Source organism: Bradyrhizobium macuxiense (assembly GCF_001542415.1).
GTDB lineage: Bacteria > Pseudomonadota > Alphaproteobacteria > Rhizobiales > Xanthobacteraceae > Bradyrhizobium > Bradyrhizobium macuxiense.
Map to the genome: position 1 here is coordinate 204,066 of NZ_LNCU01000036.1, position 42,278 is coordinate 246,343.

Consider the following 42,278-nt stretch of genomic DNA (forward strand, 5'->3'; position numbering starts at 1 on the left):
GTTCGCGCTGTTCCTGACCAATTCGAGGTGGCAGACGCTTCCCATTCTGGTGGCGGGACAGAACAGCCAGCGCGGTGATGAATGGTGGGCGATTTCCGCCGCGGCGCTGGTCGCCATCGTTCCAATGATGATCATGGCGGGCCTGCTGAGCCGGATGATGCGGTCGGGCCTGCTGCTCGGAGCCATCAAGTAAGAAAACTCAGTTAGGGAGGACCATACGATGTTGCGACGAACATTTCTGATGCTTGCCACTACACTTGCGACGGCTTGCGTTGCCGGTCACGCCAACGCGGCCTGCAGCCCTGACTATACCGGCGTCACCCTGACGGTGGCGTCGCAAACCGGACCCTATATCGCGTCCGCGCTCAAGCTCGGCGCTGATGAATGGACCAAGAAGACCTGCGGCAAGGTCAATGTCGTCGAGTTTCCATGGTCGGAGCTGTATCCGAAGATCGCGACGTCGCTGACGGCATCCGATGCGACGTTCGATCTGGTCAGCTTCGCGCCGGCCTGGCTCCCCGACTTCGTTCCCTATCTCAGCGAGATGCCCAAGGAGATGCAGTCCGGCAAGGATTGGGACGATATCGAGCCAGCCTATCGCGAGCGCCTGATGGTGTGGGAAGGCAAGATCTACTCGCAGTCGATGGACGGCGACGTCCACACCTACACCTATCGCACCGACCTGTTCAGCGATCCCAAGGAGAAGGACGCCTTCAAGGCCAAGTACGGTTACGACCTGGCGCCGCCGAAGACCTGGAAACAGTATCTCGACATCGCCGAGTTTTTCCAGCGTCCGGACAAGGGGCTGTGGGGGACGGCGGAAGCATTCCGGCGCGGCGGCCAGCAGTTCTGGTTCTTCTTCAGTCACGCGGCGGCCTACACCAACAACCCGAATTATCCGGGCGCGATGTTCTTCGATCCGGAGACCATGGACGCGCAGATCAACAATCCGGGTTGGGTGAAGGGGCTGGAGGAATACATCCGGGCCTCGAAGCTCGGACCGCCGAACGCGCTGAATTTCTCGTTCGGCGAGGTGAACGCGGCCGTGGCCGGTGGCCAGGTGGCGGAGTCGATCGGATGGGGCGACACTGGCGTCATCGCCGCCGACCCCAAGCAGTCGAAGATCTCGGGCAAGGTCGGTTCGGCGATGCTGCCCGGCTCGGATGAGATTTGGAACGCCAAGACCAAGAAGTGGGACAAGTTCCCGAGCGTGTTGCCGGGGCCGTTCATGGCGTTCGGCGGCTGGCAGATCGCGGTGCCGAAGGCCGGCAAGAACCAGCAGGCAGCCTGGGACTTCGTCAAGACGCTGACCAGCCCGGAAGTCTCGGGCCAGGCGGCGATCACCGGCGGCAGCGGCGTCAATCCCTACCGCAAGTCGCATACCGCCAATCTGCAGCTGTGGAGCAAGATCTTCACGCCTGAAGAGGCCAAGGAATATCTCGGCGCGCAGTCCGACTCGATCAACGCCAAGAACGTCGCGCTCGACATGCGACTGCCCGGCTATTTCTCCTACACCGAGGTCGTGGAGATCGAACTCGGCAAGGCACTCGCCGGCCAAACCACGCCGCAGGCGGCGCTCGACGCGATGGCAAAGGAGTGGAATCGTCTGACCGACGAGTTCGGCCGCGCCAAGCAACTCGCCGCCTATCGGGCAGCGATGGGCCTGCCGCCCAAGAACTAGCAGAAGAACTGGCATATGATCGAAGCCTTCCGGATGGCGCGTGAGTGTCATCCGGGCGGCTGCAACGGCCGTCGGCGAGAGGCGGAAAAAGGACTCCATGGCGCACGTCGAGATCGAGAACGTCAGCAAGGCATACGGGCCCTACAAGATCATCGAGGGGCTCGATCTCAACGTGGCCGACGAGGAGTTCGTCGTGCTTGTCGGCCCATCCGGCTGCGGCAAGACAACGACATTACGGATGATCGCGGGGTTGGAGACGGTGACCAGCGGGACGATCCGGATCGGCAATCGCGACGTGACGCAGTTGCGCCCCGGCCTGCGCAATTGCGCGATGGTGTTCCAGAACTACGCGCTCTATCCGCATATGACGGTTGGCGAGAACATCGGTTACGGCATGAAGGTGCGGGGTGAATCTCGCGCCAGCGTCGAGAAGGCCGTCAAGGACGTGGCGCGCGTGCTCGACCTCGAGCAGTATCTCGACCGGCGTCCGAAGCAGCTCTCCGGCGGCCAGCGCCAGCGCGTCGCGATCGGCCGCGCCATCGTGCGCAGCCCTGATGTCTTCCTATTCGACGAGCCGCTGTCCAACCTCGATGCCAAGCTCCGGATCGAGATGCGCACCGAGATCAAGGCGTTGCATCGTCGCCTCGCCAAGACCATCGTCTATGTGACGCACGACCAGGTCGAGGCCATGACCATGGCCGATCGCGTCGTGGTGATGAACCGCGGCCGGATCGAGCAGGCCGCCGATCCGATCACGATCTACGAGAAGCCGCGAAATCTCTTTGTCGCAGGTTTCATCGGCGCACCCAGCATGAACTTCATCCATGGCGAGATCGTCGCCCGCGACGGCGCGCTGGTCTTCACCGAGCCGTCGGGGACGGCGTTGACATTGCCGAAATCGCGCGAGGCGGCCTATGGCCGCAGCGTCGGCAAGCCCGTGGTGTTGGGCGTGCGGCCCGACCATGTGGTTCACCAGGCGGCGCCGGCGGGCAGCTCCGTCCGCATGATCGTGAAGGATGTCGAGCCGCTGGGGCCGCATACGCTGGTGATCGGCAATGTCGGTGCCTTTCCGTTCACGGCGCAAATGCAGGTCGGTGTGGCCGCGGAGCCGGACCGGCCCTTTGACGTGGGGCTCGATCTCGACCGCACGCATCTTTTCGACCGCGCGTCAGGGCAGGCGATCGGCGCGGCCTGATTGCCCGTGTGGCAGCCGTCGGCCTATCGGCGCGACGCGCTCATGAACAGCGGGCGGAAGATGTCGAGGAAGCCGGTCGCGGCCGGCGTCAACGCGCGATTCTTCAGCCGCAGGATCCCGATCCGGCGCACCAGCGTCGGCGAGACCAGCCGCTTGACGACGACGCCGCGCGGGGCGCGGGGCGGCAGCGCCGATGCCGGAACGATCGAGATGCCGACATTGGCCGCGACGAAATCGAACAGGGTGCCGAACTGTTCGACGACGGTACTGTGCTTGAGCACGATGCCGTTGGCGGTCGCGACGCTGTCGATCTGCTTTCGCAGGCCGGACCCGGTCGGAAGCGAAACGAAAACTTCGTTGCGAAGCTCGCGAAGACCGAGCGTGGCCTTGCCGCAAAGCGGATGCCGCGACGGCAGGATGGCGAAGCAGGACTCCTGCACCGTATCGTCGGCGACCACCTCCTGGCCGAGCCCGGTGACGTTGCCGACGGCGAAATCGGCGAGTCCACTCCGGACGTCCTCATAGACCTCGCTGCCGAGCCCTTCGCGCAGGTAGATTTCGACCCCGGGATGCGCCTTCCTGTATTTCAGCACGGCCTCCGGCACCACATGATGGGTGAGCGATAGCAGGCAGGAGATGATCAATCGTCCCTTGATCTGTCCGCCGAGCGCGCGCGCGTTGTCGACCTGGGTGCCAAGATCGTCGAGCAGGCGTTGGGTCGACGCCGTGAATTCGCGGCCGGGTGCCGTCAGAATCACGTTGCGCGTCGATCGCAGGAACAGCGAGACGCCGAGCTGTCTCTCGAGTTGAAGCACCAGCCGGCTGACCGCGGACTGCGTCATGCCGAGGTCGGCCGCGGCCGCCGTGAAGCTTCCATACACCGCAACTGAATTGGCGGCGCGAAGATGTTTGAGGCTGACCTCGAACTGCCGTGGGCGACGCATGATCCATTCCATTTCTGCATCAATAATCCGGATCGGAAAATATTTGACCTCAATGCAGCCGACGTCAACGATGAAGAGGACAAAAACGAGTAAGGGAACGCCGGATGACAGAGAGCCAGACGACGAAGCAGGGCGCGCTGCAAGGCATCCGGGTGCTCGATCTCACACGCTTTTATTCCGGTCCGTTCGCGACCCTGATGCTGGCGGGCTTCGGTGCGGAGGTCATTCGTATCGACGGACCCGAGCAGGGGGATCCCACCATGACGGGCCCGCCGTTCCTCGGAAAGGACGGCGTCTCGCTGGACCGTCGTCATGACAGCGATCTCGGTCTCGCTTATCTCAAGCGTTGCCGCGACAAGAAGTCGATCACGTTGAACATGCGCACGCCCGAGGGCATGGAGCTCTTCCATGCGCTACTGCGCAAGTCGGACATCCTGGTTGAGAATCTGCGTCCCGGCGCGGCGGAGCGGCTCGGAATCGACTACGAGACAAACCGGCAGGTCAACCCCGCGATCATTCACTGTGCGCTCACCGGCTATGGCTCGACCGGCGCCGATCGGCGCCTCAAGGCCTACGACCTGATGATCCAGGCCGCGGCCGGCCTGATGTCCATCACCGGCGCTCCGGGCGGGGGCCCGAGCAAGGCGGGCACCGCACTTGCGGACGGGATCACGGGAGCCTTTGCCGTCTCCGGCATCCTCGCCGCGCTGACCGAGCAGCGCATATCCGGGCAGGGCCAGTTCGTCGACGTCTCGATGGCCGACTGCATGCTGTCACTGGTGCTCGACGAACCGCTGGATTGCTACGGACAGATCGGAATGGCGCCGCGCCAGGGCAATCGCATCATGCGGTTTTCGCCGTTCAACACCTATTCGACGCGCGACGGCGCGATCGCGCTCGGTGCCGCCACGAACGAGGACTGGCTGGCACTTCTGCGAGTGATGGACCGGCTGGATTTGGTGCAAGACGAGAAGTTCATGAACACCGGTTGGCGCGTCGGCAACAATGCCACCATCGACGCCATCGTCACCGAATGGACGTCGCTTCGGACCACGGCCGAGGCGATCGACGCGCTCAATCGTGGCGACGTGGCCGCCAGCCCCATTCGTGACATCGACGACATCCTCGCCTGGGAGCATCTGGGCGCGCGAGACATGCTGCAGGCGGTCGACCACCCGACGGAGACGTTGGATCAGCGGGTCGTCGGTGCAGGCTTCCCGATCAAGATGGGGCGTACGCACAAGGGATACACGGCCCCGGCGCCGACGCTCGGCCAGAACAACGAGGAGATCTATGGCGGTCTGCTCGGCCTGTCGGGACGGAGGCTCGACGATCTCAAGGCTCGGCAGATCATCTGAAGCAACCAAGGGCGGCACATGCATGCCGTCCCCAAACGGGGAAACGTCGAGGACGATCATGAGAAGGAAACGAGACGTCATATTTGCAACGGCCGTGTCGCTGATCGGAGGTGCGATTGCGCTGCCGGCCCATGCCGAGGATACGCCACCGCCGGTCAAGATCGGGGTGCTCACCGACATGTCGGGCATGTACCGGGACATCATGGGGCCGGGATCGGTGCTTGCGGCGAAGATGGCGGTTGAGGATTTCGGCGGCAAGGTGCTTGGGCGCCCGATCGAGGTCGTCTCCGGCGATCACCAGGCGAAGCCCGACGTCGGAGCAGCGATTGCCCGCAACTGGTTCGACAATGGGGGCGCCGACGTGATCGTCGACGTGGCGCAATCCGCGGTGGCGCTCGCCGTCCAGGAATTGGCGCGGGCGCGCAACAAGATCGTGATTCACGGTGTCACCGGCAGCCCCGCGATCACCCAGCAGGCCTGCGCACCCACCGCATTCTCGTGGTCGCTGAATGCCTATGCGATCTCGGCGCCGTTGCCGAAGCCGCTGATCGAGCGCGGGCTCGACACCTTCTTCTTCCTCTCGGCCGACTATTCCTTTGGCAAGGCGATGGAGGACGCTGCCGCGGGCGCGATCAAGGCGGCTGGCGGAAAGGTGCTGGGCTCGGTGCGCTTCCCGCAGAACAATCCCGACTTCAGCTCGTTCCTGCTGCAGGCGGTGTCGTCGAAGGCCAAGGTGATCTGGCTGATTTCGGCTGCTGAGGACACGACCAACGCTCTGAAGCAGGCGAAGGAATTCGGCATCGCCGAAGGCGGCCAGCTCATCGTCGTGCCGCTGACCTACATCACCAACGTGCACGCGCTGGGAATTGCCAACGTACAGGGGCTGACCTTCGCGACGCCGTTCTATTGGGATCGCACGGCCGAAACCCGCGCCTGGTCGGAACGCTTCTTCAAGCAGCACCAGGCGATGCCGACTATGGACCAGGCCGCGGTCTATTCAGGCACGCTGCACTACCTCAAGGCCGTGGCTGCCGCCAACAGCCTGGACGGGCTGAAGGTCGCCGACGAGATCAGGAAGCTGCCGGTCAACGATATGTATGTGCAGAACGGCGCCGTGCGCGCTGACGGATGGCTGATGCATCCGTTCTACATGGCCAGCATCAAGGCCCCGGGCGGGGTCAAGAAGCCCTGGGACTACTACACCATCGAGAAGGTCATACCGGCGTCCGAAGCAGCACAACCGCTCTCGGAAAGCCAGTGCCCGCTCGTCGCTCAGTCACAGTGAGATCGAAAGGAGAGACAATGTCTCGCGAAATTCTCAAGATGTACTCCGACTACAAGAGCCCTTACGCTTGGCTTGCGTTCGACCCGGTGTTCGAGCTGGAGAACCGGTACAACATCAAGGTGCAATGGCGCCCCTTCCAGCTCCGGATCAAGGGCTCCGGCCAGCGTAGCGTCTATTCGGAATACAAGGTCAAGTATTCCTACATGGATGCGCGGCGCAGCGCAAACGAACGCGGCGACAAGAAGATCATCCGCGGTCCCTTGAAGATCTTCGACACCGCACCGGCGCTGATCGGCGGCCTGTTTGCGGAGAAGCAGGGACGTCTGATCGAATACAGCCGTCTGGTCTACGAGCTGTTCTTCCGCCGCGAACTCGCGGTCGACGAGGTCGACGCGGTCGAGCGCTTCATCGAGTCGCTCGGCATGTCCGGCTCCGAGTATCTCGCCTATCTCGAAGGCGATGGCCGGCGCGAGTATGAAGAGGCGCAGCAGGAAAGCCAGCAGGATCATATCTTCGGTGTTCCAATCTGCGTCTTCCGCGGCGAGCAGTTCTGGGGCAACGACAGGGTGCCGATGCTCGAGCGGCGGCTTCAGGAGGTCGGCCTTTCGCTTGCTTGCGAAAAGCAGCCGGCCTGAGCGGCGCGGAGATCCCGATGATCGATCTTCATTTCGCGCCGACGCCGAATGGCTGGAAGGTCTCGATCATGCTCGAGGAGTGCGAGCTGCCGTACACGGTCGTGCCGGTCAACATCACCCGTGGTGACCAGTTCAAGCCGGAATTCGGGAGCCTCAATCTCAACCGGCGGATTCCCGTCATTGTCGACAGGGATCCGCCGGAGGGAGGAGATCCTCTCGCGATCGCCGAATCCGGAGCGATTCTGCTCTACCTCGCGGAGAAGACCTTGCGCTTCGTTCCGTGCGATCTGCGCGGGCGCCATTGCATGCTGCAATGGCTGATGTGGCAGATGAGCGCGCTTGGACCGATGCTCGGCCAGAACGGGCACTTCTCGCTCTATGCCCCAACCAGGATCCCGTACGCGATCGAACGCTACCGCAGCGAGGCGCGCCGGCTCTATGGCGTGCTCGACGATCGGCTGGGCGAAACCGGCAGCTACGTCGCAGGCGATGACTACTCGATCGCCGACATCGCCTGCTTTCCCTGGGTGATGACCCACAAGGCGCAGGGTTTCACGCTGGACGAGTTCGTGCACGTCAGGCGCTGGTATGCGGAGCTGCGAGCACGGCCGCTGCTGCAGAAAGGCCTCGAGGTCGGCCGGCGCGCGGTTCGCAAGACGCTCGACGACCGGGCGCGGGAACATTTGTTTGGAACGAGGCCGGTGGCAGCGGACCGGCCCGTCGAAGCGTCAGAAACGCAACGATTGGACAATTGAGATGACACTGCCTCCGAAGATGCTCACCGGCTATCGCGTCCTCGATATCACCCAGTTCGTCGCAGGGCCGACCTGCACGCGCCTTCTGGCAGAGGCCGGCGCCGACGTCATCAAGATCGAGCTGGCGCCATTCGGCGATCGATCGCGGTTCCAGGGTCTCAAGCCGCGCGATCCCGCCTACAAGAACACATCGCAGAGCACCTATTTCTTCCAGCAGAACCACTCGAAGCGAAGCCTGGCGCTCGATTTCAAGAGCGAGAAGAGCCGCCAGATCCTGACCCGGCTGGCAGCCAAGACCGACGTCCTGGTCGAGAATTTTACGCCCGGCGTGATGGAGCGCGCCGGTCTCGGTTACGAAGCGCTGAAGAAAATCAATCCGCGGTTGATCATGTGCTCGATCTCCTTCGCGGGTCAGACAGGGCCGTTGAGCGACAAGCCCGGCTTCGACTACATCGCGCAGGCGTTCTCCGGAATCACCGGAGTCATCGGCGATCCCGAGGGCAAGCCGGCGCAGGTCCCGGTCGCGATCGGAGACGTATCGACCGGTGTCGCCGCGGCGATGTCGGTGGGCTTTGCGCTCCTGCACCGCGAACGTACGGGGGAGGGACAATTCATCGAAGCCACCTTGCTCGATACCTATTTTCACATGCATGAGGCGAACGTGCCGAAGGTCGCCTTGCGAGGGGATTCCTTTGTACCCCAGCGGGAAGGGTCCTTGCACCCGAACGGCGGGCCTGTCGGCGTGTTCGATTGCGGGCGCGGAGAGTTTCTCGTGATCTGCGCGCTGGCGCATCAATGGCCGCAGATGGTTCGTGCGCTGGGGCGGCCGGAACTCGAGAAGGATCCGCGATTCGAGTCTGCCCGCGCCCGCGCAGACAACAGGGTGATGGTGGGCGAGATCGTCGAGACCTGGCTCAAGACCTTTCCATCCCGCGAGGCGGCCGTTGCCGCACTCGAGAAGGAACGGATTCCGTGCGCGCCGGTGCTGACCTTGAATGATGCGATGGCCCAGCCGCATCTGGTCGAGCGCGGCACGGTTCGCTATGTGAACGACCCGCAGATCGGCAGGTTCGCCATCCCGGGCGGACCGACGCGCTTCTCGGACTGGGAGCCATGCCCTGACCTCAAGGCCGATCTTCTCGGCGAACACAATGAGGAGATCTTGGGCGAGCTTGGGCTAACCGGCCAGGAGATCGATCAGCTCTATGCCGAGAACATCCTGGTGCAGGATCGCGACTTGCGCGCGGAAAGGCAACAGCGCCGCATCGCCTGATCGCGAGCGAGGGTGCCATGGATGACCAGCGAGGGCGGTGCGACAACTTAGCCGGAGTTTCGGGCGCGGGAAGTCATCCGCAGTCGTTGCGTGGTTACGGCAACATCCTGTTGCGGCCGCAACGCAAGCAGCCGCTATGGGACGATCTGAGCCAGACCCGCGATTGGGCCGACTTTGCGTCGATCATGGCGGTGGCGAGCCAGATATTATGACGCGCCGCCCGCGGTCCGGTCGACCGCTGGCACAACCTGCTCGGCATCGACAACTGCGACCACGGCATTGCGCTCGACCGTATCGCCAGCCTTGACGTGAATTGCGCTCACGATGCCGTCGACCTTGCTGGCGGGGCGAAATTCCATCTTCATGGATTCCATTACGACCACCGCATCGCCCGCCTTCACGGGATCGCCGACGGCAACATTGACGTTCAGAACCACGCCGGTCATCGGCGCTCGCAACTCGCCGCTGACCTCGGCTGTCGCGCTGATGTAGCCGAGATAGGGCATCGCCGTCATCGCGTGGTGCTTCGGTCGGTCCTGAACGAAGATCGTCTGGTCCTGCTGCTGGATGCGAACGGTCCGGTGCTGCGATCCGGTCACAGCCGAGAACACGTGGTCTCCGAGGCTGGTCAGCCTGACGCGGATGCGTGCGTCATCGATGCCAATCAGCATTGAGCCGTCGGGAGCAAGCGGAGCAAAGCGAATCTCCGCTTTCGCGCTCCCGCTCTCGAGGTGCAGGATCGGAATTGGCGACAGCCCGTCGTCGCCCGATCTCATCTGCCATCCGGTGAGCTGCCGCATCTGCCAGGGATCGGTCGAAGCAGTCGGGCGGCTCTGCAGCAGCCAGAAGCAGGCCGCCATCGCCAGCGCTTCGACGTCGAGCGCCCGGTTCTTTGCCGTGAGAAACTCAATATCGTCGTCGATCAGGCGGGTATGGAATGTGGCCGTCCGCGTCGAGGGCAGGGCAATCAGGCGCCTGAGAAAGTCCCGGTTCGTCGTTAGGCCAAGGACCGATGTGTCGTCCAATGCCGTTGCCAGCCGGTCAAGCGCTGCGTCGCGCGTGTCCGCATGGGAAATCAGCTTGGCCAGCATCGAATCGTAGTGCGGCGTAACCACCGAGCCGGTCTCGATTCCGGTCTCGACGCGGATGTTGCCGTCCGGAAACTGGACATGGGCGAGCTCGCCGGTCGCCGGCAAGAAGCCATTGTCAGGATCCTCGGCGCAGAGGCGCGCTTCGACTGCGTGGCCGCGGAGACGGACCTGATCCTGCGTGAAGGGCAGCCCTTCGCCAGCCGCGATCCGGAGCATGAGCTCGACGATGTCGACGCCGGTCACCATTTCCGTGACGGGATGCTCCACCTGCAAGCGTGGATTGACTTCGAGGAAATAGTAGCTGTCGCCGCTGACAATGAACTCGACGGTACCGACGCCGCGATATTTCAGGCGTTGGCCTAGGCGGACCGCGTCGGCCAAGATGCCTTTGCGGATCGGATCGGGGAGGTTGGCGGCCGGCGCTTCCTCGATCAGTTTCTGATGGCGGCGCTGCAGTGAGCACTCGCGCTCGAACACGTGGACCACACGGCCCTTGCCGTCGCCAGCGATCTGCACCTCGATGTGCCGGCCGCGCTGGACCAGCTTCTCGACAATGAGGCCGGCATGGCCAAAGGCATTCTTGGCCTCGCGCATGGCGGACTCGATCTCCTCGTCGAGCCGGTCCAGCGACGTGATCGCGCGCATACCCTTGCCGCCGCCGCCGGCCGCAGCCTTGAGCATGACGGGAAGACCGAGTTCTCTGACGATCCGCGCGATCTCGCTCGGATCTTCGCTTAGCGCTGTGCTGCCCGGGACGGTCGGCACATCAGCGGCTGACGCTTCGGCCTTGGCGGAGGCCTTGTCGCCGAGCCGTTCGATCGTCTCCGGTGTGGGGCCGATGAAGATCAAACCGGCGGCCTCCACCGCGCGGGCGAAAGCGGCGTTTTCCGCGAGGAAGCCAAAACCTGGGTGTATGGCCTCCGCGCCGGTGGCTCGGGCCGCGGCGATGACAGCTTCAATGTTGAGATAGCTTTCGGCCGCCGGCGCGTCGCCGATCTCCACGGACTCGCCGATCAGCTTGACAGCGAGAGAACCGGCGTCCGCGGAAGAATGGACACCGGCAACGGCGATGCCGAGCCGCCTGCAGGTGCGGGCGATCCGGCATGCGATCTCACCGCGATTGGCGATCAGGATCTTCTTGAACACAGGGCCTCCCATTACATCCGGAGCACGCCGAAATTCGTCGGCTGAGGCGGCAAGCGGCCGGCAAGATCGAGCAGCAGGCTCATCACCTGACGCGTTTCCAGCGGGTCGATCACCATGTCGCACCAGGTGTTGCGCGCGAAATTGTAAGCGTTGGCGAATTCCTCGAATGTCTTGCGGGTCGGCGCCATGTAGGCTTCGCGCTCCGCCTCGGTCCAGCTGGTACCCTCGCGCTTGTGAACCTCGTCGCGGACCATCGCGAGTGTGGTGGCGGCTTGATCCGGCCCCATGATGGCCGAGCGACCGTTCGGCCACATCATCATGGCGTTGGGCTTGAAGGCGCGGCCGCACATTGCGAGATAGCCGGCGCCATAGGCGTTGCCGATGATCAGGGTGTATTTCGGCACGTTGGCGCTCGCCATCGCCGTGATCATCTTGGCCCCGTCCTTGGAGATGCCGCCTTCCTCCGCCTCGCGGCCGACCATGAACCCGGTGACATCTGCGATGAACAGCAGCGGAATGTCGCGCTTGCAGCAGAGATCGATGAAGTGCGTCGCCTTCAGTGCGCTTTCGGAAAACAGCACGCCGTTGTTGCAGAGAATGCCGACCTCGAAGCCCATGATCTTGGCGAACCCTGTGATCAGGGTGTCGCCATAGAGTGGCTTGAACTCGTGGAATTCGCTGCCGTCGACCAGGCGTGCGAGAATGTCGCGATTGCTGGTGGGGATGCGGGGATCGGAGCTGATCAGGCCGTAAATCTCCTTCGGGTCGAACGCCGGCTCGCGTGTCGGCGCTACTGTCCGGCGCTGCGCCGGGATTTCACCCAAATTGGCCACAATGTCGCGGGTGATCGCGACGGCGTGCCCGTCATTCTCGGCCAGGTGATCGGTGACGCCGCTGATGCGGCTGTGCATCTCGCCGCCGCCGAGCTCCTCGATACCGACCTCTTCGCGGGTTGCGGCATAGACCAGCTGCGGGCCGCCGAGGAACATCGCGCCCTGATTGCGCACGATCACGGTTTCATCGCACAGCGCGGGCATATACGCGCCGCCCGCCGTCGAGGGGCCGTGGACGATCGCGATCTGCGCGATTCCTTCGCCGGACATCCGAATCTGGTTGTAGAAGATCGAGCCGAACTGTCCCTCGTCGGGAAAGATGTTCGGCTGATCGGGCAGGTTGGCGCCACCCGATTGCACCATGGTGATGCAGGGCAGGCGATGCTGCCAGGCAAAGCGCTGGGCGCGGACGTGCTTCTTGCAGGTGATGCCGTAATAGGTGCCGCCCTTCACGGTCGGCTCATTGGCGATGATCATGCAAGGGCGACCCTTGATGATGCCGACGCCGGTGATGATGCTGCCACCCGGCGGCACACCCTCATACATCCCTTCGCCGGCGAGCTGGCAGAACTCGAAAAACGGCGATCCCGGATCGATCAGCGCGGCGATCCGCTCCCGCGGCAGCAGCTGATTGCGTTCCTTGTGCAGTCGCCGCGCGCGCTCGGGGCCGCCGAGCGCTGCCTCGGCGCGGCGCCGGTAGAGATCGGCGATCCGCGCCTCGTAGGCCTGCCGGTTGCGGCGATATTCCTCGCTGCCGACAGCTACATCTGACTTCATCATTGTCATGGACGGGTCCTAATAGCTGCGCGGCAAGCCCATGACGTGCTCGCCGATATAGTTGAGGATCATCTCCCGATTCAACGGCGCGGTCTTCAGCAGACGCACGAATGGGTAGAGGTCGAAGATGCCATATTCCTTGGTGAAGCCGTTGCCGCCGTGGCACTGGATTGCGGTATCCACGGCCTTGATGCCGGCATCTGCTGCGGCGAGCTTGGCCATGTTGGCGAACTCGCCGGCTTCGCGGCCTTGATCGAAAGTCCATGCCGCCTTCAGCGTCATCAGCGAGGCCAGCTCGACATCGGTGCGCGCACTCGCGAGCGGATGCTGCAGGCCCTGATACGCACCGATCGGCACATCGTTAAAGACCTTGCGTTCGCTTGTGTAGGCGACGGCGCGGTTGAGCGCATAGCGCCCAAGGCCGCAGCAGATCGAGCCGACCAGGATGCGCTCGGGATTGAGGCTCTTGAACAGGATGCCAAAACCCTTGTCGATTTCGCCGACGACGTCCTCCGGGCCGAGTTCGACCTCGTCGAAGAACAACTGCCATTGGGTCTCGGGCGCGGGGATGCTCACGGGGATGTACTGCTTCTGGACGCCCTTGGCCTTCAGGTTGACGATGAAGAGCGTGAAGCCTTCCGTCTTGCGCTGCACTTCTGTGTGCGGCGTGGTGCGGGCCACGACCAGCGCATAGTCCGAGCCGTCGGCGTCGGTGATGAAGGTTTTCTGTCCGCTCAGTGCAAAGCGGTTGCTGCGCCGTTTCGCGACAGTTGCGGTGCGGATGGTGTTGGTGCCCGCATCAGGCTCGGTGATCGCGAAGCAGAAGCGGGTGTTGCCCCGGCATGCATCGGGCAGATAGCGCCTCTTCTGGGCCTCGGAGCCGTACTTGGCGATAAAGCCGAGGCTCATCGCGGCACCGACGACGAGGTTCAATAGCGGGATGCCGTTGTTGGAGAGACCTTCGAGAAACAGGTGCATCTCCACCATGCCCTGGCCGGCGCCGCCATATTCCTCCGGCACCATGGTTCCGACAAAGCCGTCCTCCGCGATCTGCCGATAGAGGGCTTCGGGGAAGACGCGCTTCTCGGCGCATTCCATCCAGTATTTGCGGTCGAACTTCCGGGCGATCGCGTCGCCATAGTCGAGAACCTGCCGCTGCTCCTGCGTGAGATCGAAGTCCATGCGTCCTCCCTAGACGGCACGTCGACGTACTGATCGGCACGATCATTCTTAGGCGGCGGGGCCGTCGACTTCAATGACAAAATCTAACGTTTGTTAGAAATTGGTGCGGCAAATCAGGCCGCAGAGAGCAGGGCGATCAGATATTGCGGAACCGCGGCAGGGTCACCTCGTCCGTGACCTTTTCGAGGGCGAGCTCGACCGGCATGTCGAAGGTCACTTCATCAGGAGGCCCGCCGGTATAGGTGCTGATCATCCGCGGCCCTTCCTCCAGCTCGACCAGCAAGACAGCGTAGGGCAAGTCGGCCTTGAACGCCGGTCCGGGGGCGCGGTGAACGACGCTGAAAGAATGCACCTTGCCGCGTCCGCTGGCGGGACGATGTTCCAGCTCTTCGCGCCCGCAGGCGCGGCAGGTGGCCTGCTGATAGTATTGCACGTTCCCGCAGGCCACGCAGTGCTGAAGAAGCAGTTGGCCATCACGCAGGCCGCGCCAGAAGGCGGCCGTGTCGGCGTCGGGCGTTGGCAGCGGCTTGCGGGCAGCTTCCTCGGCTGAGATCACAGCGTGTCCTCCGTGCCGAGCACCGTCGTGGCGTTGGTGGCAAACCCGGCCCCGAGACTATGGACCAGGCCAAGTTTTGCACCCTCGACCTGGCGCGGTCCGCAGTCGCCGCGCAATTGCGCGACCACCTCGTGGAAGTGAAACAACGATCCGGGAATGCCGGAATGGGCGAACGAGAGCAGGCCGCCATGGGTGTTGGAGGGAATCTTTCCGCCATAGGTCATCTGTCCGTCGGCGACGAAGCGTCCACCTTCTCCCTTCGGGCAGAAGCCGAGGTCTTCCAGCATCATGATCACGGTGCCGGTGAAGCAGTCATAGACGCCGGCGACATGCATGTCGTCGGGAGCATAGCCTGCCATCTTGTAGGCGCGCCGGCTGGACTCAACGGCGCCCGTCACCGTCAGCGACGGCATCAGGAAGATGTGTTCGTGCGTGTAACATTCGCCGCCCCCGAGGATGTAGACGGGCTTCTCGATGCCGAGTGTCTTGGCGCGCTCCGCAGACATCAGAATGAACGCAGCACCTCCGTCCGAGATCAGCGAGCAGTCGAGCTTGTGATACGGCGTCGTCACCATGCCGGAGTTGAGGACGTCGTCTACCGTGATCGGCGTGGTCTGCTGCGCGCCCCGGGTCAGCGAGGCGTGGCGGCGCTGGGTGACCGCGACCTTCGCGAGTTGTTCGGGCGTGGTGCCGAACTCCTTCATGTGCCGGTGCGCCGTCATGGCGAAGGTGTTGGCGACGGGAATGCCGAACGGCATCTCGTATTGCTGGTCGCGGCTTTCCGTTAGGGATCGGAGCGCGAGGTCCGGGGTGAGACCGGTCATCAGGCTGTCCGCGGCCACCACGAGCACGACCTCTGCCAGTCCGCTACAGATTGCCGACGCGCCGATATTGAACATCGTGGCCGCCGTCGCGCCGGAAACCTGTAGGTTGTTGGAGAAGGTCGGCTGGATGCCGAAATACTCGCTGAAAGCCACGCTGAAGCGATGGAAGGGCGAGGCCATGGCGTGGCTCGACAGAACGCCGTCGATCTGGCTCTTGTCGATGCCGGCGTCGGCGACAGCCTTCTTCGCCGCATCGGCCGCGAGCCATAGCGGACTGCGGCCGGGGACCTTGCCGACGGGCGATTGCCCGATCCCGACGATGGCGACCTTGCCGCGGAGAGTGTCCTTGTTCATGGCGCGACCTTGGTGAGGCGGGTTTCGAGCTCGTGGCGCTGCACCTTGCCGCTGGTCGAGCGCGGGAAATCGGCGAAGTCGATGAAGTGAAACTGCCTCGGACGCTTATAGCCGGCGAGATCGCGCCGGCAGAGCTCGACGAGCTCGGCCTCCGTCAGGCTGTCGTCCCGGCATGCAACGAACGCCACCGGCACCTCGCCCCATTTGGCATCGCGTGCCCGCACCACGGCGACCTCCGTGATCCGCTTGTCGGTCAGGAGGACGCGCTCGATCTCGGCGGGGTAGACGTTCTCGCCGCCGGACTTGATCATGTATTTGGCGCGGTCGACGAAATCGAGCGTGCCGTCCTCATTGCGGCGGAACACATCGCCCATGTGGAACCAGCCGCCGCGGAAGTCGCGCGCATTCACCTCGTCCGCCTGCCAATAGCCGGAAAATACCGTGCCGCCGCGGATGGCGAGCTCGCCCGGATCGCCGAGTGACACCTCATTGTCGGCGGGATCCACCAGCTTGACCTCGCAGAAGGCGTTCTGGCGTTTCGAGAGCCGCGTCGGCGCGACGCCGATCGGGATGAGATCCCGCGTGGCGGGCGGTAGCCCGGTCTCGGTCGAGCCGAAGCTGTTGAGATAGGGCGCCTTGATCAGTTCGGTCGCCGCCGCAATCGCATGCGGCGGCACCAGGTCGGCCATCGCACCGCAGACGCGTACGCCCTTTGCGATTGTTCGTTCCGCTCGCATGCTCTCGACCAGTGCTTCCACCATGCCGGGGATCAGCACCAACCAACCGATGTGATGCGAGCTGATTGCCTGCAGCAAAGGTTCGATCCGGAAGCCGTCGATGATCACGACCGTGCCACCGCGCAAGAGCGTGGCGAGGCCGTGGTCGGTGGAAGCCATGTGGAACAGCGGAGCCCAGGCGACGAAGCTCTCGGATGTCGTGATCCCGAGTTCCGACGTGAAAACCAACGCGCGCATGATCATCGCGCGATGCGAGATCACGGCACCCTTGGGCAGGCCCGTGGTTCCGCTGGTGTAAAGGATAACGAGCCCGTCCTCGGGCTGGGCCGTCGGAGGAATGCCGCGAGCATCCTGCTGTGCGAGAAGGCGTTCATACTGCGGGCCCAGCTCGATTTGCGGACAGGAGGGTCGGGATCCCAGCGAAGCCGCCAGATCGGGTTCGACGACCAGCAATTTGGGCGAAACAAGCTCGACGCAGTAAGCGAGCTCGCGTGGCGACAGGCGCCAGTTCAGGCATGCGGTGATGCCGCCGAGATTGGCGGCGGCGAGCTCGATCTCGAAATATTCGGGGCGGTTGCGGGAGAGCAGGGCGACCCGGTCGCCGCGCTGGAGTCCCTGCGCCGCCAGCATGGCGCTGGCGCGGCTGACGCGGTCGAGAAGTTCGCCGTAGCTGATGCGCCGGTCGCGGTATTCGATGGCGATCGATCCCGAATTCAGCGCAGCATACGTGCTGAAGAGTGCGCCGACGGTCGCGATGGAGCCCGCGCGCGCGGGAAGGTTATCCTGGCCGGTCATCGTGTTTCCTCAAAGGACGCGCTGTCTTTGTCGACAATCTTGGTCCAAACTCCGAGCTTGCGAGGCCCGTCGATCGGTCCTAAATTCTAACATCTGTTAGAAAGAATTGATAGGCCGAACGCGCCGTGCGCGGCGAGGGAACAACGAGGAAATGCCGATGTCCAACCGCTACGCCGCCTACACCCGCCTCAAGCTCGATTATCCCGCCGAACGGATCCTGCGGCTGACCTTCGACCGGCCCGAGACCTACAATTCGGTCGATGCCGAGACCCACACGCAGCTCACCAACATATGGCGGGATATCAACGACGACCCCGGCATCAACGCGGTCATCGTCACCGGCGCCGGCAAGGCGTTCTCGGCCGGCGGCGACTTCGAGCTCATCAAGAGCATCCTCGACAATCCGGTCGCGCGGATGGCGACCTGGAAGGAAGCGAAGGATCTCGTCTACAACGTCATCAACTGCAACAAGCCGATCATTTCTGCGATCAACGGCGTCGCCGTCGGGGCCGGTCTCGTGGTCGGCATTCTCGCCGACGTTTCGATCTGCGGAAAGTCGGCGCGGATCGTCGACGGTCATACCAGGCTCGGCGTCGCCGCCGGTGACGTGGCCTGCATCATCTGGCCGCTGCTGTGCGGGCTTGCCAAGGCCAAGTACTATCTTCTGACCTGCAAGCCGCTGTCGGGCGAGGAGGCCGAGCGCATCGGGCTGGTGTCCCTGTGCGTCGAGGACGCCGATCTGCAGAAGACTGCCCTCGAGACGGCGCAGGATCTGGCGACCGGTGCGCAAAGCGCGATCCGCTGGACCAAATACGCGCTCAACAACTGGTTGCGCGTCAACGGACCGCTGTTCGATACGTCCACCGCACTGGAACTGCTGGGGTTCAGCGGTGTGGAAGCGCGGGAGGGGCTGGCTTCGCATCTCGAAAAGCGCAAGCCGTCATTCCCGCCGGATTGCCCGATCTGACAATCAGCTCGCCGCGAGCTGCTGCCGGATCTGCGCGATCGCTTCGGGATTGGCCAACGCCGAGAGATCGCCCGGATCCTTGTTCTCGAACACGGCGCGCAGCACCCGGCGCATGATCTTCATGTTGCGCGTGCGCGGCAGGTCGTCGACCAGGACGATCCTCTCGGGGCGATAGGATGCGCCCATGCCGCGCACGAGTGCGGCTGCGAGCTCATCGGCCAACCCGTTCGTGCCGGCGATGCCCGGCATGGGCACGCAGGCACAAACGATCGCCGAGCCCTTGACGGGGTGCGGAATGCCGAACACGGCCACCTCCGCGAGCTTGCCTGTTCCGATCAGGATGCCTTCGAGCTCCGCCGGGCCGGTGCGCTTGCCGGAAATCTTGATCGTGTCGTCCGACCTGCCGAGAATGTAGTACAGGCCGTCATGTCCGCGCATGGCGAAGTCGCCGTGCACCCAAAGGCCGGGAATTGTGCTCCAGTAGCTTTCTAGGTAGCGCGCGTCGGCCTTCCACAGGCTCTTGGTCAGGCCGATCGAGGAGTGTCGGAGCACCAATTCGCCGACCTCGCCGTCCGCCACGCGCTTTCCGGACATGTCGACGATGTCGGCGCCCATGCCGAGCGCCGGGCGCGAAAACGCGCACGGATTCATCGGATGGTTGGATGTGCCGGTGAAGATGCAGCCGCCGATCTCGGTGCCTCCGGAGATATTGATGATGGGGATGGCCTTCTTGCAGACATGCTCGAAGAACCAGGTCCAGGGCGTTTCGGTCCAGGCCTCACCGCCCGAAGCCGTGATCCGCAGGCTGGAGAGGTCGTATTTGTCGACCTCGTCGCCATAGCGCATCAGGCTGCGGACGATGGTGGGCGATACGCCAAGATAGGTCACCCGGTGATCGGCGATCAGGCGCCAGAAGCGTCCTGTCTCGGGGTAATCGGGCGTGCCTTCCGCGATCAGCAGGCTGCCGCCGGCAAAGCTCGGAATGCAGGCGCACATGGCGCCGACCATCCATCCCATGTCGCTGAGGAAGAAGAAGCGGTCGGATGCCTTGAAGTCTCCGCAGATAATGATGTCGCGTGTTACCATAGTGCCAATGAAGCCGATATGGGTCCACACGCATCCCTTCGGCTCGCCTGTGGTGCCCGACGTGTAGAGCAGGATCGCGGGATCTTCGGTCTGCATCTCGACGGTTGCGATGTCGCTCTCGGCCGTAGACACGATGTCGTGCCACCAGAGATCGCGGCCACGGCGCATCGGCGTCTCGATATCGAGACCGTCACGTTCGACCACGATCACATGGCGCACGCCGGGAACAGACTCCAGTGCGACATCAAGCACCGGTTTGAGCGGGGCGGCAGTGCCCCGGCGCCAGGTTCCGCTCGCTGTTATCACCGCCTTGGCACCGCCATGGTTCAGCCGGGCCTCGATCGGGCTTGGACCAAAGCCCGAGAACAGCGGCATGACGATCGCACCGATCTTGAGGATGGCGAAGAACGTCACAAACGTCTCGGGCAGGTTGGGCATGTAGATGGCCACCACATCGCCCCGGCCGAGGCCGAGCTTGCGCAGCGCGCTCGCCAGCCGGTCGACCTCGGCGGCGAATGCCGCGTAGGTCAGGCTCCGCTGTTCGTTGCTATCTTCGCCTTCCCACACCAGGAAGGTTTGATCCCAGACCGGCGTGCCGCGATGCTTGTCGAGGCAGTTGAGGACGATATTGGTGGTGCCGCCGACGCACCAGCGCGCCCAGGGCTGGCCGCGCGACAGGTCAAGCATCTGATCATATTGCCTGTAGAACCTGACATCGCAGAACCGGAACACTTCCGCCATCAGCCATGCGGGGTCCGCATCCGCCTTGGCTGCCAATGCGCCGTAGTCCGGCTGGCCGGTGGCGCGCAGAAAGGCGGTGAGGTTGCTTTGTTCCACCAGCTCCGGCGGTGGCGTCCATAGATATGACATCGGCGACAACGTGCCCGTTGTTTTTGATCCGCTCCGGAGTATTCTAACAGATGTTAGAAATGACGGAAGCGAACAATGTCCGACCAGGAACCGGTGCGCTACGAGATCAGCGAAGGCGTCGCAACTGTGACGATCGATCGGCCGGAGCGCAAGAACGCGCTCTCCGTCGAAGCGATGAACGGCTTGACCGAGGCTTGGGCACGGGCGGAGGCTGATGCTGCAGTGCGCGCGATCATCCTGACGTCGACCGATTGCGGCGTGTTCTGTGCCGGCCTCGACCTCAAGCAGGCGGCGGAGATCAGGGCACGGGACGGCGTCGATATCCTGACCCTGATGCGGGACCCGATGCAGACCGCGATGCGGAAAGTGACGAAGCCGATCGTCGCGGCCATGACCGGCTCGCTGATGGCCGGTGGCATGATGCTCGCGCTGAAATCAGATCTTCGGGTTGGCCTGAGCGGCAGCCGAGCCGGGATCACCGAGGTCAAGATGGGGCGGGGCACGCCGTGGTCCGTGCCCATGCTCTGGATGTTGCCGCAACCATTGATGATGGAATTGGTGCTGACCGGCGAGACAATGCCGATCGAGCGTCTGGCCGCGCATGGCTTCCTCAACTACCTGGAGCCGACGCCGGATGCCGTGCGCGCCCGCGCCTTGCAGTTGGCGCGCGCAATCGTCGAGGGCGCGCCGCTGTCGGTGAAGGCCGCCAAGGCAACTGTGCTCGCGGCGATGGATCTCGGCTACGAACGAGGCGCGATCGAAGGCGACCGCCTGCATGTCGAGGTCTACGCCAGCCGGGATGCGATCGAGGGGCCGCGCGCCTTCGCCGAGAAGAGGAAGCCGAACTGGCAGGGACGCTAGGGCGCGCCATTACTTCTTGATGCCGTCAAACACCATCAGCTGGGTTCGCCGGGCAAGCTTGAGCACGTCGTCCTTGCTGTCGAGCCTGAACCACTCGACGGTCCAGTTGAGTGCGCCAATGACGAAGATGCGAAGCGGCTCGATCTCGATGTCGGCGCGGATCTCGCCGGCTTTGCGCGCGTCGAGGAACAGCTTGTCCCAATAGCGCGCGTAGGCGCGCCGCAGCGGCCGATGCGGCTTCTTCAGATGCTCCTGCAATTGGCCGTAGATGCGGATGTTGGCCGAGGTGAAGTCACTGGATTCCAGCAGCGCCACGAGATGAGCTTCGATCGCAAGCTCGATGCGCCGCCGGTAGGTTGCCTGACCGGCTCCTTTGACGGCGGCCTTCACCGATTCGAAGACGTGGCGTAGGCCGCGATCGAGGATCTCGTCCAGGATCGCTTCCTTGGAATCGAAATAATAGTAGATGCTGCCGGCTTCGATGCGGGCGGCGGCCGCGATCTGGCGCAGGGTGGTTGCCGAGAAGCCCTGCTCGCGAAAGAGCTTGGCCGCCGAGTGCAGGATCAGGTTTCGGGATTTTTCAGCCTTCGTGGGAAGACTTGCTTCCTGCTTCGCCACAGTGGCCTTCGGCGCACGCGGCCTGGAAGGCGCGTTGCCCTTTGATGCATTGCGCTGGCGGCCGCTGGAGTCCAATAGAAACCGCCGTCTCTTCCACGTTGGCGATGTGATCCCGTCGATTATTGGCGATGTTTTTTCACCGGGTCAACCGCGCCGTTCCCGCGCCTCGACGGCGAGCGAGACCGCGCACCGTTCGAAGAGGGGACCTCGACGCTGTTAAGCGATCGTCTTGAGATACAGGCTGGGGTCGAAATACTTGCTCGCGGGGGTGAAGTCCTTCACGCCTGCATTGGCCATGAAGAAGTCGGTCGACTGCTGCAGCCAGTTCGTGACGGTGCCGTCCGAATAGAGGCGCTTCCAGTCCCGCGACGTGAACATCTTCTGGGCCTTGAAGGACTCGTTGATGTCGCTGAGCGGGGTCTGGCTGTAATGGCCCTTCTGCAGCTTCTCCATGGCCTCGGTGCTGTTCGCGACGATGTAATCGTTGGCGTCGGCCCAGCCGCGGATGAGCTTGGCGAGCGTCTCCTTGTTCGGCTCGTAGTAGTCGTTGGCCGCGGCCCAGCCGCCGATGATGGCGGCCTGGGGGTAATAGGCCGATGCGTCGGCAAGCTTGACTGCGCCCGGCACCTTGTCGCGCACCGTCACGTTGAAGGGGACCCAGAGCGCGACGGCCGGCACCGCGCCGGAGACGAAGGCCGTCACGGCAGCCGGCATGGTCTGGTTGACGAGCTCGACATCCTTGGGATCGATCTTGTTGGCGCGCAGCGCCTTGTCGAGGAACACATGCGCGGTGGTCCCGGTCGCGGTCGCGATGCGTTTGCCCTTGAGGTCCGCAAAGGACTTGATGCCTTGATCGGAACGCACCCACAGCTGGGCGGTCGCAACCTCAATGTCGTTGATCAGGAACACCTTGCCCTGTCCCCGGGCCGGGAAGTTCGAGAGCACCGCGCCGGTGGCGAGAACGTCGAGGCTGCCGCCGATCAGCGCCTGGAAGATTTCGAGGCCGGTGTTGAACTGGCGCAATTCGAGATCAAGGCCCTCTTTCTCGAAACTGCCCCGGTCCATGCCGGTCCAGATCTGGCCGTCGACCGCGACCGTGTGCAGATAGCCGACACGAAGCTTGGTCCGGGCCTGCGCGATTGCGGGCGCGGCCGCCGCGAATGTCCCCAGGGCGAGACCGGCGGTCGTGGTCAGGAATTGTCGGCGATCCATGGCGTTACTCCTCAATATCTATAACTATTCCGAGAATGACGCTGGGCGCATCTGCGCCTGCTGCGCACGGTATTCGTCCATTACGAGCTGTCTGATGTGGCTACGGAGCTCGCCGAACTCGGGGCGCTCCTCGATGGACTCGTCGCGCGGATAGGGGAAGGGGACCTCGATGATCTCCTTGATCTTTGCAGGCCGCGCCGTCACGACGACGATGCGTGACGCAAGGTAGATGGCCTCTTCGACGGAGTGGGTGATCAGCATGACCGTCTTGCCCTCGGCGGCTAGCACCTTGAGCAACAGGTTCTGCATGTTGGCCCGCGTCTGGGCGTCGAGCGCGCCGAACGGCTCGTCCATCAGAAGGAACTGCGGCTTGACCGCATAGGCGCGGGCGATGGCAAGGCGCTGGCGCATGCCGCCCGAGAGATGTTTCGGATAGGAGTTGGCGAAATCGGCGAGGCCCATCAGGCTGAGGTAATGGTCGCAGATCGCATCGCGCTCCGAATCCGGAACACGGTTGGCCTTGAGCTTCAGGCCGAATGCGATGTTCTGCTTCACCGTCAACCATGGGAAGACGCCATACTCCTGAAAGATGACACCACGTTCGGGGCCGGGACCGGTCACGGGAGCGCCGTCAAACAGCACCTTTCCGGTCGTCGGTTTCTGGAAACCCGCAAGCATGCTCATCATCGTGGTCTTGCCGCAGCCGGACGGGCCGATCACGGCAATGAAGTCGCCGTCGTTGATGTCGTAGGAGACATCCTCGACGACATTGAGCCGGCCTTTGGGCGTCTCGAAGGCAAGCGAGACGTGGTCGAACTGCGCGCGTTTCTTCATGACATTGCCCGTTCCTGCCAGACCAGAAGGCGGGCGCTGATCTTGCGCAGGATCAGGTCCATGATCAGGGCAATGACGCCGATGCAGATGATACCGACATAGATGACGTCGAGCAGGAAGTAGGTCGATGCGTTCTGGATCATGGCGCCAAGTCCGCGCTGGGCCGCGATCAGCTCCGAAGCCACCAGGGTCGCCCAGGCGACACCGAGCGCTACCCGCAGCGCGGTCAGGATATGCGGCACGGTGAGGGGGATGATGACCTTGCGGAAGATTTCGAATTCGTTGGCACCGAGCGTCTTCGCGACGCGGATGTAGAGCGGCGTGATCTGCGAGACGCCCTCATACATCACGATTACGCCGGAGAAGAACGCGGCGTAGAACAGGATGACCAGCTTGGCGAGCTCGTCGACCCCGAAATAGACGATCACAAGCGGGATCAGCGCGATCGGCGGCAGTGCGCGGAAGAAGTTGATCATCGGGTCGGCGAAGGTCCGCGCCGGGCGATACCAGCCGAGCAGGAAGCCGACCGGGACGGCGACCAGGATTCCAAGGACTACGCCGAGCACCACGCGACGCGAGGACACATAGATGTCGAGCAGCAGGTTCTCGCGCGTCAGGAGTTCGTAGAACTTGGCTGCGACCTGGTGCGGTGCGGGAATCAGCGAGGCGTTGACGAACCCGCTCCAGCGGACAGCGTACCAGAGCAGGATGGCGCCGACCCACGGCGCAAGTCCGAGCAACAGGCGTCTCACGACCTGTCCATTCATTCCGACGCTTCCTACCTTGCAATTGTAGTTGATGCCGGCAAATTCATATTATAAATAGGATGACCATACAAGGACAATTTCACCGCGCTCGGCGTGCGGGTTTCCGGCATGACATCACAGGCTTTCACGATCAAGAACGTTCAGGCGTTCTGCTATCGCTATCCGCTGGCGACGCCTGTCGTCACATCGTTCGGCAGGATGTTGAGCAGGCCCGCGGTCTTCGTTCGCGCCGAGGACACGGACGGTGTCGTCGGATGGGGTGAAGTCTGGTGCAACTTCCCCTCGACGGGGGCCGAGCATCGTGCGCGTCTCGTCAACGAGGTGCTGGCGCCGGCCGCGGTCGGCGTGGTGATCGATCAGCCGACAGAGCTGTTCGACAAATTGACGTCAGGCACGTCCGTTCTCGCGCTTCAATCCGGTGAGGCCGGCCCCTTCGCGCAATCGATTGCCGGTATCGATCTGGCGATCTGGGATCTCTACGCACGGCGGCAAAAGACGGCGCTGTGGCAGGCGCTTGGTGGCGCGCGAAGCCAGATCAAGGTGTATGCAAGCGGGATCAACCCGACGGGCTCGCGCGGGATGGCGGAGGCGGCACTCGTGAGAGGACATCGCGCGCTCAAGCTGAAGGTGGGCTTTGCACCCGAAACCGATCGCGCCAATCTGTCCGCGTTGCGCGACCTCGTCGGTGCGGGACTGTTGGCGGCGGATGTCAATCAGGCGTGGTCGGTCGAGCAGGCGATCGAGCTGGCGCCGCGGTGGCAGGAGTTCGGTCTCGCCTGGCTCGAGGAGCCGGTCCGCGCGGATCGTCCCTGGCAGGAGTGGGAGACACTTGCCGCCAACGCAAGTGTACCGCTTGCGGCGGGAGAGAACATCGCAAGCCGTGCCGGTTTCACGCAGGCATTGACGGGCGACGTGCTGTCCGTCGTGCAGCCCGACATCGCGAAATGGGGTGGCCTGTCGGTTTGCGTTGACATTGCGCGCGATATCATCAGGTCTGGCAAGACGTTCTGTCCACATTATCTCGGCGGCGGCATTGGCCTGTTGGCTTCGGCGCATCTCCTGGCGGGCGTCGGCGGCGCGGGACTTCTGGAAGTCGATGCCAACGACAATCCGCTGCGCGATCGGCTTTGCGGTCCGGTTCGTGATGTGCGCGACGGCATGATCACGCTAGGCGATGAGCCGGGCCTTGGGATTGAGCCGGACCTGGCTTCGATCGAACAGTATCGGACGGCCTAGCATGGCGGCACGAGGTTACGACTACATCATTGTCGGCGCCGGCTCCGCGGGCTGCGTCGTGGCGAACCGCCTGTCAGCCGATCCGTCATGCCGTGTGCTGCTCCTGGAGGCCGGCGGTTCGGATCGGAGCTTCTGGCTCAACCTTCCGGTCGGGTACTATCGCACGATCTACAACGAACGCTTCTCGCGCTTGTTCAAGACGGAGCCGAGCGAAGGCAGTGGCGGTCGATCGATTGTGTGGCCACGCGGCCGCGTGATCGGCGGCTCCTCCTCGATCAACGGCCTAATCTTCATCCGTGGCCAGCATGAGGATTTCGACGACTGGGAGCGCCTCGGTGCGACCGGCTGGAGCTACCGCGAACTGCTGCCGTATTTCCGGCGCTACGAGCGCTATCGCGGCGGCGACAGCCAGTATCACGGCGGCTTCGGCGAGTTCGAGGTGTCGGAGCTGCGCAACGACAACCCGGCGTCAGCGGCGTGGGTGGAGGCGGGCGTCGAGTTCGGCCTGCCGCGCAATCCTGACTTCAACGGCGAGTCAACCCTTGGAGTCGGGAGCTACCAGCTCGGAATCGGCCGGCACTGGCGCAGCAGTTCGGCATCGGCGTTTTTGCGTCCAATCCGCGGGCGCCAGAATCTGACAATCATTATGGGCGCGCAGGTCAGCAAGGTCCTGTTCCGGGGCCAGAAGGCCGTTGGTGTGGAGTGGATCAAGGACAAGCAGATCGCTTCCGCATCCGCCGATCGTGAAGTGATCCTGTGTGCCGGCGCGTTGCAGTCGCCACAGCTTCTGCAATTGTCCGGGGTCGGTCCAGCCGATCTGCTCCGCCAGCACGGCATCCCCGTCGTGGCCGACACGGCCGGGGTCGGCGAGAACCTGCAGGACCATTATCAAGCGCGCCTGATCGTGCGGCTGAAGGATCGCATTTCGCTGAACGACCAGGTGCGCAACCCTGTCGCGCTGGCGACAATGGGGCTGCAATGGATGTTTGCCGGTCGCGGTCCGCTCACGGTCGGGGCCGGGCAGGTGGGCGGCGCGGCCTGCACCGAATACGCCGCTAGCGGGCGACCCGACGTGCAGTTCAACGTCATGCCGCTGTCGGTCGACAAGCCCGGCGATCCCTTGCATAACTATTCCGGCTTCACCGCCTCGGTCTGGCAGTGCCACGGCCGGTCGCGAGGGCGGCTTGCGATCCGCTCGACCGACCCGTTCGATCAACCGCGGATCGAACCCAATTATTTCTCGGACGAGATCGACCGCAAGATCATCGTCGCGGGACTCAAGATCCTGCGCGAGATCTACCAGCAGAGAGCCTTTCGGCCGCTGTGGGATGTCGAGATGGTTCCGGGCGAGGCCGCTACGGATGACGCCGGGCTGTGGGAGTTCGCCCGCAACACGGGCGGGACGGTCTTTCATTGCGTCGGCACGTGCCGGATGGGGAGCGATGATCAATCCGTGGTCGATCCGCGCTTGCGCGTGCGCGGCGTCGAAGGGCTGCGGGTGATCGATGCGTCCGTGATGCCGCAAATCACGTCCGCCAATACCAATGCGACGAGCCTGATGATCGGCGAACGGGGCGCGGCCCTCGTTCTGTCCTGATCAGATATCCTGACGCGGGGAGCGTGTGATGGACTTGAATTCCGAGAGTCACGTTCCGAAGTACGCGCAGATTGCCGACATCTTCCGTCAGCGTATCGCTCGCGGCATCTGGGCCAAGGGCTTGCGGTTGCCAGCCAACGAGGAGCTGGCCGCCGAGTTCGGGGTCTCCCGCGTGACCATTCGGCAGGCCGTCGAGCTATTGTCGCGCGAAGGTGTCATCGAAGCGCAGCAGGGGCGCGGCACGTTCGTCACGGGCACGGTGAAGCAGGACCGCTGGCTGAAGGTCGAGACGACGCTGTCGGACCTTGCCGAGATGTACCGCGACACGTCGCCCGAGATCATCAATATTTCCGAGAGCCGCACCGATGCGCCGCTGCTGCCGGAAGACGGCAAGCCGGCCTCGAAATACGTCTTCATGCGACGCGTTCATTCACGCCAGAAGGAGCCGTATTGCGTCATCTCGATCTACCTGGACGAGAAGATCTTTCGGCGCCATCCGAAGCGTTTCCGCAACGAGACGGTGATCCCGATCCTCAACGATCTCCGTGATCCCGAGATCGCGCGGGCGCGGCAGACGCTGACGATTGGAACGGCGGATCTCGAGGTCGCGCGGCTGCTCAAGGTGCCCTTGAATTCGCCGGTCGCCGAGGTGCGCCGGGTGTTCTCCAGCGCCGATCAGACGGTGATCTATCTGGGCGAGGTGACCTATCGCGGGGATTTCGTCCGCATCGACATGGATCTGCGGCCGTAGCGCCCGGCAGTGCTCTAAGGCGCGATGAGATTGAGCTGAATCGTCATCGCGCTTTGGCTCTTTGTTTGAGCCTGATCTCCGCGCAAACGCGTCCCGCGTTTGTCGCGAGGGAAAATCGCTTCACACTTTTCCGGATCATGCTTTAGCGGAAGAACAGTTCCTCGTTGCGGCGCTCCAGCTCCTCGCCGTAGGTCCGTAGCACGTGCGACTCGCTGACAACCCCGATCGCGGCGCGGTGATCGCTGCGGTCGATCACCGCCAGGGCGTCAGCTTCGCTGCGTGCGAACATCTTCATGATGTCGCGGATCGAGGCGCTGGGCAGCAGGAATTCGTTGGTCTGTCGCGCCAGCGTCGCGAGTGTCTGATCGTCGGTCTGATCGTCCTGGGCCGCGGTCGAATAGAGGTCGGCCGAGGTCACGATACCGGCGTAGGCCCCCTTGGGATCGCGCAGCACGATCTGCCGGACCTGCGCCGGGGAGAAGGTCTTTTGCGCCTCCGCGATTGGCATCGTGCTGAGCGCGCTTTCGAAGTCGGTGCGCATCAGCGACGTCGCGCTGAGTTGGCGAACCCAGCCGACGTCCTGCGGGCCGCGGATCACTTCTCCGCGCAGGTGGAAGCGCCAGGTAGCGAAGCTGTAGCCGAACAGCTCGCGGACGATCAGGGCGCACACCGATGAGGCGACCACGGCCCCGACCGTGACCGAGAAGTCGCCGGTGATCTCAAGCGCGAGACAGACCATGCTGAAGGGGGCACCGAGAACACCGGTCCCGAATGCGGCAAGCGCGGCGATGGCCGCGGTTCCGGGTTGCAGGGCGATTCCCGGCAGGAAGCTCGTGACCACGATGCTGTAGAGCTGTCCGAGCAGCGCGCCCAGCAGGAGCGATGCGAAGAACAGGCCACCGCGAAATCCGGATCCGAGCGAGACTGCGGACGCCGCCATCTTGAACAGAATGGTCGTCGTCAACAGCAGCCAGGTGGGATTGCTGACGAGCAGGATCTGCATCGCGCCGTGACCCGCGCCGAGCACGGTCGGCGTCAGCAGGGCTAGGCTGCCGAGCAGCGCGCCGCCCAGTACAGGCCGCAGCGTGCCCTTGAAGATCGAGATGCGCTGGAAGCAGCGCTCGGAGAAGGCGACTGCCACCATCACCAGGATGCTGGCGAAGGCGCAGAGGACGCCGATGACGGCGCTCTGTCCGACCATCTCGACCGAAACCGGCGAAGGAAAACCCGGGACCATCAGGAAGGATTGATGAGTCAAATGGCGCGCGACGAGCCAGGCCGTGACTGCGCTGGCGATGACCGGGACGAGCCCCGCGGACGTATAGGCGCCCAGCACGACCTCGAACGCATAGAAGGCGCCGGCCAGCGGGGCCGAGAAGGCGGCGCTGATCGCGCCGGCGGCGCCGTAGGCCACGAGCAACCGCATGTCATTTCGGCGGGCGGCCAATCGCTGTCCGAAATGCGAGCTGAACATCGAGCAGATCTGGGTATAGCCGGCCTCCAGTCCGACCGAGCCGCCAAATCCGTTGGACAGCAGCGTTTGCAGGGAGATCAGCAGACTGCCCCTGAACGAGAGGCGCCCGCCGTAAAGGGCATTGGCCTCGATGGCGTCGGCGAGCTGCTGCCCCTTGACGCGCTTAGCGAAGAACCGCGCCACCACGGCCAGCACGACGCCGCCGATGGTCGGGATCAGCAAGGTGCGCTGCCAGGAAATGACGCCGGTGGCGCTGAGATGTGCGTCCAGCGGAATATCGAACAGGAAGGAATGGGTGGCCTGGCTCAGATAGGAGATCGTGGCGACGAGCAGTCCCGAGAGCAACCCGATCACGATGGCAACCGCGACAAGGCCGGTTTCCCGATTCCGGACATAATTGCGCAACTCCGCAGGCAGCAGATAGACTGCTGCCGCTGGGCTCTTGGGCGTATTGACCGGCGACGTGACTGTCATGCTGCGCCTTCAACGCCGGAGCGCACAACGCGAAAACCAATCTTGTTGGTCGAGCTGTCCAGCGTGTCGGCGCTTCGTGCCGCAATGCGGTACGGGTTGCAACAGGATTCACGGCAAAAAGCCAGCTGCCCCGCAAAAGCCCGGTTTGGCCTTGTAACGATGTTCCAGGTGATATGCGGTCGGAGCGGCGGCCCTTGCGTTCCGGGACTGGCTGCGGGCGACAGGATTGTGCCAGATGGCCGCAGATTGCTACAGGCCCGCCTCCAAGTCCCGTGACGACTAGTGGGCGCACCAATGGTAACCCAACTCAACAAAACGCCACGAGAAGATAGGAAATGCCCATGTCGGAGAAGGTCGCAGTCATTGGAATGGGCCAGATGGGATCCGGGATGGCAGGACGCCTCAAGGAATCCGGTCTCGACGTCGTGGGTTATGACGTCAACGCGGACCAGCGCGCGCGACTGACCAAGGATGGCTTCCGGATGGCCGCGAGCATCGTGGAGGCGCTGGATGGCCGGGCGCTGGTGTTGACGAGCTTGCCCGATCCGAAGGCTGTGACCGATGCCTGGCTCGGCGCCGACGGAATCGTCGCACACGCCGCCAAGGGCACATTGTGCATCGAGCTCAGCACCATCGATCCGCAGACGATGCGCCAGGCAGCCGGGGCCGCCGCCGCGCGCGGCATCGCCGTTGTGGATTGCCCCGTCAGCGGCAGCCCCAACGAGGCGCATGCCGGCAAGCTGATCCTGATCGCGGGCGGCGAACAGGCAGATGTAAAGCGCGCCGAACCTATCCTCAAGCTGCTCGGCACCGACTGGAAGTACACGGGTCCTGTCGGCACGGCAAAGGTCGTCAAGATCGTCAACAACATGATGTCGATGGGCAACGTGCTGGTCGCCGCGGAAGCCTTCGCCCTCGGTGTTGCCGCCGGCGTCGAGCCCGAGAAGCTCTATGATGTGCTGTCGGTCAGCGGCGGCCGCTCGCACCATTTCACCAAGCGCTTCCCCAACGCGCTGAAGGGTGATTTCTCGCCGGGCTTCAAAATGGAGCTTGGCGAGAAGGACCTCGCGCTCGGTGTCGAACTGGGACGAATGACCCGGATGCCGACGCCGTCGGCGTCCGCGACCCGCGAGCTCTATGCGCTCGCGCTGGCCGAGGGATTCCGCGGTCAGGACATCGTCGCGTTGCTCGCGATGTATCAGAACTGGGCCAAGCCGGCCTGACGCGAGAGGAGAACGGCAGGGCGGCATCCTTCATCCCCAGACAGTCCGACAGGTCATTCGGGTCTCTCGTCTCATGCGGGCTTGGCGACCGGAGCGCAATCGGCTTACATAGAGGCAGACTGGTCGCTTCCGGGGACAAACCACAAAGGATGCCGGCGTCACTGCTTGCCAATTTGACGGAACGGCCGTCCTTCAACCGCGTCCTCATGCGGACGTTGGTCGTGGTCGCCTACGTGATCATCTTCGCGCCGGTCGCCATGATCGTTGCGACCAGCTTTTTCGCCCAGGAGATCGTCAGCTTTCCGCCGCCGGCGCTGACCTGGGACTGGTACCTCAACGCCTGGGATAAGCCGGAATTCCTCCGCGGGCTGGTCACGAGCCTTCAGGTCGCCTTGCTCGCGGCTGCCATCGGCGTGCCGATCGGCACAGCCGCCGCGCTGGCTATCGTGCGCGGCCAATTTCCGGGCAAGCAGGTGATCGGCGCGCTCCTGCTTGCGCCCCTTGCCGTGCCCGGCGTCGTGGCGGGCTCGGGACTCTACATGTTCTATGTGCTTGCGGAGAACGCACTCGACCGCGACATCAAGGCGACGACGCAAGGGCTCGTCGCCGCTCACGTGCTCCTCACCATTCCGTGGACCGTGCGGCTGGTGGTCGCAAGCCTGCAGGGCCTCGATCGCGCGGCGGAGGAGGCGGCCGCCAATCTCGGCGCGGGCCCCTTCACGGTGTTTCGCCGGATCACGCTGCCGATGATGCGGCCCGGGATCGTGGCCGCGGCGATGTTCTCCTTCATCCAGAGTTTCGAGAACCTAGACCTGTCGCTGCTCCTGGTCGGTCCCGGTCGCATCACGCTGCCCGTCGCGATGCTCAATTATCTCGAATTTCGGATCGACCCGACGCTGGCCGCGGTCGCGACGGTGCAGATCCTGATCGTCGGAGTGCTCATGGTTGTGACTGACCGGTTCGTCAAATTGTCGCGGGTCGTCTGATGGCAAGCCTGTCGATCGAAAACCTCACCAAGCGGTTCGGGACTTCGGTTGCCGTCGACGGTCTCGATCTTGCCGTGCAGGAGGGGGAACTGGTCGCGCTGCTCGGTCCTTCCGGTTGCGGGAAGACCACGACCTTGCGCATGGTTGCAGGGTTTCTCCCGCCGACCAGCGGACGCGTGCTGTTCGACACGGAGGACGTCACCCGTCTGCCTGCGCACAAGCGCTCAACGGGCATGGTGTTCCAATCCTACGCGTTGTTTCCGCACATGACCGCAGCGCAGAATGTCGGTTTCGGCTTGGAGATGCGCGGGCTCGGTGCCGCGGAACGGCAGGCCCAGATCGAGAAGGTGCTGAAGCTGGTGCGGCTGTCGCATCTTGCCGCTCGCTTCCCTCGTGAATTGTCCGGTGGGCAGCAGCAACGCGTCGCGCTGGCCCGTGCATTGGTGATCAAGCCGAAGCTCTTCCTGCTCGACGAACCGCTCTCGAACCTTGACGCCAAGCTGCGCGCCGAGGTCCGCATCGAGATCAGGGCACTGCAGCAGCGGCTCGGGCTGACCACGCTCATGGTGACTCATGATCGGGAGGAGGCGCTGACGATGGCCGATCGCCTCGTCGTGATGGAGAGCGGGCGGGTGCGGCAGATCGGATCGCCGCGTGACCTCTATGATGCGCCGCAGGATGCGTTCGTCGCGGATTTCGTCGGCCGCTGCAATATCCTCGCCGGCCGGCGCGAGAGCGAGACCCAATTCCGCACCGAAAGCGGGCTCGTCTTATCGGTCGACATCGCGCCGAACGAGAGCAAGAATGCGAATGCCTTCGCGCTGCGACCGGAACGGATTTCGATCCAGCCGGGCGCGAAGGGCGATCTCCATGGGGCGGTTCAGGCCGTGACCTATCTGGGATCGCAGACCGAATACCATGTGCGCATCGGCGAAGAGATTTTCGTGGTGATACAGCAAACCCCCGATGCGAACGAGCCGCTCGCCTCGGTCAGACCCGAAGATCAGGTGTCCCTGCACTGGGACCGCAAATCCCCGCGGTTGGTCCCGCAAACATCCGTTTGAGGAAAATTGCCATGATATCGCGACGTCATTTTCTGTCTGCGGGAGCCGGGGCTGCAACGATACTGGCTTCCGGAACGCCCGGTGCGCGCGCGGCATCGGGGCAGGTCGTGGTCGGCACCTGGGGTGGCGACTACGGTCAATTGCTTACCGATCTCATCGACAAGCCGCTGCTCGCGCCGAAAGGCATCGAGGTGCTGCAGGACGTCGCCAATGCCGACCCCAGGAAGACCAAGCTCCTGGCCGAACGGCAGAGCCGGCGCGGATCGATGGATGTGGCGTGTCTCTCGGACAGCGACCACTATATTGTCGCCGGCACCAATGTGTTCGACGCGGTCGATGCTACCAAGGTCTCACGGCTCAACAAGGTGTTTCCCGAGCTTCGCACCGATACCGCCATCCCTCATATCTATTCGGCGCAGGTGATCCTTTACAACGAGAACCTGGTGAATACTCCGCCGACATCCTGGGCCGATCTCTGGGATCCGAAATGGCGTGGCCGCGTCGGCCTTGCCGATATCCTTTATCCCGCGAATACGTTGGCCGCTGCGCTTGCCGGAGGTGGCGGCGTCTCCAACTATGATCCCGCCGAAAAGAAGCTAATGGAGCTGCGGTCGCTGGACGTGAAGATCTATCCGTCCAATGAGGCGCTCGCGGCCGGACTTAAATCCGAGGAGGTCTGGCTCACGACCATGTGGCTGGCGCGTGGCTTCATGTGGAAGAAGGCGGGCATCCCGCTCTCCCATGTCGTGCCGAAGGAGGGGGCGGTGGCGATCGTGTTCGAAGCCAGCGTGCCGCGCAATGCGCGGAATAAAGAGGGCGGTTTTGCCTATCTCGACGCGATGCTCGATGCCAAGGCGCAGATCGCCTTCGCCGACAAGATGGGATACGTGCCGACCGTCTCGGACGCGGTGCTGCCGGAAGATCTCGCCAAGCACGTCAGCCTCAGCGAGGCCGACCGCGGGAAGCTCCTCAAGCCCGACTACAAGTATCAGACCGAGCGCTCGCAACGCACGCTCGACTTTTGGAACAAGCAGTTCAAGGGCTGATAGTCCGGTACTGACGTTCGCGCGCGGCGCAGCGGACTGAGCGGGGTTCGGGATTTGGCTTTCGCAAACGAGCATCGCAGCAAGGACGGAGCGGACGTCAGATCCGCTTCGCCCGGAATGGCGTTGCTGGTTCTGCCGGCCTGTCTTCTGGTGCTCGGGCTTCTGATCGGCCCGATGGCCTTGATGTTCCGGATCTCGCTCAATCAGTTCAGCCCGACCCAGTTGATGATCGAGGCATTCTCGTTCAGCAACTATGTGCAGGCAGCGGCGGACCCGTATTACCAGGAGGTCATCCTGACGACGTTGGGAATGGCACTGCTCTGCACGGCGTTGACGCTCGTCATCGCCTTTCCGACGGCTTACTGGCTCGGGCGTCTGGAGAGCCGCTGGAAAAGCCTGGTCGTCATTGCGACGCTGTTTCCGCTGCTGGTCGGCAATGTCGTACGGTCAGCCGGTTGGATGGCGCTCTTCACGCGTGAGGGGCTGATCAACATGGTCCTTCTGAAGGCTCACGTGATCAGCGAGCCGCTGACATTGATGTATACGCCGAAGGCGGTAGTGCTCGGCATCATCGCCGTGGTTCTGCCCTACATGATCCTGACCATCGCAGCCGTGATCGAGAGTATTCCTCGCGATCTGGAAGACGCGGCTGCCAATCTCGGGGCCTCAGCATTCCAGCAGTTCTGGCGTGTGATCCTGCCATTGTCGGCGCCGGGCGTCGCTGCGGGGTCGATCCTGGTCTTCGTTTTGTGCATGAACACCTATGCAACCGCGGTGCTTCTCGGCGGGCCTCGTTTCAAGATGATGGCCCCTGCCATCTTCGACCAGTTTGTGCGAGGCAATAACTGGCCGATGGGCGCCACGCTGGCCTTTATGCTGCTCGCTGTCACCATGAGCTTCACGATTTTCGGCAGCATCGCCTTTGCCCGGCGCTATCGGATGAGATAGCTGCGCAACGAACAAGAAGACCCGCTGAACAAGAAGGAAATGCCCCCATGGTCGATCAGGCGAAATCGGAAATGTCTCCGGGCGATGAGCTCGCGCGGATTCGCAACAAGGGCGAGGTTCCGGTCGTTGCAAAAGCAACCTCGCGCGATCGCGGCATTGGGCCGTTCAAGCGGCTGGCGCTGCGCAGCGCAACCGTCATCGACGGCACCGGCGCGCCGCCGATCGGTCCGGTCGACATCATCGTCGAGGACGGACGTATCGTCAGCCTGAAGAAGGTTACGGGTTATGGCGCCGGCCCGGGCGAGCCGGCTGACCACGAGATCGACTGCCGCGGTAAATGGGTGACGCCGGGCTTCGTCGATTGCCACGCCCATGCCGGCGTTGCCTTTCACTCCGCCAATGGCTGGGTGCCGCCGGTCGACTATGTCTACAAGCTCTGGCTCGCCCATGGTGTGACTACCGTGCGCGAAATGGGCTCGATGAACGGCCTTGGCTGGGTGATCGACCAGCGCGAGCGGTCGGAGGCGAACACCATCGCTGCTCCCCGATTGCTCGCCTATGCCTATTTCCCGGCAGTCAACGACATGGTCAAGACCATTTACACGCCGGAGCAGGGCCGGGAGTGGCTGCGCAAGGTCAAGGGGCGCGGCGCCGACGGCATCAAGTTCTTCGGCGCGCCGCCGGCGATCATGGAGGCGGCGCTCGATGAATGCAAAAAGCTCGGCCTCCGCTCGGGCTGCCATCACGCGCAGATGGCGGTGACTCGCATGAACGCGCTCACCACAGCGCGCTGGGGCCTGACCAGCGCCGAGCACTATTATGGCTTGCCCGAAGCGCTGTACGAGGATCGCGTCGTGCAGAATTTCCCGCTCGACTACAACTACACCGACGAATATTTCCGCTTCTCGATCTCGGGACAGATGTTCGGGCAGGCCGCCAAGCCCGGCTCGCCCAAATGGGAGGAGACGCTCGAGAAGTTCCTCGAGATCGGCTTCACCTTCGTTCCGACCTTCACCATCTACGACGCCAACCGAGACCTGATGCGCGCCCGCCAGGCCTATTGGCACAAGGACTACACCTGGAAGTCGATGTGGGACTATTTCACGCCGCAGCGCGGCGGCCACGGCTCCTACTGGTATCGCTGGTCCACGCAGAACGAGATCGAGTGGAAGGAAAACTACCGGCTGTGGATGGCGTTCATCAACGAGTACAAGAACCGTGGCGGACGCGTCTGCGCCGGCAGCGACTCAGGCTTCATCTACCAGATCTTCGGCTTCGGCTATGTCCGCGAGCTCGAGCTGTTGCAGGAAGCCGGTTTCCATCCGCTCGAGGTGATCCGCGCCGCTACCTCGCAAGGCGCGGCGCTGTGCGGCATCCAGGATGAGGTCGGCACCATCGACATCGGCATGCGGGCCGACATGCTGGTTCACGACCACAATCCGCTCACCGACTTCAAGCTGCTCTACGGCACTGGTGCGATGCGGTTCAACGATGCGACCAACGCGGTCGAGTGGCATCGCGGGCTGAAATACACCATCAAGGACGGCATCATCTACGATACCGAGGGGCTGCTGGCTGACGTTCGTGAGCTCGTGAAAGCGAGCTGGGAGAGCGATATTCCCGAGAAATATGCATCCCGGATCGCAGCCGAATGAGCGGCGACGGGCTCGATTTCTTCGTGCTGACGGGATTCCTAGGTTCGGGGAAGACCACGCTGTTGCGTGATTTCCTTGGGCGTCCCGAGGCGGCCGATACCGCCGTGATCGTCAATGAGGCGGGAGAGATCGGGCTCGACGGCATCGTGCTGCGCGAGAGTAACGACGAGCTTCCGATTGCGACGCTGGCCAATGGCTGCGTCTGCTGTCAGATCGGAAGCGATCTGGCGTTTACCATCGATCGCCTGATCACGACGCCACGGCCGGCCGACGCCCGTCCGTTGCGGCGCATTATCCTGGAGACCAGCGGGATTTCGATGCCGGGGCCGGTGCTGCGCACGCTCGCAACATTGGCCGAGCACCGGATGCGGGTGGCCGTGATCGGCACCTTCGATCTCACGCGCGGCGGCGACGTGGCGACCTATGAAGAAGCTGTGGCGCAATGGGCGGCGGCGCATCGCATCGTCGCGACCAAGACCGACCTTGTCGCGCCGGCTGATCTGACCAACGCAACATCCGCGATCGCGGCGTTCAATCCGGTGGCCGAGGTCGTCGCGACCGCGGATCGCACGAGCGCGGTGAAGGCCGCATTTGCTCCATTGACGACGCTGCCTCGGCTGGACATCGCAGCGGTTTCCGGAAATGCGCACCCGCGTGTTGCGCTGTGTCTTGCCAGGCCAGCGAGGGAGATCGCATATCCCGATCTCGCCGCCTGGCTCGACAACCTTGCCGGTGCGCTCGGCGAACGGCTGCTGCGGATCAAGGGCCTGGTGCAGGTCGTCGAAAGTCCGCGGCCGCTGCTGATCGAATGCGTCGGAACGATGTTCTCGCCACCAAGGACGCTCCAGGTCGAATCCGCGCCGTTGTCCGGCCTCGTGATCATCGCGCGTGATGTGGACGAGGTAGAGCTTGGGCAAGTTGCGCCGCTCGGCCTATTTGACCTTTCGTCGTGGAAGGCACCGGACCGGAACGGCACGTCCGCACGCCGCGCCCTCAAGGCCGAGTGGGTCGCCTAATTCATGAACGACGACGCAAATCCCAACCGCGCCTGGCATGTGCCGCCGGCAGCCTATCTGGCGCGACGGTCGCCGAGCTTTCGGTGCGCGGCGCCGCGCTCGCAATACGTCGCGATGCGTGACGGCTGCCGGCTTGCGGTCGACGTCTATGTTCCGCAGTCACCGACCACAGCGGAGGGGGAGACCTTTCCGACTCTCGCTTTCTTCACGCCGTACTACCGACGTTTCAAGCTGCGGCCGGGCGGCGCGGGCGAGGCCAATCCGAACACCGGAAAATTCCGCGACTTCTTCGTGCCGCGCGGCTATGCGGTCGTGGTCGTCGATGTGCGCGGCACCGGCGCCAGCTTCGGCACGCGCGATGGCTTCCGTTCGCCGCGCGAACGTGACGACAGCCGCGAGATCGCCGATTGGATCGTGGCGCAGCCATGGTCCAACGGATTGATCGGCGCGACCGGCATTTCCTATCTGGGCGCAGCGGCCGACTTCCTGGCGTCCACCGGCCACACCGCGGTGAAGGCAATCGCGCCAATTTCGTCGGTCTGGGACACCTATGCCGACAATTACTTTCCCGGCGGCGTTCAACTGAAGTCACTGACCAAGGTCTATGACGAGCTGATGATCGGGCTCGACCACGATCGGCGCGATATCCTCAAGCAGTTTTCCTATTTCAACAATCCGGATTTCGAGGGGCCGCAGCCGGTCGATGAGGATCCGGACGGCGTTCTCGTGAGGGACGCGATCCGGCAACATCTCAACAATTTCCGGCAGACTGATTTCATGGCGGAGTTCAGATTCCGGGAGGAGGGGTTGCCTTATGATTCCGAATACACCTCCGCCTCGATCAGTCCATATTCGGTCGCGCACAATATCCGGCCGGACGTTGCCATCCTCTCGGTGTCCGGCTGGTTCGACGGCGCGGGCTACATGAACGGCGCGATCTCGCGTTATCTCACCAAGACCGACAATCCTCGCCATCTTCTGCTCGGCCCCTGGGACCACGGCGCGCGGATCGACGTCTCGCCCTGGCGGCGCGTGGTCGAGCCGGAATTCCCATTGCTTGGGGAAGTGCTGCGCTTCTTCGACACCTATCTGATGGGTCTCGACACCAGGCTGCGCGACGAAGCACCGGTTCACTATTTCTCTGTCCATGCAGAGGAATGGCGCGCGGCGAAGAGCTGGCCGCCGATCGAGGCGCAGCAGAGCTTCTTCCTTGCCCCCGACGGGCAGCTTGCAAAAGCCGCACCCTCGGCAGGCGAAGATCACCAGCAGGTCGACTTCACCCTCGGTACCGGTACCCAGACCCGTTACGAGCGTATCGCGGGCATTGACAGTCGCGAGTATTACGCGGACTGGCAGGGCCGTACCGCCAGGATGCTGAGCTACACGTCGGAGCCGCTTGAGACGGCTGCCGAGCTTGCCGGTCATGGTCTGGTCGAACTCTGGCTTTCCGCGAGCGAGCGCGATGCTGCGCTGTTCATCTACCTGACAGAGGTCGAGGCTGACGGCAGCGAACGCTATGTCACCGAGGGGCTGTTACGGGCCCTGCACCGGAAGGAACAGACCGCGCCCGACGCCTATCGCACCACGTGGCCGTTCCGCAGCTTTACGCGTGCCGATGCCGCACCGCTCCATTCCGGTGTTGTCGAGCGCATCCGGATTCCGTTCCTGCCGGTGGCATGGCGCTTTTCCACCGGAAGCCGTATTCGCCTGTCGATAGCAGGCGCCGACGACGATCATTGCGGACAGGTGCCGCATGGACGCCCGCCACTTCTGACGATTTTTCGGGGAGGGGCCAGTGCGTCCAGATTGGAGCTGCCGCTTGCATATGTGTGATGCTGCGATTGCATTCGCAGCAAGAGTGCGGTGATCGCTACCGAATAACAAAGGGCCTACATGTCCGCAAATCAACCGTTCTGGTCGTCACTCACTCCCGCCGAACACGAATTCCAGTACAACCCACAGGCGGCATTTCCCAATTTCAAGGATGCTCAGACCGGTCGGGCGGCGACCAACGCCGAAGCGCTGACGCGGCTGGCGCGCCGCGCGGATCAGGCCTATGGCGATCATCCATTACGCACGGTGGACGTCTATCCGGCCATGATCGGAGGCGAGCCGGCGCCGGTCCATGTCTTTATCCATGGCGGTTATTGGCGCGCCCAGGACAAAGAGAACTTTGCGTTCGTCGCCGCGCCGCTGGTCGCCGCCGGCATCACCGCGGTCATCGTCAATTACGAGCTCTGTCCGGCTTCGACTCTCGACGGCGTCGCCGAGTCTGCCATTGCGGCCGTCGACTGGACGCGGCGTGAAGCCGCGCGCTTTGGCGGCGACCCCCGCCGGATCAGCCTGTCGGGGCACTCGGCCGGTGCCCATCTCGTGGCCGAATGCCTGGCGCATGACTGGGCGAGGGCGGGTGTAGAGCCCGCCTTCATTGTCGGTGCGGTCATGATCAGCGGCATCTACGATCCGCGTCCGGTGATGGGGACCAGTGTTAACGCCGAAGTTCGCCTGGCCGAAGACATTGCAGTGCGGCGGGACGTCGAACGCCGGCAGGTCTTCGTCAAGTGCCCGGCGACCTTGTTCGTCGGTGGTCTCGAACCCTGGCACTGGATCGAGCAGACCTACCGCTACTCCCATCATCTTCATCGAAGCGGCATGACTCCCGAAGTCCACACCCTGCCGCGCTGGGGGCATTTCGATATCCTGAACGAATTCACCGAGGCGGGAAGTCCGATCCTGAACGCCGTGCTCGCCAGGGCGAGGCGCTAGAGCATGATCCGGAAAAGTGTGAAGCGGCTTTCCGAAAAGATCATGCTCAAACAAGAAGCTAAAGCGCGATGACGATTCAATCTGATCTCATCGCGCTTTAGCCCGCCACTGGGTCGAAACTCGGGCCAAGGTCCGGTCGCCTGCTCATCGTCGCGCGTGGGGTTCAGCTCGCGATCCGCATTTGTGACGGCGCCGTCGCTGGCGCGTCTTGTCAAGCCGCGTGCTGCCGAAACCTAGCTTGGAGAATGACGTCAAGGCGCTCTCCGACTATGTGCGTATAATCTAGTACCCGCTTTTCTTGGAACGTGAGTCGTGATTCAAGGTCGGGATGATACCCGAAGCAAGAGAAGTCCGCCTTTCGAGGAAAGATCGCAAGGTGCTTGAGGCGTGTTGTCGCTCACCGATGACATTGCAGCGCGATTTGAAGCGGGCGCGGATAGTCCTGTTAGCGGCGGACGGGCGCAGCACCCGGTCGATCGCCAAGGAAGTTGGGGTCCAGCCGCGGATTGTCAGCGTTTGGCGGCATCGCTATGCCGACCAAGGCCTTGAAGGGCTGCAAGACAAGCCGCGGCCCGGCAAGCAGCCGATCTATACGAAGACGACCGACAAGCGGATTCTGAAGCTGCTGGATAAGCCGCCCCCGCAAGGGTTTGCGCGCTGGACCGGCCCTCTGCTGGCCGAGGCGCTAGGCGATGTTGACGTCCAATATGTCTGGCGGTTCCTGCGCAGCCACAAGATTGACCTCGCGGCTCGCAAGTCCTGGTGTGAGAGCAACGACCCGAACTTTACGGCCAAAGCCGCCGATGTCGTTGGCCTTTACGTCGCCCCGCCGGCGAAGGCTATTGTGCTCTGCGTGGACGAGAAGCCCTCGATCCAGGCTTTGGAGCGAGCGCAGGGCTATCTGAAGTTGCCCAATGGCCGCGCCTTGACCGGCCAGAGCCACGATTACAAGCGGCATGGCACCACGACATTGTTTGCAGCGCTCGAAGTCGCCACCGGAAAGATCATCGCTACGCATTCAAAACGCCGTCGCCGTGTCGAGTTTCTCGATTTCATGAACAGCCTCACCGCGGCCTTTCCGGGCCGAAAGCTTCACGTCATCCTCGACAACCTCAACACCCACAAGAAGAATGAGAGCTGGCTCAAGGCCCATCCCAATGTGCAATTCCATTTCACACCGACGAGTGCGTCCTGGCTCAACCAGATCGAGGTATGGTTCTCAATCCTGCAGGGGCAGTCGCTCAGCGGCACCTCCTTCACAAGCCTCAAGCAGCTTCAGGAACACATCGATGCCTACGTCAACGCCTACAACGACAAAGCCGAGCCCTTCGTCTGGACCAAGAAAAAGATCCGTCAACGCCGTTTCAAGGGCCGCCGTATCAATCAACTCTGATTCCGGGTACTAG

Annotated in this window: 37 protein-coding genes (1 of these 37 only partly in view); 24 read left to right on the forward strand and 13 right to left on the reverse strand. The window is 63.3% G+C overall.

Annotated features, from left to right (window positions below; all coding sequences use genetic code 11):
- The 3 genes from AS156_RS10400 to AS156_RS10410 all read left to right on the forward strand — a co-directional run.
- Positions 1-193, forward strand: partial view of a carbohydrate ABC transporter permease gene (locus AS156_RS10400; RefSeq protein ID WP_136626123.1) — the final stretch only. It extends 845 nt beyond the left edge of the window; only the last 193 of its 1,038 coding nucleotides appear in the window; its start codon lies beyond the left edge, outside the window; it ends in the stop codon at positions 191-193.
- Between the two features lie 27 nt (positions 194-220).
- Entirely contained in the window at positions 221-1,681 is a 1,461-nt protein-coding gene (locus tag AS156_RS10405; protein WP_066503434.1) for an extracellular solute-binding protein, read from the forward strand.
- Positions 1,682-1,778: 97 nt separating this feature from the next.
- Positions 1,779-2,876, forward strand: a complete 1,098-nt coding sequence (locus AS156_RS10410) for an ABC transporter ATP-binding protein (protein ID WP_066503521.1) — start codon at positions 1,779-1,781, stop codon at positions 2,874-2,876.
- A gap of 23 nt (positions 2,877-2,899) precedes the next feature.
- Here AS156_RS10410 and AS156_RS10415 read toward each other — a convergent pair whose 3' ends face one another.
- Positions 2,900-3,820, reverse strand: a complete 921-nt coding sequence (locus AS156_RS10415) for a LysR family transcriptional regulator (RefSeq protein WP_160331072.1) — start codon at positions 3,818-3,820, stop codon at positions 2,900-2,902.
- A gap of 104 nt (positions 3,821-3,924) precedes the next feature.
- Here AS156_RS10415 and AS156_RS10420 point away from each other — a divergent pair, with 104 nt between their 5' ends.
- From AS156_RS10420 to AS156_RS10445, 6 genes are read left to right on the forward strand one after another with little or no spacing between them, the layout of a single operon-like run.
- Entirely contained in the window at positions 3,925-5,178 is a 1,254-nt protein-coding gene (locus tag AS156_RS10420) for a CaiB/BaiF CoA transferase family protein (RefSeq protein ID WP_066503440.1), read from the forward strand.
- Positions 5,179-5,236: 58 nt separating this feature from the next.
- Positions 5,237-6,463 (forward strand): ABC transporter substrate-binding protein, encoded by a 1,227-nt coding sequence (locus tag AS156_RS10425; protein WP_066503442.1) that lies wholly within the window; start codon positions 5,237-5,239, stop codon positions 6,461-6,463.
- A 17-nt stretch (positions 6,464-6,480) separates the two neighbouring features.
- Entirely contained in the window at positions 6,481-7,098 is a 618-nt protein-coding gene (locus tag AS156_RS10430) for a DsbA family protein (RefSeq protein WP_082747414.1), read from the forward strand.
- A gap of 17 nt (positions 7,099-7,115) precedes the next feature.
- Positions 7,116-7,853, forward strand: a complete 738-nt coding sequence (locus AS156_RS10435; protein ID WP_066503444.1) for a glutathione S-transferase C-terminal domain-containing protein — start codon at positions 7,116-7,118, stop codon at positions 7,851-7,853.
- A gap of 1 nt (position 7,854) precedes the next feature.
- The gene (locus AS156_RS10440) at positions 7,855-9,126 is read left to right on the forward strand and encodes a CaiB/BaiF CoA transferase family protein (RefSeq protein WP_066503446.1); all 1,272 of its coding nucleotides are present in this window, start codon (positions 7,855-7,857) and stop codon (positions 9,124-9,126) included.
- Between the two features lie 17 nt (positions 9,127-9,143).
- Positions 9,144-9,338, forward strand: a complete 195-nt coding sequence (locus AS156_RS10445) for a hypothetical protein (protein WP_066503448.1) — start codon at positions 9,144-9,146, stop codon at positions 9,336-9,338.
- Here AS156_RS10445 and AS156_RS10450 read toward each other — a convergent pair.
- The 6 genes from AS156_RS10450 to AS156_RS10475 form a co-directional block, all read right to left on the reverse strand.
- Complete coding sequence (locus AS156_RS10450; RefSeq protein WP_201456024.1) at positions 9,333-11,363, reverse strand: acetyl/propionyl/methylcrotonyl-CoA carboxylase subunit alpha; 2,031 nt, start codon at positions 11,361-11,363, stop codon at positions 9,333-9,335. The two genes, AS156_RS10445 and AS156_RS10450, sit on opposite strands and share 6 nt — an antisense overlap.
- 11 nt (positions 11,364-11,374) lie before the next feature.
- Positions 11,375-12,982 carry a carboxyl transferase domain-containing protein gene (locus tag AS156_RS10455; RefSeq protein WP_066503450.1) on the reverse strand — a complete coding sequence of 536 codons (1,608 nt, stop codon included), beginning with the start codon at positions 12,980-12,982 and terminating at the stop codon, positions 11,375-11,377.
- Positions 12,983-12,991: 9 nt separating this feature from the next.
- Entirely contained in the window at positions 12,992-14,155 is a 1,164-nt protein-coding gene (locus AS156_RS10460) for an acyl-CoA dehydrogenase family protein (protein ID WP_066503451.1), read from the reverse strand.
- Positions 14,156-14,291: 136 nt separating this feature from the next.
- Entirely contained in the window at positions 14,292-14,711 is a 420-nt protein-coding gene (locus AS156_RS10465) for a Zn-ribbon domain-containing OB-fold protein (protein WP_245312685.1), read from the reverse strand.
- Complete coding sequence (locus tag AS156_RS10470) at positions 14,708-15,889, reverse strand: thiolase C-terminal domain-containing protein (RefSeq protein WP_066503452.1); 1,182 nt, start codon at positions 15,887-15,889, stop codon at positions 14,708-14,710. Before AS156_RS10470 ends, AS156_RS10465 begins: the two co-directional genes overlap by 4 nt.
- On the reverse strand, positions 15,886-17,421 hold the full coding sequence (locus tag AS156_RS10475) for a class I adenylate-forming enzyme family protein (RefSeq protein ID WP_066503453.1): 1,536 nt from the start codon (positions 17,419-17,421) through the stop codon (positions 15,886-15,888). Before AS156_RS10475 ends, AS156_RS10470 begins: the two co-directional genes overlap by 4 nt.
- Before the next feature lie 157 nt (positions 17,422-17,578).
- Here AS156_RS10475 and AS156_RS10480 point away from each other — a divergent pair, with 157 nt between their 5' ends.
- Positions 17,579-18,388: an enoyl-CoA hydratase/isomerase family protein gene (locus AS156_RS10480; RefSeq protein WP_066503525.1), complete on the forward strand. Its 810-nt coding sequence runs from the start codon at positions 17,579-17,581 to the stop codon at positions 18,386-18,388.
- A 3-nt stretch (positions 18,389-18,391) separates the two neighbouring features.
- Here AS156_RS10480 and AS156_RS10485 read toward each other — a convergent pair whose 3' ends face one another.
- Positions 18,392-20,344: an AMP-binding protein gene (locus tag AS156_RS10485; RefSeq protein WP_066503455.1), complete on the reverse strand. Its 1,953-nt coding sequence runs from the start codon at positions 20,342-20,344 to the stop codon at positions 18,392-18,394.
- 75 nt (positions 20,345-20,419) lie between these two features.
- On the opposite strand from AS156_RS10485, the gene AS156_RS10490 reads away from it, so the two are divergent.
- Positions 20,420-21,205 carry an enoyl-CoA hydratase/isomerase family protein gene (locus tag AS156_RS10490; protein WP_066503457.1) on the forward strand — a complete coding sequence of 262 codons (786 nt, stop codon included), beginning with the start codon at positions 20,420-20,422 and terminating at the stop codon, positions 21,203-21,205.
- 9 nt (positions 21,206-21,214) lie between these two features.
- Here AS156_RS10490 and AS156_RS10495 read toward each other — a convergent pair whose 3' ends face one another.
- The 4 genes from AS156_RS10495 to AS156_RS10510 all read right to left on the reverse strand — a co-directional run bounded on the left by AS156_RS10495 (position 21,215) and on the right by AS156_RS10510 (position 24,636).
- A complete protein-coding gene (locus AS156_RS10495) occupies positions 21,215-21,823 on the reverse strand; it encodes a TetR/AcrR family transcriptional regulator (RefSeq protein WP_136626124.1) in 609 nt (202 codons plus the stop codon).
- A 216-nt stretch (positions 21,824-22,039) separates the two neighbouring features.
- Positions 22,040-23,035 carry an ABC transporter substrate-binding protein gene (locus AS156_RS10500; protein ID WP_066503459.1) on the reverse strand — a complete coding sequence of 332 codons (996 nt, stop codon included), beginning with the start codon at positions 23,033-23,035 and terminating at the stop codon, positions 22,040-22,042.
- A 24-nt stretch (positions 23,036-23,059) separates the two neighbouring features.
- Positions 23,060-23,869: an ABC transporter ATP-binding protein gene (locus tag AS156_RS10505; protein ID WP_066503461.1), complete on the reverse strand. Its 810-nt coding sequence runs from the start codon at positions 23,867-23,869 to the stop codon at positions 23,060-23,062.
- Positions 23,866-24,636, reverse strand: a complete 771-nt coding sequence (locus AS156_RS10510) for an ABC transporter permease (RefSeq protein WP_066503462.1) — start codon at positions 24,634-24,636, stop codon at positions 23,866-23,868. The genes AS156_RS10505 and AS156_RS10510 overlap by 4 nt, the downstream gene beginning before the upstream one ends.
- 108 nt (positions 24,637-24,744) lie before the next feature.
- Between AS156_RS10510 and AS156_RS10515 the strand changes: the two genes are divergently transcribed.
- From AS156_RS10515 to AS156_RS10525, 3 genes are read left to right on the forward strand one after another with little or no spacing between them, the layout of a single operon-like run.
- Positions 24,745-25,872: a mandelate racemase/muconate lactonizing enzyme family protein gene (locus AS156_RS10515; RefSeq protein WP_066503463.1), complete on the forward strand. Its 1,128-nt coding sequence runs from the start codon at positions 24,745-24,747 to the stop codon at positions 25,870-25,872.
- A 1-nt stretch (position 25,873) separates the two neighbouring features.
- Entirely contained in the window at positions 25,874-27,469 is a 1,596-nt protein-coding gene (locus AS156_RS10520; RefSeq protein WP_066503464.1) for a GMC family oxidoreductase, read from the forward strand.
- A 28-nt stretch (positions 27,470-27,497) separates the two neighbouring features.
- Positions 27,498-28,220, forward strand: a complete 723-nt coding sequence (locus tag AS156_RS10525; RefSeq protein WP_066503465.1) for a GntR family transcriptional regulator — start codon at positions 27,498-27,500, stop codon at positions 28,218-28,220.
- A gap of 142 nt (positions 28,221-28,362) precedes the next feature.
- Here AS156_RS10525 and AS156_RS10530 read toward each other — a convergent pair whose 3' ends face one another.
- Complete coding sequence (locus AS156_RS10530) at positions 28,363-30,168, reverse strand: chloride channel protein (protein ID WP_066503467.1); 1,806 nt, start codon at positions 30,166-30,168, stop codon at positions 28,363-28,365.
- 341 nt (positions 30,169-30,509) lie between these two features.
- Here AS156_RS10530 and AS156_RS10535 point away from each other — a divergent pair, with 341 nt between their 5' ends.
- The 10 genes from AS156_RS10535 (at position 30,510) to AS156_RS10580 (ending at position 42,265) form a co-directional block, all read left to right on the forward strand.
- Positions 30,510-31,391 carry an NAD(P)-dependent oxidoreductase gene (locus AS156_RS10535; RefSeq protein ID WP_066503469.1) on the forward strand — a complete coding sequence of 294 codons (882 nt, stop codon included), beginning with the start codon at positions 30,510-30,512 and terminating at the stop codon, positions 31,389-31,391.
- Positions 31,392-31,540: 149 nt separating this feature from the next.
- Positions 31,541-32,377: an ABC transporter permease gene (locus AS156_RS10540; RefSeq protein ID WP_430641790.1), complete on the forward strand. Its 837-nt coding sequence runs from the start codon at positions 31,541-31,543 to the stop codon at positions 32,375-32,377.
- Complete coding sequence (locus tag AS156_RS10545; RefSeq protein WP_066503471.1) at positions 32,377-33,441, forward strand: ABC transporter ATP-binding protein; 1,065 nt, start codon at positions 32,377-32,379, stop codon at positions 33,439-33,441. Before AS156_RS10540 ends, AS156_RS10545 begins: the two co-directional genes overlap by 1 nt.
- 11 nt (positions 33,442-33,452) lie before the next feature.
- Positions 33,453-34,487, forward strand: coding sequence for an ABC transporter substrate-binding protein (locus AS156_RS10550; RefSeq protein ID WP_066503472.1), 1,035 nt, complete (start codon positions 33,453-33,455; stop codon positions 34,485-34,487).
- A 117-nt stretch (positions 34,488-34,604) separates the two neighbouring features.
- The gene (locus tag AS156_RS10555; RefSeq protein ID WP_066503473.1) at positions 34,605-35,435 is read left to right on the forward strand and encodes an ABC transporter permease; all 831 of its coding nucleotides are present in this window, start codon (positions 34,605-34,607) and stop codon (positions 35,433-35,435) included.
- A 47-nt stretch (positions 35,436-35,482) separates the two neighbouring features.
- A complete protein-coding gene (locus AS156_RS10560; protein ID WP_066503474.1) occupies positions 35,483-37,090 on the forward strand; it encodes an amidohydrolase family protein in 1,608 nt (535 codons plus the stop codon).
- Positions 37,087-38,106, forward strand: coding sequence for a CobW family GTP-binding protein (locus AS156_RS10565; RefSeq protein ID WP_066503475.1), 1,020 nt, complete (start codon positions 37,087-37,089; stop codon positions 38,104-38,106). Before AS156_RS10560 ends, AS156_RS10565 begins: the two co-directional genes overlap by 4 nt.
- A gap of 3 nt (positions 38,107-38,109) precedes the next feature.
- On the forward strand, positions 38,110-39,939 hold the full coding sequence (locus tag AS156_RS10570; RefSeq protein ID WP_066503476.1) for a CocE/NonD family hydrolase: 1,830 nt from the start codon (positions 38,110-38,112) through the stop codon (positions 39,937-39,939).
- 60 nt (positions 39,940-39,999) lie between these two features.
- Positions 40,000-40,872: an alpha/beta hydrolase gene (locus tag AS156_RS10575; protein WP_066503478.1), complete on the forward strand. Its 873-nt coding sequence runs from the start codon at positions 40,000-40,002 to the stop codon at positions 40,870-40,872.
- Positions 40,873-41,200: 328 nt separating this feature from the next.
- Positions 41,201-42,265 carry an IS630 family transposase gene (locus AS156_RS10580; protein ID WP_066503481.1) on the forward strand — a complete coding sequence of 355 codons (1,065 nt, stop codon included), beginning with the start codon at positions 41,201-41,203 and terminating at the stop codon, positions 42,263-42,265.
- Positions 42,266-42,278 lie beyond the last annotated feature (13 nt).

Bases quoted from the DNA above. Each gene is read 5' to 3' on its own strand.
- AS156_RS10405 (WP_066503434.1), top strand. From the start codon at position 221: ATGTTGCGACGAACATTTCTGATGCTTGCCACTACACTTGCGACGGCT.
- AS156_RS10410 (WP_066503521.1), top strand. From the start codon at position 1,779: ATGGCGCACGTCGAGATCGAGAACGTCAGCAAGGCATACGGGCCCTAC.
- AS156_RS10415 (WP_160331072.1), bottom strand. From the start codon at position 3,820: ATGCGTCGCCCACGGCAGTTCGAGGTCAGCCTCAAACATCTTCGCGCC.
- AS156_RS10420 (WP_066503440.1), top strand. From the start codon at position 3,925: ATGACAGAGAGCCAGACGACGAAGCAGGGCGCGCTGCAAGGCATCCGG.
- AS156_RS10425 (WP_066503442.1), top strand. From the start codon at position 5,237: ATGAGAAGGAAACGAGACGTCATATTTGCAACGGCCGTGTCGCTGATC.
- AS156_RS10430 (WP_082747414.1), top strand. From the start codon at position 6,481: ATGTCTCGCGAAATTCTCAAGATGTACTCCGACTACAAGAGCCCTTAC.
- AS156_RS10435 (WP_066503444.1), top strand. From the start codon at position 7,116: ATGATCGATCTTCATTTCGCGCCGACGCCGAATGGCTGGAAGGTCTCG.
- AS156_RS10440 (WP_066503446.1), top strand. From the start codon at position 7,855: ATGACACTGCCTCCGAAGATGCTCACCGGCTATCGCGTCCTCGATATC.
- AS156_RS10445 (WP_066503448.1), top strand. From the start codon at position 9,144: ATGGATGACCAGCGAGGGCGGTGCGACAACTTAGCCGGAGTTTCGGGC.
- AS156_RS10455 (WP_066503450.1), bottom strand. From the start codon at position 12,982: ATGACAATGATGAAGTCAGATGTAGCTGTCGGCAGCGAGGAATATCGC.
- AS156_RS10460 (WP_066503451.1), bottom strand. From the start codon at position 14,155: ATGGACTTCGATCTCACGCAGGAGCAGCGGCAGGTTCTCGACTATGGC.
- AS156_RS10470 (WP_066503452.1), bottom strand. From the start codon at position 15,889: ATGAACAAGGACACTCTCCGCGGCAAGGTCGCCATCGTCGGGATCGGG.
- AS156_RS10475 (WP_066503453.1), bottom strand. From the start codon at position 17,421: ATGACCGGCCAGGATAACCTTCCCGCGCGCGCGGGCTCCATCGCGACC.
- AS156_RS10480 (WP_066503525.1), top strand. From the start codon at position 17,579: ATGTCCAACCGCTACGCCGCCTACACCCGCCTCAAGCTCGATTATCCC.
- AS156_RS10485 (WP_066503455.1), bottom strand. From the start codon at position 20,344: ATGTCATATCTATGGACGCCACCGCCGGAGCTGGTGGAACAAAGCAAC.
- AS156_RS10490 (WP_066503457.1), top strand. From the start codon at position 20,420: ATGTCCGACCAGGAACCGGTGCGCTACGAGATCAGCGAAGGCGTCGCA.
- AS156_RS10500 (WP_066503459.1), bottom strand. From the start codon at position 23,035: ATGGATCGCCGACAATTCCTGACCACGACCGCCGGTCTCGCCCTGGGG.
- AS156_RS10505 (WP_066503461.1), bottom strand. From the start codon at position 23,869: ATGAAGAAACGCGCGCAGTTCGACCACGTCTCGCTTGCCTTCGAGACG.
- AS156_RS10510 (WP_066503462.1), bottom strand. From the start codon at position 24,636: ATGAATGGACAGGTCGTGAGACGCCTGTTGCTCGGACTTGCGCCGTGG.
- AS156_RS10515 (WP_066503463.1), top strand. From the start codon at position 24,745: ATGACATCACAGGCTTTCACGATCAAGAACGTTCAGGCGTTCTGCTAT.
- AS156_RS10520 (WP_066503464.1), top strand. From the start codon at position 25,874: ATGGCGGCACGAGGTTACGACTACATCATTGTCGGCGCCGGCTCCGCG.
- AS156_RS10525 (WP_066503465.1), top strand. From the start codon at position 27,498: ATGGACTTGAATTCCGAGAGTCACGTTCCGAAGTACGCGCAGATTGCC.
- AS156_RS10530 (WP_066503467.1), bottom strand. From the start codon at position 30,168: ATGACAGTCACGTCGCCGGTCAATACGCCCAAGAGCCCAGCGGCAGCA.
- AS156_RS10535 (WP_066503469.1), top strand. From the start codon at position 30,510: ATGTCGGAGAAGGTCGCAGTCATTGGAATGGGCCAGATGGGATCCGGG.
- AS156_RS10540 (WP_430641790.1), top strand. From the start codon at position 31,541: ATGCCGGCGTCACTGCTTGCCAATTTGACGGAACGGCCGTCCTTCAAC.
- AS156_RS10545 (WP_066503471.1), top strand. From the start codon at position 32,377: ATGGCAAGCCTGTCGATCGAAAACCTCACCAAGCGGTTCGGGACTTCG.
- AS156_RS10550 (WP_066503472.1), top strand. From the start codon at position 33,453: ATGATATCGCGACGTCATTTTCTGTCTGCGGGAGCCGGGGCTGCAACG.
- AS156_RS10555 (WP_066503473.1), top strand. From the start codon at position 34,605: ATGGCGTTGCTGGTTCTGCCGGCCTGTCTTCTGGTGCTCGGGCTTCTG.
- AS156_RS10560 (WP_066503474.1), top strand. From the start codon at position 35,483: ATGGTCGATCAGGCGAAATCGGAAATGTCTCCGGGCGATGAGCTCGCG.
- AS156_RS10565 (WP_066503475.1), top strand. From the start codon at position 37,087: ATGAGCGGCGACGGGCTCGATTTCTTCGTGCTGACGGGATTCCTAGGT.
- AS156_RS10570 (WP_066503476.1), top strand. From the start codon at position 38,110: ATGAACGACGACGCAAATCCCAACCGCGCCTGGCATGTGCCGCCGGCA.
- AS156_RS10575 (WP_066503478.1), top strand. From the start codon at position 40,000: ATGTCCGCAAATCAACCGTTCTGGTCGTCACTCACTCCCGCCGAACAC.
- AS156_RS10580 (WP_066503481.1), top strand. From the start codon at position 41,201: ATGATACCCGAAGCAAGAGAAGTCCGCCTTTCGAGGAAAGATCGCAAG.